Origin of the sequence: Streptomyces abyssalis (assembly GCF_001751365.1) — a bacterium.
Lineage (GTDB): Bacteria > Actinomycetota > Actinomycetes > Streptomycetales > Streptomycetaceae > Streptomyces > Streptomyces abyssalis.
This window is the reverse complement of record NZ_LJGT01000040.1, coordinates 57,672-115,079: the sequence shown is the minus strand read 5'-3', so window position 1 is coordinate 115,079 and position 57,408 is coordinate 57,672. Positions and strand designations below refer to the sequence as shown.

The following is a 57,408-nucleotide window of genomic DNA, read 5'->3' as shown; positions in this document are numbered from 1 at the left end:
ACGTCCTGGAGGAGGGCGGCCACGGGCTGGCCGTCTTCACCGGCGGATCGCTGCTGATCGGCGCGGTCGGCCGCCCCGACCTCGTGGAGCCGCGGCTGACGGAGCGGCTCGCCAGGGCCCAGCACGCATCCGCTCACCGCCTCGCCGACAAGCTCGACGACGACGTGGAGGTGCTGCCCACGCACGGATTCGGCAGCTTCTGCACCTCCGTGCAGGCCGAAGGGAAGACCACCACGATCGGCGCCGAGCGGAAGGAGAACGACGCGCTCACGCTGGACGTGGACACCTTCGTATCGCGGCTGCTCGCCGGGCTCGACGACATCCCGGCGTACTACGTGCACATGGGCCCCATCAACGCCGAAGGCCCCGCGCCGGTGGATCTCACGCCGCCGCGGCAGGCCGGCGCGGAGCAGATCGCCGCGCGGCTGGCGGCCGGTGAGTGGGTGGTGGACCTGCGTGACCGGGCCGCCTTCGCCGGCGGTCATCTCGCGGGCGCGTACAACTTCGAGGGCGACGGCAGGCTGGGAACGTATCTCGCCTGGCTGATCCCCTGGGGCAAGCCCGTGACGCTGCTGGGCGAGAGCCCGGAACAAGTCGCGGACGCGCAGCGGGAGTTGGCCCTCGTGGGAATCGACCGTCCGGTCGCGGCAGCCACCGGCGGCCCGTCCGGCTGGGCGCGGAGCGGGGAGGACCTCGCGTCGTTCCCGCGCGCGGGCTTCGCGGACCTGGCCGCCCGCGCCGAGGGCGACGTCGTGCTGGATGTGCGCCGCCACTCCGAACGGGCACGCGGACACATCAGCGGCTCGCTGCACATCCCCGTCCACGAGCTGCACGGACGCATCGGTGAGGTGCACGGACGCATCGGCGAGGTGCACGGACGCATCGGCGAGGTGCCGACGGGCAGGGTGTGGGTCCACTGTGCGAGCGGGATGCGCGCGGCGATCGCCGCTTCCCTGCTGGACGCCGCGGGGCTGCCCGTCGTCCTCATCGACGACCGCTTCGACGCCGCGGCCGACGCGGGGCTCACGGTCACCGAGGCCCGCTGAACCCGGTGCGGCCGGACGTCCTCACCTCCTGGCCGCCACCGACCCCCCGGGATGCCGACCGCCCGGACCGCCGGGCCGCCCGCCGCTCACTTCATGCGCGTGGCCCACTCCCGCACCTTCGCTATGCGCTGTTCGAGCTGCCCCGCCGTCGCCTCCGCGCTCGTCGGCCCTCCGCACACCCGCCGCAGCTCATTGTGGATCACCCCGTGCGGCTTCCCGCTCTGGTGGACGTACGCCCCCACGAGTCCGTTCAACTGCTTGCGCAGCTCCAGCAGTTCCTTGTGGGTGACGACGGGGCGCCGGTCCGCGGGCAGTTCCAGAAGGTCCGCGTCGGAGTCCGGCTTCTTCCTGCTGTGCGCGATCTGCCGCGCCTGCCGCTTCTGGAGGAGCGTCTGCACCTGATCCGGCTCCAGCAGCCCCGGGATGCCGAGGTAGTCCTGCTCCTCGTCGCTGCCCGGGTGTGCCTGCATGCCGAACTCCGCGCCGTCGTACATGACCCGGTCGAAGACCGCGTCCGACTCAAGGGCCTCGAAGGGCAGTTCGTCCTGGTCGCCGGTGTCCTCGTCCTGTTCGCGTTCGGCTTCCTTCAGGAGGTCGGCCTCTTCCGCGTACGGGTCGTCCTCGCCGTCCTTCTTGGGCTTGTCGAGGACGTGGTCGCGTTCGACCTCCATCTCGTGCGCGAAGGTCATCAGCATCGGGATGGTCGGCAGGAAGACCGACGCCGTCTCGCCGCGCCGCCGCGACCGTACGAAGCGGCCGACGGCCTGCGCGAAGAAGAGCGGCGTGGAGATCGTCGTGGCGTAGACGCCGACCGAGAGGCGCGGGACGTCCACGCCCTCGGAGACCATGCGGACGGCGACCATCCACCGTGCCTGGGAGCTGCGGAAGTCCTCGATGCGCTGGGAGGCGCCGGAGTCGTCGGACAGTACGAGCGTGGCTTCCGCGCCCGTGACCTCGCGGAGGAGCTTCGCGTACGCGCGTGCCGAGTCCTGGTCGCTGGCGATCACCAGGCCGCCGGCGTCCGGGACGGCCTTGCGCACCTCGCTCAGCCGCCGGTCGGCGGCGCCCAGCACGGACGGCATCCACTCGCCGTGCGGGTCGAGGGCCGTGCGCCAGGCCTGGGAGACGGCGTCCTTGGTCATCGGCTCGCCGAGGCGGGCCTCGATCTCGTCGCCGGACTTTGTGCGCCAGCGCATGTTGCCGCTGTAGGAGAGGAAGATGACGGGCCGCACGACGCCGTCGCCCAGCGCGTTGCCGTAGCCGTAGGTGTAGTCGGCGACGGAGCGGCGCACGCCGTCGCCGTCCTCCGCGTAGTCCACGAACGGGATGGGGTTGGTGTCGGAGCGGAACGGCGTGCCGGTGAGGGCGAGCCGCCGGGTGGCCGGTTCGAACGCCTCCTGGCAGGCCTCGCCCCAGGAGCGGCTGTCGCCGGCGTGGTGGATCTCGTCGAGGATGACGAGGGTCTTGCGCTGCTCGACGCGGTTGCGGTGCAGCATCGGCCGTACGCCCACGCCCGCGTACGTCACCGCGACACCGTGGTATTCCTTGCTGAGCGGGCCCGCGCTGTAGTCCGGGTCGAGCTTGATGCCTATCCGCGCCGCGGCCTCCGCCCACTGCTTCTTGAGGTGTTCGGTCGGCGCGACGACGGTCACCTGCTGCACGACGTGGTGGTGCAGGAGCCAGGAGGCGAGGGTGAGCGCGAAGGTCGTCTTGCCGGCGCCGGGGGTGGCGACGGCGAGGAAGTCCCGTGGCTGCTGCTGGAGATACGAGTCCATCGCCGCCTGCTGCCACGCGCGCAGCTTGCTGGCCGTGCCCCAGGGAGCGCGGCCGGGGAAGGCGGGCGACAGGTGGTGGCTGGTGGAGGAAGTGCTGGTAGTCACGGGCTCCGGAGGGGGTCGGTGGCGTGGTCGTCGCGTGGTCGTGGCGTGGTCGTCCGCTTCTGGGCGAGGGTCTGCCGACAGGCCCTCGGGCGGCTTCAGCCTACCGGCGGGGGGTGACAGCCCTCTTGGGGAGTCCGTTTCCGGTGGATCACCCCGGTGTGCGGCGGAAGTCGGGCACACCGGCCGTGCGCGCCCGTACCGCACACAGCACACGCGCACCGGGCGTCATCACCGGCCGTCCGCACCGGCCGCCCCACCGCTCGCACGCGAGGCGGGCGCCCGCGTCACGTCGTCAGCAGCACGCCGCCGTACGACACTCCCGCGATCACGATCCACGAGCACAGCCCGAGGGCGGCGACCCTGCTTCCCGTACGGGCGAGGGTCGGCAGGTGAACGGAGCTGCAGAGGCCGAACAGGGCGGCGGCGAGGAGCAGTTCCTGCACCGTGGCCGCGAATCCCAGTGCACCGGCCGGGAGCCATCCGGTGGTGCGCACGGCGACCATTAGAAGGAAGCCGGCGACGAACAGCGGGACCAGCGGCGGCCGCCGGTCCCGCGCACCGGTGGCTGCCGCCCCGGAGGCCCCGGCACCAGGCACACCGGCCGCGGCCCGCCTGCTGCGTGCCCGTACGGACAGCACGACGGCCGCCACCAGGGGCGCGAGCAGCGCGATGCGCATCAGCTTCACGAGCACCGCCTGGCCCAGCGCGTGCTCTCCGGCGGTCTGCGCGGTGGCGACGACCTGGCCGACGTCGTGCACGCCCGCGCCGACCCACCGTCCGAACTGTCCCGCGTCCAGGCCCAACGGCTGCTGCAGCAGCGGAAGTACGGCGATGGCGAGCGTGCCGCAGAGCGTCACGAGCGCGACCGAGGTGGCGACGTCGCGCTCCTCGCTCTCCCGGACCTCGCTGACGGCGCAGATCGCGGATGCTCCGCAGATCGAGTAGCCGGTGGCGACGAGGAGCGGCTGATCGCCGGGGAGGCCCAGCCTCCTGCCCAGCCACACCGTGCCGGTGAAGGTCGCCGCGACGACCACGAACACCATCGCGACGGTGCTCCAGCCGAGCCCGATGATGTCGCCGGCGCTCAGCTTCAGCCCGAGCAGCACCACGCCGAGCCGCATGAGCCGTTTGCCCGCGAAGGAAAGGCCCGGCCGGGCCATGCCGCCCACGAGCGTCCGCGTACCCGGGAGATGAGCGGCGAGGACGCCGAGGACGACCGCGGCCGTCAGCATCGGCACGGCGGGCAGCGCCAGATGCACGGTACCGGCGGCGGCGACGCCCAGCGCGGCGAGCGCGAGCCCGGGCACCTTGCCGGGCGGGCGCGCCGGGCGGGCGGTGGCACGGGCGGGCCCCGCGGGGGTGGCAGGGGTCGCGGGCGTGGCAGAGGCGGGCGCCGCGGGGCTGGACGCGGCGGACGGTGACGCGGACTGCGGGCGCTCCCCCAGCAGCGCCATCAGCGGTCCGCCGGCAGCTCGTACACCCGTCGCACGCTGCTGCCCAGACGGGAGACGTCGGCGCCGTAGACGTGGAGCGAAATGGCCTTCTCCCGGCAGCCGTTCCACACCATGTGGATGTCGCCGGGCGGCGCGAAACCGCAGACCGCGCCGACGGGATTGATCACGTCCTCCGTCGCGACGAGCCGCGCGCTCCCGCCGGCCTCCTCCGCGGGCAGCAGCCGGTAGCGGCGTTCGTGTTCCTCGCCCTGGTGCACTCCGGTGACGCACCAGGAGACGTGGTCGTGCACCGGCGTGCACTGGCCGGGCAGCCACACCAGCGCGACGAGGGAGAAGCTGCCGTCGGACTCCGCGTGCAGCAGATGCTGGCGGTAGCGCTCGGGGTCGCCCTCGTGCTGCTCGGGCGTGAGCAGACCGTCCGCGCCGCCCGCGCCGCCACCCGCACCGAGATGTGGCGCGAGCTTCTCCCCGACGAGGTAGGCCGTTACGTCGGGCGCCATGCCGCGCCTCACCACTTCGCGTATTTCCCCGACGAGGGCGTCGAGTTGCGCAGTCGTACGGGGTGCGCCGCGCTCGGCGGTCTCCGCGGTGGGGTGCTGCGTCGAAGTGGTCATGTACGCAGAGTGGGACCGGAGACCCATCACGTCCAACGACTGTTCCTTGGCGGCACTCCAAACACCGCTTATGGAACGGCACTTCGGGTGCGGGAGCGGTGGCGGGCGGAGGTCGTGGCGGCGGACGCCCGGCCACCGGCCGGCCGCTCGTCGCCCGGCCCTGAGGCCCCGCGACCGGCCCGGGCGCCGCGTGTCCCGAGTACCCCCGCGTGCCCCACGCGCCCCGCTCAGCAGCCGACGCGGTTCGCGGCGGCCGTCCTCAACTCGTCCAGTACGAGCGCCGTCGCCGGGATGTCGAGGTGCTCGCGGAGCACGTACGCGGAGACCTGGCGGCGCGACGCCGGGTCCAGGGCCCGCCCGGTGACCTTCCGGTGCACGAGGAAGGAGAGCACCAGCCCCGGCATCATCGCTATCCCGAGCCCCTCGGCGACGAGGCTCTGCACGACGAGGATGTCGTCGGTGGTGAAGGCGACGTCCGGAGCGAAGCCCAGCTCCGCGCATTCATGAAGGAAGTTGGCGCGGCAGCGCAGGCATCCGGCGATCCACCGCTCGTCCGCGAGCTCCGCGAGCTTCACCGCGCGGCGCCGTGCCATCGGATGCCCCGTGGGCAGCAGTACGGTCAACTGGTCCTCCATGAGCGGGATTTCGACCAGCTCATCGGGGACCTGCTCGTGCAGACCGGGATAGGTGAAGGCGAGGGTGACGTCGCACTCGCCGTCGGCGACGCGCCGCATCGAGTCCGGCGGCTCGGCCTCCTGCAGTTCGACCCGTATGCCCGGGTGCCCGTCGGCCAGCCGCGCCAGCGCCTCAGGCACGATCGTTGCGCCGGCGCTGGGGAACGCGCACATGCGCACCCGCCCGGCACGCAGCCCGGTGATCGCCGACATCTGCTGCTGGGCCGCGGAGATCCGTTCAAGGATCACACCGGCGTGCCGCTCCAGTGCCTCCCCTGCCTCGGTGAGCCGCATCCGCCGTCCGACGCGTACGAAGAGGGGCGTGCCGACGGACCGTTCGAGCGCCTTCATCTGCTGGGTGATCGCGGGCTGGGTGTAACCGAGCGTCCGCGCGGCCGCCGAGTACGAGCCGGCGCGCACCACTTCGTGGAACGTACGTATGTGCCGCGAATCGAACATGCCCGAACCATAAGCGGAAATTGGATTCGGACAACATCCGGGCATCGGCGCTTACGGTTGGGCTCCGTCGCCCGGGGCGGCCATCACCTGCCAGTGCGCAGCGAACGGAGTCCGTCCGCGATCACCGCCACGTCCTCCGTCTTGCCCGCCGCGATGTCCATGACGAGTTCGTATGCGCTTCCCTGGTCGACATCGGCCATATCCGTCCCGTTGAGGTCGAGGAATACGACCGTGCTCATCCACGCGAGGCGCTTGTTGCCGTCCACGAGAGGGCGGTTCAGCACGAGCGAGTGCATCAGCGCCGCCGCCTTCTCGAAGAGATCCGGATACGCCTCGACTCCGAACATCTGCGACTTCGGCCGAAGCAGCGCTGATGAGAGGAGACCGACATCCCGTACGGCCACCTCCTGTTCGGAGCAAGCGAGTTGGGCAAGGTCCAGGGCTTCCTGCACCGTCAGGTACTTCACCCGGCTACTCCCCCAGCCGCCGGAGCAGGTCCGCGTGCCTGGTCGCGTACTTCGCCCCCAACTTGCGGACCGTTGCACGATCCGCTTCCTCCACCAGATACCGCTCCACTGCCTGGACCACAATGGCGTGCATACTGCGGCCCTCCTCCTCGGCGCGCTGTTTGAGACTCTCCTGTACTTCGTCAGGCAGACGCAGATTCATAGCCATACCGAAAAGGTACCAGTACAGACCCCAAAGTGGTACCACCACTCATGCCTGCCCCCGCAGCCGCCCCGCGACCCCCACACCCATCGCGCAAACCAGCGCCGCGACCGCGTAGACCGCGACGAACGCCAGGGGCCGTCCCTCCGCGGCCGCCGCCGCGTGGCCGCCGGCGCCGCCGCCCGCACCCACGCTCACCGAGCCGCCGCCGAACAGCGCGAACGCCGTACCCGTCGCGGCCAGCAGCACCACGTTGGAGAGGCTGTCGGACATCTGCAGCGCGGCCGAGTTCTTCCCCGCCTCCTCCGGCGCGGACAGCTGGAGCAGCAACACGCTCGTGGAGGAGATGACCAGGCCCATGCCGTAGCAGCCCACGGCCATCGCGACGGCCAGCGTCCACACCGGCACGCTCTCCGCCAGCACGGCCGGCGAATACGCGACCGCTCCCGTCACCAGCACCATCCCGCCCCGCGCCAGCCGTTCCCGGTACGGCCCGAACCGGGCCCGCGACTGCGTGAAGGAGCCGAGCGCCCAGGTCGCACCGCCGGCCGCCAGGGCCAGCCCGGCCATCGTGACCGACAGCCCTCGCTGGCTGACGAGCATCAGCGGCACGAAGCTCTCCGCGACGACGAATCCGCCGGCCGCGATGCCGCGCAGCAGCACCACCGCGGGCAGCCCGCGCGCCGCCCGGTAGGTGCCGCGTGGCAGCAGCCGCAGCGCCGCCGGTACGAGCAGTGCCGCGCCCGCGGCGGCCGGGAGCGCCGCGAGCAGGTCCGGCTCCTGTCCCGCGTACTGCAGCAGCCCCGCGCCCGTCGCGAGCGCCAGCGCGTACTTCAGCCGCCCGCGGTCCACACGCCCCTGCCCGGTACCAGGCCTGCCGGGCTCACCCGGCCTGCCCGGCAGCGGGCCCGACGCCGCTCGCCGCAGCGCGGGCAGCATCACCACGAGCGGCACCACGACCAGCAGCGGAACGCCGAGGAACACCCAGCGCCAGCCCAGATGCTGGGTGACCGAACCCGCGATCAGCGGGCCGACCACCGCCGGCACCACCCAGGCGGCGGCGAAGCACGCCAGAACGGTCGGCCGCAGCACCTCGGGATAGGCGCGGCTGACCGTCACGTACAGCGCGACGATGAGGAGCCCGCCGCCGATGCCCTGCACCGCACGGCCCAGTACGAAGATCCCCATCGTGGCGGCCGTGCCGGACAGCACCAGCCCCGCTCCGAACGATCCGATGCCCCACGCCAGCGGCGGCAGCGGCCCGCGCCGGTCGGCCCACTGGCCGGAGACGACCATGCCCAGCAGGGAGGTGGTGAAGAGGGCGGAGAACGCGAAGGCGTAGACGGACACGCCGTCGAGTTCGTCGGCGGCCACGGGCATGGCCGTACCGACGGCGGTCGCCTCGAAGGCCACGAGGAAGACGACGGAGACGATGCCGAGCGTCAGCGCCCGGTATCCGCGGCTGAGAACCGTCTCCTGCCGGGGGCGGGGCAGCGGCGGCGCCCCGCCCGGTGCGGGCGCCGGAACCGGCAGCGGAACCGGGACCCGCGCCGGGGAGGCCGAACCGCCCCCGTCATGCCCCCCTTTCACCGCACCCCCGTGCGCGCCGCGCGAATCCCCCGCCCCGCCCGGTCCGTCCCAAGATGCAGTCATACGGGCACGCTATGGCCCCCCGGCCTGCCACGGCACCTGACTTTCGACGCCCGTGGCGTCGGCCTTTCGCCCTAGGGCGCGTCGCACGGGCAGACCCTGGGCGCGCCGTCGGGAATCCGGCGATGACGGCTGCGCGCCCCTCCTTGGGGCACGCTGAGGGGTATGCCGCACTTCTCCTCGTACGACGGCGCCAGGCTCGGCTACCACCTCCTCGGCGGCTCTCCCCCCGGCCGGGAACGGCCGCCCGTGGTGTGCCTCGCCGGCGGTCCGGCCCGCGACGCGGCCTATCTGGGCGACCTCGGCGGCCTCGGCGCGTACCGGCAGCTCGTCGTGCCCGATGCCCGTGGCACCGGCGATTCGCCTGCCGCGTCCGACCCGGACGAGTACGCCTTCCCCCGCCTCGCGGAGGACGTCGAGGCGCTCCGCCGCCACCTCGGCCTCGACCGTTTCGCGCTCCTCGCACACGATGCCGCGGCGGCCACGGCGCAGACGTACGCGGCCGCACACCCGGGCCGCCTCACGCACCTGGTGCTGCTCAATCCCGGCTCCCGTCTCCAGGGCGAACTTCCCGACGACGCACGGGAGATCTTCAACTCCCGTGCCGAGGAGGGCGAATGGTGGGCGGAGGCGCACACCGCCGTCCAACTGCTGGAGCAGGCAACGGACTTGGACGAGATCCGTACCCTGCTGCACCGCGCCGCTCCCATGGCCTACGCCCGCTGGGAGGCGCCCCAGCGGGCCCACGCGGCCGCCGAGGGCGACCAGCTCAACCCCGTGCCCCGGGCGGGGTTCTGGCAGGGCGTGGACGAACCGTCACGCCGCTCCGTACTGGACGCACTCCACCGCGTCGAAGCCCCCGTCCTCGTCGTCACCGGCGACCTCGACGCGGTCACGGGCATGCGCGCGGGCGAGGCGGTCGCCGAGTCATTCCCCAACGCCCGCCTCCACACCCTCAAGGACACGGGTCACTACCCCTGGGTCGACTCCCCGGGCTCCCTCACCCGCCTCCTGCAGGACTTCCTCCAGGCCTGAAGCCTCAGGGGCCACGGGTCGCCGGGGCCCGCCGGGCTGCCCCGGCCCGGCCATACCGCGTACCGCCGGGAGCACACGGACAGGCCCTTGAGCGCCTGGCTCGCCCTGAGAACGACGGATACGCCGGCGCGCCCGGACCGGGTACGTGCCGCCACACCGGGCACCCACTCAGGAACGCAGACAATCCGGGGAAAGGAAGGCCCGTTGAAGCTCGCCACGGTCCGCACCGCCGGCCGCACCGAAGCCGTACGCGTCGCAGACGACGGCACCTGCACCGCGCTCGGATTCACCGACGTCGGCGAACTGCTCGCCGAGGAGGACTGGCTGGACACGGCGGCCATCGCCACGGCACCCTCCGGAGCCGCGGCCGGCACCGGCGCGGCCGCGCACCCCCTCGACACCGCCGACCTCGCACCCGTGGTGCCCCGCCCCGGCAAGGTGATCTGCGTCGGCCCCAACTACCGCGACCACATCATCGAAACGGGCCGTGAACTGCCCGGACATCCCACCCTGTTCGCCAAGTACGCTGACGCGCTCATAGGTCCCCGCGACAGCGTCGAGCTCGCCGAGGAATCGGAACAGCCCGACTGGGGCGCCGAGTTGGCCGTCGTCGTCGGAGACACGGTGCGACGGGCCGACGCCACGCGGGCCGAGCGTGCGATCGCGGGATTCACCGTCCTCAACGACGTCACCATGCGCGACTGGCAGTACCGCACCGAGCAGTGGCTGCAAGGCAAGACCTTCGAGAACACCACACCCCTCGGGCCTGTCCTCGTGACGCCGGACGAACTGCCGGGCGGCACCGCGCCCGCACTGACGATGACCTGCTCGGTGGACGACGAGACGATGCAGAAGGCCGACACGTCCGATCTGGTCTTCGGCCCCGCCGAGCTGGTCCGCTACATCTCGACCGTCCTCACCCTCCGCCCCGGCGACGTCATCGCCACCGGCACACCCGGCGGCGCCGGCCACACGCTGAAGCCACCGCGCCACCTCACGGAGGGCTCGCGCCTCGTCACCGAGATCAGCGGCATCGGACGGCTGGAGAACTCCGCACGGCGGCCCGCCGGCTGACCCGGCCACCGGCCGGCTTCCGCCACATCGACTGGCTCGCCGCCGGTGATGCGACCGGGTCCGCACTCCCAGGCTCAGATACCGGGGTCGAAGTCGCTCACGAGTGCCCGTGCCCGCTTCGACAACTCCTCCGGGAGCGGCCGGGAGCGGCGCGCCTCCGTGTCGAAGTGGACGCCCGTCAGCACCGTCAGCGCGGCCACCTCACCCGTCGCCGCGTTCTCCATCCGGTGACAGAAGCGGATCACCTTCTCCCGCACCTCCAGCAGCGCGGAGCGCACCACCACGATGTCCCCCGCAAGCAACTCCCGCTGGTAGGAGATCCGTTGATCGACGGCGACCATGCCGCGGCCGCTGTTGCGCAGATAGTCGGGCGTGACGCCGAAGCTCGCGAAGAGCTGCCAGGTCGCCTCGTCGAACTTGCCGACGTACCACATCACGTTCATGTGGCCCATCTGGTCGCAGTGCCAGGGATAGACCGTTCCGCGGTACATCACATCCCAGCCGGCGGGGCCGGCCTCAGGGGTGGCGGAGGTGTCGGCGGCCATGCGTGTCGTCTCCCTCGCTCGGATCTCCGTACCGGGTCAGCACGTTAGTCAACGTTAACCGGCGCGGCGAGCGCGGCCGTGAGAGGACTTCAGGGGCCTCGTGGAGGAACCGGGCGGGCCGGGTTGTTGCAGGTGGCTGCGCCGCGAGCACATGCGACAACCGGCGGCATGAGCCACGCGAACGCACGCTGTGCCGCCGTAGCAGCCGCCAGGTCGTGCGGGCTCGCCGCACGGGGCATCCGGAGCACCGGACGGACGTTTCAGCCCCCTCTCCTCGAGCCCCGACGGTTCGCGTACTGGACGATCCATGCCGCGGCGAGCCCGGTCCCGAGAAGGCCGAGCCCCAACTGACCCAGGGCCGTGAGATACCGACCGCCCACCGCCACGGTCCGGACCGCCCCGGCGATGCCCATCGCTCCGAAGAACCCGGCGAACACGAACGTACGGGCCGATCTGCCCGCCATGAACCGCCAGAACCATCTCCGCAGCCACGCCCATGCCACCGCGCCCCGGGACGGCCTGCCTCGCCGCGCCTCGACTCCGCCGTCCTCCAGCACCGAACTTCCCCTCTGCCGCTTCCTGTACCGGCACCACGGCTGTCATCCTCTCCACCGCCCACTGCGGAAGAGAAACCGGAGCCGTCAGGTGCGCAGCCGACCGCCCTTCAACCGCTCACTTCCACGAGTTGGAGAACCACGACGGCCCCATGCTCAACGTCCGTCCGCCCCACTGCAGCCTTCCTCCGCTGCACCACCGCCACCGGACCCGCCCGAAAACCCCTGGCAAGCCGCAACTCCCCGCGGCTAGCGTCCCAGCTGCGACGTACGCGGCCGGGGAGGTTCCAGGTTGGTGAGGCACGACCGTCAGGTGCTCGTCTTCGACGCCGACGACACCCTGTGGGAGAACAACGTCCTCTTCGAGCGCGTCATCGAGGACTTCCTCGACTGGCTGGCGCATCCCACCCTCGACAAGCTCCAACTCCGCGCCGTACTCGACGACATCGAAGCGGCGAACACCGTCACGCACGGGTACGGCACCCAGCCGCTCCTGCGCAGCCTCGCCGACTGCGTCGAGCGGCTGCACAGCAGGCCCGCCACGGCCCGGGAGCACGACGAGATCAAGGAGCTGGCCGCGGCGCTCATCGACCAGCAGGTGGAGCTGATCCCCGGAGTGGCCGACACGCTCACCGCACTCGGCGACCGCCACGACCTCCTGCTGCTCACCAAGGGCGACCCGGACGAGCAGCAGCGCAAGATCGACATGTCCCGACTGGCTCATCACTTCCGGGAGATCGGCATCGTCCCGGAGAAGAACGACGCCACGTACCGACGGTTCGTCGAGATGCACGGCCTCACGCCCGCCACGAGCTGGATGATCGGCAACTCCCCGAAGTCGGACATCCTCCCCGCACGCCAGGCCGGCATGAACGCCGTCTTCATACCCAACCCGCACACCTGGGTCCTGGAACACGGCGAACTCGACGACACCGACGCCCAGGTTCTGCATCTGCGGACCTTCCGCGAGCTGACGGACCACTTCTGAGCGACCCGCCCGGGGCTGCCGGGACACCACCGGGGCACAAGGGGCGAAGGGAAACGAAGACGATGACCGCGACACCACCGCCCGCCTCTCCCCGTGACTCTCCCCGTGACAGGGCGCTGACGGCACCGGCCGTCTCCTGCGTCTTCGTCTGCCACGACGCCGCGGGCCGCATCCTGCTGGCCCGTCGCGGCGCGGGCGCGCGGGACGAGCCGGGTACGTGGGACACCGGCGCGGGTGCGCTCGAACACGGCGAGACGTTCGAGGAGGCCGTCACCCGAGAGGTCCGAGAGGAGTACAGGGCGACGCCGCTCACGATCGAGACCGTCGGCGTACGCAACATCCTGCGCGGCCGGCCCGTCTCACACTGGGTCGCCGTCGTCTTCGCCGTCCAAGTCGACCCCGCTCAGGCCGAGATCGGCGAGCCGCACAAATTCGACGCCCTCGGCTGGTTCCCGCCGGACGGCCTGCCCCGGCCCCACCACTCCCAACTCCCTGAGACGCTCGCGCTGTTCGGCGCGTACAAGCACCGACGTACGCGCCGGCAGCCGGACGCGGCCAGCGGACTACAGGATGTCGAAGACCCCGATCAGAACAAGACCGATGAGTGACATCGCCCCCGCCAAAGACATCCACGTACTCCCGAGGCGGCGGCCCGTGCCGCAGATCGCGGCCCCGCCGGTCAGCACGAGCGCGAGAAGGAGCAGGCCCGCCGAGAAGATCCCCTTGGCCGCGGCGATCACCACGAACAGCCACAACGCCCCTGCCAAGCCCCACAAGTTGTACGTGAGCCTTCGCCGGTATCCGTCTTGAGCGTCCTCCTGAGATCCCAGATCCCGCAGCTCCACCATCCCCTTGCTCCCCCTTGATTTGCCTTTGATCTTCCGGCACGCGGCCTGTCCGTCGCCGTGACGAACAGGTCATCCTGTGCCGCCTCGCAGGAGACGGCAACCGACTCCCGGGCTCCGGCCCCCGCACACTCCTTGGAGGAACCATGTTCGCGGTGTCGCTCGGCGACGACGGCTCCGGACTCCACCCGCTCGAACCATGGCAGGCCGAGGAGTTCCTCGCGCACATGGACCGGGGGCGGGAGTTCATCGGGCAGCACATCGGGCTGGCGGACGCCGTCACGGACTTGGAGTCGAGCCGCTCGTTCCTCCGGTCCTACGCGGACAAGGCCGCCGCCGACACCGGACGGATCTACGGCATCCGGACGGCGGACGGCACTCTGGTCGGCGGAGTCCTCTTCCGCACGATGGACGTCCCCAACGGCACCGCGGAGGCGGGCTGTTGGCTGGAACCGGCCGCGGCGGGCAGAGGCCTGGTGACCCGTGCCTCGCGCGTGATCATCGACTGGGCGGTCGAGGAGCGCGGCATCCACCGCGTGGAGTGGCTGGTCTCGTCGGAGAACACACCCAGCATCGCCGTGGCCCGCCGCCTCGGCATGACGAAGGACGGCGTCCTGCGCGAAAGCTTCCCGCACCGGGGCAAGCGGCTCGACAGGGAGGTCTGGTCGGTCCTGGCACCGGAGTGGCGTGCGTGGCGCAAGGACAAGCCGGCGACCTCGGGCTCCGGTACCTCCGGCCCGGCCCGGCCGTAGGCCACCTAGCCTGTTGTCCATGAACGAGCCGCAGCAGACCCCACTCACCCGCGAGGAGATGCAGCAACGCTGGCAGTCGGCCTCCCCGAAGGAGCGCCGCGCCATGATGCGCCGTTCTGGCCACCGAGCGGGAAACCCCGGAGGGTGCGGCAAGGGACCGACGACGGAAGACGATCGTCTACTCCGTCGTGGGACTCGTCATTTTCTGCGGGTTGGTCTATCAACTGCTCACGCGCTAGGGAGAGCTCCGGGGAATCTGCTGTCGAAGTCGCGTCGGCGTGCACAAGGTTGGCCAAGGATCGGTAGCAGCTGTGACGTCCGGTCAGTTGTACGGCGGCGGCTGCTGGGGAGGAGCTGCAGGCTGCTGTTGGTAAGGGAGTTGTCCATAGCCAGGGACTTGGACCGGAGGGTACGGGTATCCGCCCGGACCGGACGGCCCCATCGCCGTAGCGGCAGCGCCACGTCGACCACGACCACGGATGACTCGGATCGCACCGATCACCATCAGCACCCCGACGCACGCTGCCACGATGCCGACGATCAGCGCCGCCGTGTCCATCGGCGGATGCTGCGTCGGCGTGACACCGTTCGGATTCGCGAAGTGCTTCCTGCCCTTGTAGTCGGCCGGGGCAGCTTTATCGGTGCGCGGATTGGAGGCCGCACGTACGGATGCCGCCGCATTGATCGTCCCGTGTCCGAGCATGGGGTTGTAGCCGCCCCGCGGCGGTGTCGCGTTGCTCGTAAGGATGGAACGCACTTGTGCCGGCCCCAGCTTGTCGTTCTCCGCCAGCATCAGGGCTACGACACCTGAAGTGAGAGCTGTGGCCGGGGAAGTGCCGTTGATCGACTCGTAGCCGCCGGTATTCTTCGCGCTGACGATGCCAACGCCGGGGGCCGCAACCGAGTTGTATGTCCGCACAGTTGAGAACTTGGCGCGATTGCCACGCTTGTCGACCGCGGCGACCGCGATGACCCCGGGATAGGCGGCCGGGTAGGAGAGCCCGTTGAACTCGTCACCGTCGTTGCCCGCCCCGGCAACGACGGGCACGCCCGCGCCCGCTGCACGGGCAAGCACCTTCGTCTCTTCCTCGTCGAAGCCGCTCGCGAAGCTTCCACCGCCCAGGGACAAGGAGATCACGTCAGCGCCTCGATCCAGGGCGTATTTGATGCCCCGGACGAGCCCACTGACGTCGTTCCCCCCTTCGAAATCGTTCCCCTTCTCGTCGATCACCCGGATCGAGAGGATCTCGGCCTTCGGAGCGACCTTGAGCACGTCCGAGGCCATGGCCGTGCCGTGATCACCCCAGCGTGGATTGCCGGGGCGAAGGTCGTCTTTGACGAAGTTGGGGCCCGTGGTCACCTTGCCGGCGAGCGCTGGGTGGTTCTTCATGACGCCGGTGTCCAGGACCGCGACGGTGACACCCTCGCCTTGGGTGGTCACCTGCGCTGACGAAAGACGAAGCGCCTGAGACTCCCAACTGGTGGGTGTGTCGGCGTGGGCCGGAGTCACCGGAACGATGCACAGCAACGCGCCGACCCCGGCAGTCAAGATGGCCGCTCTGATGCGCCCGCTGTTCATGACGTCACGTCCCCCAGGAGTTGGTCGAGATGCAGGGAGACGGTGTCGGCGAGAGCTTTAGCCGCTTCCCGCCACGGGGTGGCGTCCCACTTGCCGTTGGAATTGTGCCATTCAGCCGGCAGACGACCGGACTTGCGACCGTCAACGGAACCGGCAGTGACAGCTATGTCGTAGGGGAGATACAGACCAGTTTCCTGTACGCCACCCGAGCCGTTGCGATTCTGGTCCTTCCAGTCGGCCGCGATCGTGCCGTCGACGGCGAACGCCTTCACTCCGTGTTTCCCAGAGTCGAAGAATCGACGCAAACTCTCGTCTTCGTCATCACCCTCTGCCCGGACGATAAGCGCGACAGTTGCGACGAAATTGCCAGTGGGATCCACGTATGTGGAGCGGAGTACGGCTTTGCAGCCCCGTTTCCTTACCTCGTCCGCCAAGTCTCCGCTGAGCCCGTCTGCACAACCGGTCTTCTGCGCTATGCCCACGCGATTCCAAGCAGCGTGCTTGGGGTCGGTCGCACTCGCCTGCGGCTCCGACTTGCTGCCCCCCAGGGACTTGGGGAAGAGCTTGTCCGCCCGCTCGTTACGCCACATCACCGGGCCGTACCCACTTCGGTTCGTGATGACCTGGTTCGCGTTGCTGAGGGTATTCGCGACCAGCCCCCCGCCTCCGAGGAGAGCGAGCCCGCCTACAACGCTGAGGAGGACACAGAGAACCTTACGCCCAGCGCTGTTCTTCTGCTGCAGGCCGACGGGTATCTCACCGGGCGGCATGCCCGGTGACGGACCTGGCGTTCTGTAAGGACCGGTCAATCCCTGCGGATGTGGTTGCGTCCCAGGCGCCGGGGGCGGGGGGCCTGCCGGCATCGGCGGCGCTCCAGGCGGCTGCTGCCCGGGGTGGTCGGCGCCGCGGCGCGGCCCCGGATACGACATTTCTCTCCTTGGTCTCAGGCATCACAACGTGCAGGTTCCCGGCCGGGGGAATCGCTGATAGCTCCTGGAACGCCGGATGCTCTCCGACGCCGGTCAGTTGTACGGCGGCTGCTGAGGCGGAGCCGTCGGCTGCTGGGCATATGGCCCCTGCTGGGGCGGGAACTGCCCATAGCCCGGGGCCTGTCCGGGCGGGTACCCGGGGCCGCCCGGAGCTCCAGGGCCGTTGTTCCTGTTCTTCTTGCGGCGCCGTACGAGGACGATGGTCAGCACGATCGCGCCAATCAAGAGGAGCGCGAGGACACCCGTGATGATCCAAAGGATGACCGCTTCCTTGTCGGACTCCGCCTGCTGGGCTTTCGATTCCCGCTTCTTCTCGGCAATCTCTTCTGCGAATTTCTCTTCAGTCTTAAGCTGCTCAGGAACGGAGAGAGGGCCATACTTGGAGCCCTTGGGGACGTCTTCCTGAAGTGCGGCGAGAGGCCGGATGGAACCGTAGCCATACCGCTCGTCCGGAAGTTTTCCGCCCTTCTCGGAGGCGGGCATCCCGGCTGTCTTGGTCAAGCGGTTGGCGATCTGGCCAACTGTCAAATCAGGGTATTTGGACTGAAGAAGGGCAGCCGCTGCAGAGACATAGGCCGTGGCGTCGGAGGTTCCGCTCGCACGTCCATAGCCATCGAGATTGTCCGGCGCTCCAGCGCTGACAATCCTCGAACCGGGAGCGCTGAGCCTCACCTGAGGCCCGCGGTTGGACTTCGGCCAGAATGCGCCATCTTGCTCTACAGCCGACACGGCCAAGACGCCCGGGTAAGCGGCTGGATACCTCACCTGGGCACCTGTATTTCCTGCGCCCGCCACCACTAGAACATCGTTCTTCAACGCGTACTCGATAGCCTTTGCTTCCTCGGGGACCGAAGTGCTGCCGCTCTGCGAAATGTTGATGACCGATGCGCCTCGATCAACTGCGTAACGGATAGACGCTGCTGAACCATTCTCGCGAGACCCATCGTCCACGATGGGGAGGATCTTGGCTTCAGGGGCGAGACCCATCACCCCGTCCGCACTGCCAGGGCCGTGGCCGTGCCCCGCGATGAGCGAGGCCATCGACGTTCCGTGGCTTTCCCCAGGGGCGGGTGCTGTGGAGCCTCCGTCGATGAAGTCCTTGCCCTTGAGGACGTTGCCCTTGAGATCGGGGTGGTTGGCGTTGACGCCGTTGTCCATGACCGCGATGGTTTGGCCTTTGCCCCTGGTGGTTTTCCAGATGGCATCGGCTTCAAGAGACTTGAGCGCCCACTGATCGTCTCTTACCTGATCAGCTGAGGCGTTCGGTGCTGACGTGAAGACGAGTGCCCCGGTCAGCGCTGCGCTACTGACGACACGCAGGGTCCGCGTGATGCCCATCTGTCGAGTCCTCTTGTCCGGCGGAGGGGTGCGGCCTAGTGGCCGCACCCCTGAGCTTGCGGTACCTCGTAGTCTGCCGGTACGTCGTCAGCCGATCGTGGGCGGGGTGACGTCGCGCCGCTTGGGCATCCACGTCTCCTCGTCCTCAACGAGGTAGTCGGGACGCTCTCCCTGGCTCTTCTCATCCTGATTGCGCCGGGCATTGTTGCCTGCGACTCCACCGCCCATAAGGCCGTTGGGGCCACGACCCCGTTCGCCGGCCATGCTGCCGCCGCGGCTGGAGTGCAACCCCTGACCGCCCTGCCGGGCAGCGCCCTGACCCTGCTGCGGGGTGTCGAGAGTGCCCCCCCTTTGGCGTGCCAGCGGCCCGCGACCGGCGGCTGCGCCGATACCCTTACCGCCCGCTCCTCCAGCACCCCCAGCGCCGGCGCCGAGCCCGGCGGGCACGCGCCCACCGACGCCACCGCGTGCGCCCACGCCAGCACGAGCACCGGCGCCTGCGCCCGCGCCACCACGGTTTCCGGAAGCCTGCCCGACGTACCCCGGGCCGCCAGCGACACCGCCCGCTCCGCCGGCACCTGCTCCAGCGCCACCGGTGACACCGCCGGTGGGCCCACTCCCGTTAGCACCCGCCGGATTGGGGGTGGTCGCAGTACCGCCGGAGATGCCGTCCACCTTCGTGGCAGCGGCAGGCGTTCCTGCGACGGCCGGTGAGGTGGACTTCGGCGTGCCCCTTCCGACCACGCTACCGGTTCTGGAAGCACCAACGGCTGCGGCACCAGCCCCGCCCCCGTCAGGAGTCACCGCGACGGGGACAGGCGCCACGCCACCAGGGTCACCGGGGTAGTCCTCCTGGCCGTGGATCGGGTCCCGGGGCGGCGGCCTCTTGTTCCACGACCCCATCGTCTGCGTCTGTGACGAGTACGTGATAGCCAAGGTTTCCATCAACGCTGCGGCCTTGAGGTGCTCTTCCTTGCCTGCGGAGAGGTCGCCCTCGTGGCCGTCAAGGGCCTTCTGCGCGCCCTGGTTTCCGCTGATCTCGCCCCGCCACTTCTCGTCGTCCCGCGAAAAGCCGTCCCCAACCTTGTCCATGGCGCTGCCGAAGCCGCTCGGCTTCTCAATAGCGTCGACCTTCGGCTTGATCTCGCTCAGCCTCTGGCCGGCGTTGCGCATGGCGACCGAAGTGTAGTTGGCGTACTTGGCGCAGTCGGCAATCTGCTTGCTGACCATCTTCGCCCTCTTGGAGAACTCGTCAGCAGACTCGCCCTCCCAGTGCTGCAGGATGTGATCGACAGCCTTGTCGAAATCGCTCTTTACACTGCCGCCGCCACTCACCAGATGATCGTGGATGTTCTTCCACGCATCGGCGACCTCGATCACCTGCTCGGGTTTGGCAGTGGCGAGCATGGCCTTGATCTTGTCGATGTCCGTACCGGTTGCGAACGGGGTCTTCACCTCACCCGCATAGCACATATTTCCGGTGTCGGTGTACTTGTCGAGTGTTGGCTCGTCACCCATGTCGTCCTCGCCCCCTGACCGCTAGTTCCCGGACCCTGAACGGCCGCCGTCCATGCCGTGCTTGGCATCGTACTCAGCGTCCTGGTACTTGCCGTGCGCCTTCTTGGTGTTCGTGCCGAACTCCTCGATCACTTCGTTCATGAACTTCATGATCTGCTCGATGTGGGACTTCATCTCGCCATGTGCGGCGGTGAGTTCGGACTCCTCAATGAAATTCTTGCCGAGCGCTCCACTCGGGAGTTCGGTGTTGTACCTGCTCTTGGACGTCGAATCGTCCATGGCGCTCTTCACGCGACCGAGCTTGCGTACGGTCTCCTCGAGTTCACTGAGGTCAACTCGCATCTCACCCACGACTGCGCCCTCCCCGTTCCTTCTCCGTCATCCGTATCCGCGTCCGTCCGTGGACGCCGACGCGTAGCTACGGCAGTCCCGGTCTGCTGCCCGGCAGCAGGGCAGTCGTCACCATGATGCCGTACGTGTGTTTCGGGTACACCCTAGTAACAGCTACTGACAGCCGGTCACCACCCCTGCAACTCCAGCCCCATCCGCCGCCCGGAACCCGAACCCGCGGGCCGTTCCGGCTGCACGCTGCGCGGACCTGCCCTGGTGCGCGGAAGCGGACTGTCATGGGGACGGCGCAAGCTGCGCAAATGCCGTGCGCCGCTGCCCGGTTGGGCAGGGCGGTGATACGAGATCGTGATGTGTAGAGCGCTGCGCGCACCACAGCTGGGCAGGCCATCCGTCGGAGCCGTCCCCGCCCCCTCAACCCCCCACAGCCGTCTGCGGCCTGATCGGAAGCCGGTTGACCGGCATGCCCGTCGCCGCGCGGACCGCCGCCGCGACCGCCGCCGGGGAGGTGACCACCGGGACCGCCGAGGCGGCCTTGGCGCCGAAGGGGGCCACCACGTCCTGTTCTTCGATGAGTTGGACGATGCGGATGTCCGGGGCGTCCAGTGCCGTCGGCAGGGCGTAACCCGTGAAGTCCGGCTGGCGCACGATGCCTCGGTTGATGCGGAGGTGTTCGGTGAGGGCCGCGCCGACGCCCTGGGTGATGCCGGCCTCGATACGGGCATTGAGCTGCCGCGGGTTCAGCACGCGCCCCACGTCCTGGGCGATGGCCATCTCCACCACCCGGATCGAGCCGAGTTCGACGTCGACGTCCACCACGGAACGTACGGCGGCGAAGGCCAGCCCGACGAAGGCGTCGCCCTGCCCCGTCTCGTCCAGCGCCTCCGTCGGGTGCGGGCGGCACTGGGCGGTGGCCCACAACTCCTTGTCCTCCAGCGCCTCGACGACGGTCGTCGACAGCACACCGTCGTAGGAGGTGATCTTCCCGTCGGCGATGGTGAGCAGTTCGGTCGACATGCCGAACTTCGCGGCGAGCGGCTGCAGCAGCTGCGTACGCACCATCTTGGCCGCCCGCTCGACCGCGCCGCCCGACACCCAGGTGTGTCTGCTGTGCGCTCCCGCGCCGGCCGTCGGCTGGTCGGTGTCGACGGGCGCGACGTACACCTCGTCGATGCCCAGCGTCTCCTGCACGATCTGACGGGCGAGCGTCGTGAAGCCCTGCCCCGTCTCGACGGCGGCGCACATCACCGTCGCCACGGGGCCGTTGACCTTCACCGTGGCCGTGGAGACCTCGTCGGTGCCCTCCGCGCCGAGCATGTGCACCATGCCGAGCGCGTAGCCGACGCCGCGCCGCACCGCGCCCGGTTCGCCCGCGCCCTCGGGGCCGCCGGGCAGCAGCCAGTCGCGCTCGGGGCTGTCCTTCGGCAACGCGGGCAGCGGCGCTTCCCGTACGGCGCTCAGCAGTTCGGCCACGGGCGCCGGGCAGGTGACGGTCTGGCCGGTGGGCAGCAGATCACCGGTCGCCATGACGTTGCGCATGCGCAGGTCGGCGGGGTCCATGCGCAACTGCGCGGCCAGCTTGTCCATTTGGCCCTCGTACGCCGCGCACACCTGCATCGCGCCCTCGCCGCGCACATGGCCGGACGGCGGGTTGTTCGTACGTACGGCCCAGCCGTCGATCGTGGCGTGCGGCACGACGTACGGACCTGCCGCGAAGGAGACCGCGGCGGCGAGCGCGTCGGCGGTGGTGTCCGCGTAGGCGCCCGCGTCGAGGAGGATCTGCGCCTCGACCTTCACCAACCGGCCCTCGCTGTCCGCGTGATGGCGGTAGCGCAGCAGTGTGGGGTGGCGGTGGGCGTGCCCGAGGAAGGACTCCTCGCGGGTGGCGGCGATCTTCACGGGGCTGCCCGTCTTCATCGCCAGCAGCCCCAACGGCACCTGCAGACCGGTGTCTTCGCGGTCGCCCATCGCACCGGGCACGCCGGTCACGACGACCTTGACCTGCTCGGGCGCGAGGCCGAAGCAGGCGGCGGCCAGGTCGCGGTCGGTGTGCGGGTCGGTGGAGGCGGTGTAGATCTCCACGCCGCCGTCGGGGCGGGGCACGGCGAGCCCGGCCTCGGCGCCGATGGGCGCGGGGTCCTGGCGGCCGATGCGGTAGAGGCCGTCGACGACGACGTCGCCCGTGATGTCCTGGTCGCCGAAGCGCAGCGGGATGTGACGGATCAAGTTGCCGTCGGGGTGCAGCGGTTCGGCCTCGAAGGACTTCTCCGGGTCCGTGACGGCGTCCAGCGGCTCGTACTCCACGGCGATCGCCGCGGCCGCCAGCCGCGCCGTGTCGGGGTGGTCGGCTGCGACGGCGGCGACCGGCTCCCCGTAGTAGCGCACGACGTCGCGGGCGAAGGCGGGCTGGTCGGCGACCTTGCGTCCGTGGCCGGCGTCACCGGGCACGTCCTCGTGGGTGACGACGGCGTGTACCCCGGTCAGCGCGGCCGCCGGCCCGGTGTCGATGGAGACGATGCGGGCGTGCGGGTGCGGCGCGCGCAGTACCGCCGCCCACAGCAGGCCCTCGGCCCACAGGTCGCCCGCGTAGGGGAAGGTGCCTTCGGCTTTGGCGGGTGCGTCGGTCGAGGGAAGGGACGCGCCGATCCCGTGCGTGACGGGACCGCCGTCGGCGGAGTCGGGCGAGAGCGGTGTGCCCTGGGCGGGGGTCGCTGTGACGGCGCCGGGGCCGTCGGCCGTGCTGGTCATGCCGCTGCTGCCTTTCCGCGTCGTCCCTGCACGCGGTGCTCCTGTACGCCTCGCCCTTGTACGCCTCCCGCTTGTGCGCGGTGTCGCTGTACGCGGTGTCGCTGTACGCGGTGTCGCTGTGCTCCGTGGTGCGGTGCTCCGTGATGCCGTGCTGCGTGATGCCGTGCTGCGTGGTGCGGTACGCCGTGATGCCGTACGCCGCGCGCCGGTGCGCCGTGATGCGGTACGGCCCGGTGCCGTGCGCCTTCCGTTCGTACGCGGCGCCCGTGAGGGCGGGCCGCCGGGGGCTCCACGAGCCTCATGCTCCGCCTCCCCCCGGGAAGTGCGCGCCGCCCGCGCCCGGGCCCGCCTGGTGCGGGATGCGTGCGGAGGCGTCGGCCAACTCCTGTTCGTACGCCTCCGCTTCGGCCTCGGCCTCCGCCTCCTCCCGAGCGGCCTGCTCGGCACGTTCGGAGACGACGGTACGGACGGCGTCGAGCACGCCGCGGTAGCCGGAGCAGCGGCACAGGTTGCCGCTGATGGCCTTGCGGGCCTCCAGTTCGCTGGGCGCGTGGTTGCCCTCCAGCAGGTCGTGCACCGTCATCGCGAGGCCGGGTACGCAGAAGCCGCACTGCACGGCTCCCGACTCGGTGAGCGCGCGCTGCACGTCGGAGGGCACGCCGTCGGAGGCCAGCCCCTCGACCGTACGGATCTCGCTGCCCGCCGCCGTCGCCGCGGGAACGAGGCAGGCGGCGACGAGGCGGCCGTCGACCTGCACGGAGCAGGCGCCGCACTCGCCCTGCGAGCAGCCGTCCTTGGCACCGGCGAGGCCGAGGCGCTCCCGGAGGACGTACAGGAGGGATTCGCCGATCCAGGCGTCGGTGACGGGACGGTCGATGCCGTTGACGTGGAGGACATAGGAGACGTGCGGGTGTTCGCCGCCGAGTTCGGGGGCGAGTTCGACCGGCCGTTCCTCGGAGACCTCGTCGTCGGTGGCCGGTTCCCCCGCCCCCGCCTCGCGGGCGGTGGAGGGTGCGGGTACGCGTGTGGACCCGGATGCCTGTGCCGGTCCGGGTGGGGCCTCCGGCTCGGGAGCGGGCGCCGGTTCGGGAGCCGCCGGTGCCGGGGGCTGGGCCCAACCGCCGCCCGGAGCAGGCGAGTTCGGACCCGCGTCCGTACGTGCGTCCGGGCCCGCGTCCGTACCGGCGACGTCCGTACCGGCCGTGTCCGTCACGATGCCGGTGCCGGAGGAAGGCGTGAACGGAAGTCCCGAGCGCACCGTCCCCATCGGCGCCCGTGCCCCGGTGCCGTCCGCGTCGTCCGTACCGCCGTCGGTGGCCGTGTCGGCCGCCGTGCCCCCGGAGGGAGCCGCTTCGCTCCACTGCGCCGACTGCGACGCGGATGCGTACGTGCCCCCCGCGTCCCCCGGAGCGGTCTCCGCTGCCTCCCCCGGCACGGTCCCGGGCACGGCCTCGCGCCCGTCGAGGTGCCCCTCGAAGGGCACCTGCCGGCGCGCGTGCGCCTCGGCGAAGTGCTCGTCCCCCGCGATGTCCTGCTGATGCTGCACGGACCCTGCCGAGCCGTGCTGCGGCGCCGCGGGTCCGCTGAACTGCGTGCCCGGTCCTATCGGTTCCGCTTCGTCCGGCGTGATGCCGCCGCCCGTGCCGAGAGGCCGCCGCTGCGTACGCGCCTCGTGCGAGCCGGCGAGCGCCGCGGCGGCACCCTGGCCGGCCCCTCCCTGGTCGCCGAACGCCCCGGCCGTACCGGGCTGTTGGTCCTGCTGCGGTGCGAACTGCTGCTCGTACTGCTGACCGTGCGAGGAGGGGTCGTACCCGCCCGGGCCACCGGCCCCGGTCCCCTCGCCGAACGGCATCGCCCACTGCCCGGCGGATTCCGGACCGTCCGCGGCGGGTGCCACGGGCTGCCCGGACCCCTGCTGCCCGGCGACCTCCGCCGGGTCCAGCGGAGGCGGCGTGTAGCCGCCCTGCCCCGTGCCGGGTGCGGCCAGCGGGCCCCATGCCTCGACTCCCGCGCCGGGAGGCGGCAGCGGACCGGCGGGCAGCTGGACGAAGGCGGTGGCGTCCTGGTCGGACTCGCCGCCCCAGCCTTCCCGCGGGTACGAGCCGTCCTGCGGATACGACGGGTGCGGCTGAGGCCGGCCCGGCTGCTGCTGCGCGTGCTGCGCCCGCTGCCCGTAGCCGCCGTACTCGCCGTACTCCCCGTATTCGGCGCGGTAGCCGCCCTCGTCGCCGTACTCGGCGTATTCGCCGTACTCGGAGCCGTACCCGTCCGTGTATCCCTGTCCGTGGTGCCCCTGCCCGTGTCCGTACCCCTCGCCCGGTGCGTTGGGGTCGTGCGGGCTGCCGTTGCTCATGCGAGCGCCCTCCCGAGTCCTCGGCGGGCCAGTGTTGCCACCGTACGCCGCAAGTGGAAGGCCGCGGGCGGAAGTGCGGGAGCCTCACCGCCCTCCTCTGCCGGGGCGGGGTCGGGGATGCACGCCATGGCGACGTAGTCACCGAAGGCGGCGAGGGCCTCGGGGGCCAGACCGCGCTGTCCGTCCCAGTCGATCAGCGACGCGATCCAGCGCTCCGCCTCCAGCGGACGCAGCGGCATCGGCGCGACCGCACCGACCGCGCAGCGCACTCCGCGCCGCACCGGGTCCAGCACGACGGCGACCGAGGCCATGGCGCGGCCGGGACCGGTACGCCCCGTGGCCTTCAGGAAGGTCTGCGGCGCGTGCAGAAGCGGAACCCGCACGTGCCCGACGACCTCGCTGGGCCGCAGCATGTCCACGTTCGCGAGGAGGTGGCTCACCGGGATCTCGCGCCGCGCACCCTCCGGGCCCGCGACGACGAGCGTGGCCTCCAGAGCCGCCAGCACCGGCAGGGTGTCGCCGGTCGGGTGGGCGCTGACGACGTTGCCGCCGAGCGTGCCGGCGTTACGGATCTGGGGCGGACCGGCGGCGCGTGCGCCGGCCGCGAGCGCCGGGATGAGGGCGGAGAAGTCGGGACGTCCCATGCGGGCGTGGGTGAGACCGGCGCCCAGGAGCGCCTCCCCGTCCAGGTACTGCCAGCCGCGGATCTCGCTGATCCGTCCGAGTCCGACGAGCGCGGCGGGGCGGAGATGGCCGGCGTTCACGCCCGCCATCAGGTCGGTGCCGCCTGCCACGGGCACCGCCGCGGGCACGGCGGAGAGCGCGGCCACGGCCTCGTCGAGCGTGGTGGGCAGCATGACCGACGGCACAGCCTGTGGCGCATGTTGTTCATGCTGTGCTTGCGTGCTCAATCCAGCCGCCCCTTCCCCGGTCGACCCGGCTGCCGTGCCCGTACGGTACGTGCTCACGGGCCGGACGAGGCAACTCTGGCACATCTCGGCGGGCAGTCGGACCGGGGGCCCGGTATGGGCTGTTCCGTCAGCTGACATCACTCTCGTCCCCTGTCCGGAACGCGGGCCCGTAATCCCCAGCTCACACGGGCAAGCGACGAATTGCCACTCTCGGTGACTCTTGTGCCGATCAACGAACCTGTGCGGACTTTCGTGCTACGGACCACACCGGTGCCCTGCGGTTACGCGCGCACGGGCCGGGCTAGCCCCCGGGCACGGCCTCCGGTCCGCCCGCGGCTCCCTCCCCGGCGCCGGGCGGCTCCTCCTCCGGGCCGTCGGACGGTTCCTCCCCCGGGCCGTCGAGCGGCCGTCCCACGATGCCCGGGCGGCGCTGCCACGGGCGCGGGCCGCCGGGCGGGCGGAAGGCCACACCCATCGCCTCCAGACGTGCGTAGTGCTCGTCGGTCATGCGGCGTTCGAAGTCCGCGAAGTGCGCCCCGCGCCGCGCGGGAGCGGGCAGTGACGACCAGACGGCCTCGGCGAAGGCGGTGAGGCGCGGGAAGGTCTGGTAGTCGACGCGCTGCTGGTTCTCGGTGCACTCGGTCCACATGTTGGCCTGGGCGCCGAGTACATGCCGCTCCTGCGGCGTTCCCGCCAACTCCCCCGGAACGGGCTCGAAATGGTAGACGTCGCGCAGGGTGCGTACGTATCCGAGCGGCACCGGTTCCGTCGCGCCGCCGTCCTGCCGGTGGTCCAGATACACCTGGTCCTCCGGGCACATCACGACGTCGTGCCCGGCGCGTGCGGCGGCGACGCCGCCGGCCCTGCCACGCCAGGAGGAGACCGCCGCCCCTGTGGTGAGGTCGGGGCCGCCCTCCAGGATCTCGTCCCAGCCGATGAGGCGCCGTCCGCGTGCGGCGAGCCAGTGGTCGAAGTGCTGGACGAACCACGCCTGCAGGGCGCATTCCGGGGCTGCCCGCCCGCGGCCGGCGCCACGGGGCGAGTCGGGCTCGTCCGTACTCAGGCCCAGTTCACGCATGCGCGCCCGCGCCGAAGGCGACGCGCGCCACTGGTCCTTGGGGCATTCGTCGCCGCCGAGGTGGATGAAGCGGGAAGGGAAGATCTCCAGGAGTTCCTCCAGCACGCCCTCGTAGAAGCGCAGCACGTGCTCGCCCGGCGCGAGGATGTCGGAGCTCACGCCCCAGTCCGTCCACACCGCCGTACGGGCGGTGTCGACGGCGTCGGTGTTGCCGAGTTCCGGGTACGCGGCGATCGCGGCCTGCGAATGACCGGGCACGTCGATCTCGGGGACGACGGTGATGTGCCGGTCGGCGGCGTACGCGACGATCTCCCGCAGGTCCTCCTGGCTGTACCAGCCGCCGTGCGCCCGCTCGTCCCACAGCGGCTGCGTCCCCGGCACGCGGCCTCCGTGTCCGACGCGGGTGCGGGCGCGGGTGCCGCCCACCTCGGTCAGCCGGGGCCGGTGCCGGATCTCTACGCGCCAGCCCTGGTCGTCGGTGAGGTGCAGATGGAGGACGTTGAGCTTGTGCGCGGCGAGCAGGTCGAGGGTGCGCAGCACGCCGTCCTTGGGGGTGAAGTGCCGTGCGACGTCGAGCAGATGACCGCGCCAGGCGAAGCGCGGACCGTCCTCGATGTGCACCGCGGGGATGCGCCGGCCCATGCCGTCCCGCGCCGTGCCGGCCCGCCGGAAGGCTGCGGGGCCGAGAAGCTGCCGCAGCGTCTGCGCACCCCAGAAGACCCCGGCGGGTGCGCCTCCGGTGATACGCAGGCTTCCGGCGGAGGCCCGCAGTTCGTAACCCTCGGGGCCGAGCCGGGCGGCGACTGCCTCGTCCGTGCTCAGCACGAGCGCACCGCCGCCTGTGCCGCCGTCCGCACCGCCTTGCGTGCTTCCGTGCTCGCCGCCCGGCGGCAGCGGCCATCCCGTGGCGGGGCTGACGGTGGCGCGGAGCCAGCGCGCGGTGTCCTCGGTGCCTGGGCCCGCGACGAGCACGCTGGCCGGGCCGAGGACGAAGTCCCGCCCGTCACCGCCCGGTTGGGGCGTCACGGAACGAGGCGCGGGGACGAGATTCCGGTACGGCACGGGCGACACCTCTCGTCGGGTCTCCTCGGGGTCAGTCCTTCACGGCGCCCCCGAGCCCGGAGACCAGGCGCCGGTGCACGAGGACGAAGAAGACCAGAACGGGAAGCGTCATCACAGTCGAGGCCGCCATCACCCCGCCCCAGTCGGGGGTTTCGGTGTCGAAGAAGACCAACAGGGCCATGGGGAGCGTGGAGTTCTCCGTCGCGGAGATGATGAAGGACTTGGCGAAGAGGAAGTCGTTCCACGTCGAGATGAACGAGAAGACGCTCGTCGCCACAAGTCCAGGAAAGACCAGGGGGAAGAGGATCTGCCACAGGAACCGTGTGCGACTGGCCCCGTCGATCACGGCCTGTTCCTCCAGCGCCTCCGGCACCGCCTTCACGAAGCCGCGCAGCATCCACACGGCGAACGGCAGTGAGAAGGCGAGGTGCGGAAGTATCAGCGACAGAAGGGAGTTGAGCGCGCCGACGTCCCGCATGAGGAAGAACATGGGAATGGTCAGGGCCTCGACCGGCACCATCTGCGCCACGAGGAAAAGGATGAGCAGCGTCGTACGCAACCGGAAGCGGAAACGCGTCACGGCCGTCGCCGCGAGAAACGCGATGACGGCGGAGGCGACCACCACCGTCCCGGCCACGAGCAGGCTGTTGAGGAAGTAGCGCCCGAACTCCTGCTGCCCGAACACCCGCCGGAAGGCGTCCAGGGAGGGATTCAGCGTCCAGGGCACGGGTTGTGCCGAGCGCACTTCACCGGCGGGCTTGAAGGCCGAAAGGACCATCCAGTAAAGGGGGAAGGCCACGGCGAGCGCGACGGCGACGGCGGCCGACTCGGCGGCCAGCCGCCACGGCCTGATCCGGGACGCCGTCCTGGACACGGCTCCGCGCAGCCCCGTCCGAGCTGGACCCGTCCCGGCCGGCCCCGTCACAGTTCCTCGCCCTTCCTCCGCAGCAGCCGCAGATACACCAGGGTGACGCCGAGAAGAAGCAGCAGCATGACGACGCCGATGGCCGAACCGAGGCTGTACTGGGAGGAGGCGAACGCCTTCTGGTATGCGTACACGTTGAGCACGAGGTTCTGTCCCGCGATCCCGCCGCCGCCCGTCATCACGTAGATCTGCGTGAAGACCTTGAAGTCCCAGATCACCGACTGGATCGTCACGACGAGCAGAATCGGGCGCAGCATCGGTGCCGTCACGCTGCGCCATGTCCGCCACTGTGAGGCGCCGTCGAGCGAGGCCGCCTCCAGCACCTCGGCCGGTACGGCCCTGATTCCCGCGTAGACGGTCACCATCACCAGCGGGAACGAGCACCACACCACTTCGAGGAAGACCAGCGCGAAGGCGCTCATCCGCCCGTACGTCCACGAGAAGTCGCCCAGCCCCAGCACCCTGTTGACGGGCCCGAAGTCGGCGTCGAAGAGGAACACCCAGACCGTGGAGCCGGTGATGGCCGGGGTCGCCCATGCGCCCAGTGCGGACAGCATCACCAGCAGCCGCGGCAGCGCCCGTACGCGCGTGAGGAGCACGGCGAGCGCGCATCCCGCGGTGAGGGTGCCGAAGACGCACGCGGCCGCGAAGAGCACGGTCGCCAGCAGCACGTGCCAGAACTGGCTGTCGGCGAAGAGTTCGGCGTAGTTGCCCAGCCCCTGGAAGGACGTCGGCTCGCCACCGCTGACCTGGGCCTGGGTGTATTCGAGGAGGGAGATGAGGCCCAACTGGTAGACGGGATAGGCCAGCAGCCCGGCGAGCACCACCAGCGCGGGCGCCAGATACAGCCACGGCGTCCAGCGCCCCTGCCGTGCGGGACGGGCCGCCGCCCCGCGGCTTCCCGGGGAACGGCGCGGGGATTCGCCCGAGGCGCCCGCCGTGCCCGCCGCCGCCTGCGGTGCCGGGGCGAGCGCGCTCACTCGGCGAACGCCTCGTCCATCTTCCGCGCGGCCTCCCCCGCCGCCTCGTCCACGCCGCTCTTCTTCCCCGCGATCTGCTGGAACATCGTCGGCAGCACGAGCCCCGCGTCCACCTCCGCCCATCCGGGCGTCGCCGGCACGAACTCCGTGCCCGCGTCGAGGGTTTCGACGAACGGCTCGACGAACGGCTCCTTCTTCGCGGCCTCTTCACGCGTGTCGGTGAAGGTCGGCAGAAAGCCCATGGCGTCGAAGAGCTCCCGCTGCGTTTCCTTGCCGGCCAGTTCCCGCATCAGCGCGACAGCGAGGGTGCGGTGCGAACTGCTCTTCAGTACGCCGATGTTGTTGCCTCCGGCGAAGGCGGGCGCGATGCTGCCGCGTTCGGTACCGGGAAGCGGCACCACGTCGTAGTCGCCCTTGACCTTTCCGTCCTCCATCGCCTGACGGTTGAAGTCACCGGCGAGCACCATTCCGGCCTTGCCCGCCGCAAAGGCCTCGACGTTCTCGTTGCCGCCCATCTCCGCGCACTTCACGGCAGGGCAGTTGCCGTCGCCGAACAGATCGGTGTAGGCGGATATCCCGCGCTTCGCCCGTGGGCTGTCGACGGCCGAGGTGAAGGTGCCGTCCTGCTTCTTCCGGGCCAGTTCGCCGCCGTGCGCCCAGATGAACGGCATGGCCCCGTACGTGTACGCGCCTCCGACTGCGAGCCCGTACATGCCCGGCCTCTCCGCGCGTATCTTCCGTGCGGCCGAGGCGACTTGGCCGAGCGTGCGCGGCGGCTCGATGCCGAGGTCGCCGAAGACGTCGGTGCGGTAGTACAGCGCCCGCACGCCGACGAAGAACGGCGCTCCGTAGACCTTGCCGCCGACGGTCACGGACTTCTTCGCCGTGGGGTCCACCTGCCGCGCCTGCGGCCAGTCGGCGAACTCCTCGGTCACATCCGCCAGTCCGCCGTTCTCGACGTAGCCGGCCGTGTCGGTGTTGCCGTACTCGATCACGTCGGGCGCGGACGAGGGGTCGTTGAAGGCGCCCTTGATCTTCTCGGCGCGGCTGTCGACGGGGATGTACTGCACGTCGACACGCACGCCCTCGTGCCGCTTCTCGAACTTCCGCATCACGCGGTCGACGACGCGTTCCTTCGGCTCGTTGCCGACCTCGCGGAAGAGCCACACGCGCAAGGTGCCGCTCTTCTCGTCCTTCTGCGGCCCGCCGCCGGACGTGGAGGGAGCGCAGCCCGCCAGCAGCGCCCCTGTCATGGCGAAGGCGAGTGCGAGCGCAAGTGCCGTCGGCAGCGCGGCAGTTCGTCCGGTCGACTTCACGGCGAGTCCCCCAACCCTCATAGGGCGTTGCAGAATTCGCAACGCGAGTTCCGCGTCGCACAACCGCACAGGAGATTACGAGCCCCGCCCCGCCCGGGCAATAGGTCTCGACCAATCCGTTGCCGCGTCCGCGGCCGGAGGGACGTCACGTCCGCGCCCGGCGGCACGTCGCGTCCGCGGCCGGAAGCACGCCGGGAAGTGTGCGAAGCCGCGTCCGCCGCTCAACAGACCAGCGCGCCCCGCCCGTCCCGGAGAGGGACGAACGGGGCGCGCCGTGAGCCTTGCGCGGAGAGTGCGGACGAGCCGCCCGCCGGTACGGCCGGGCGCCCGGAACAAGCCGGGGAGCCGGGAGCAGGCGAGCGGACCGACTGGCGGACGACCGGGCGGGCGGGAAGCGAGCCGGGCGCATGGAAGCGCCGGTCAGAACCGCTCAGGCCGGCTGCGGCCGCCGGGGGCGCTACTTGCCGCCCTTGCCACCGCCGTCCTTGCCGCCGCCCTTGTCACCGCCGGGAGAGCTCATCGTCTCGTAGATCTCCTTGCACATGGGACAGACCGGGTACTTCTTCGGGTCACGCCCGGGTACCCAGACCTTCCCGCAGAGCGCGACGACGGGCGTGCCGTCCATGGCGCTCGCCATGATCTTGTCCTTCTGGACGTAATGGGCGAACCGTTCGTGATCGCCGTCTCCGTGCGAAGTCTGCGGTGTCGGCTCGACGAGGGTGCCGGTGCCCGTGCCGCGCTCAGGCTCAAGAGTGCTCATGCGGACCAAGCCTAATTCAGTGAGGCATCGTCCGGGTATGTGGCCACCATCGCCAGCTCACTGCGCTGACGTCGCAGCACGGACCGCCACAGACGCTCCGGCGAGGGCGACGAGACGTCGCCCGGCTCGGACTCCACGACATACCACGCGCCCTCGGACAGCTCCTTCTCCAGCTGCCCGGGCCCCCAGCCCGCGTACCCGGCGAAGATGCGCAGCGAGCCCAGCTCGGCGGCGAGCAGCTCCGGCGGTGCCTCCAGGTCGACCAGGCCGATCGCGCCGTGTACGCGACGCCAGCCCAGCGGCCCGTCGCGCGCCTCCTCGCCGCTGCCGTCGGCGGCTGCGGCGTCCTCCCCGTCCGGCCCGTCCGCGCCCCGCTCTCCCGGCTCCGCGGCCACTCCCGCGGCGTCCTTGCTGCCCTGTGAGGCGGGCACCACGGCCACCCCGAGCGCGGCGTCCAGCGAGACCGGTCCTCCCTGGAAGACGACCCCGGGCTCTCCCGCGAGCGCCGCCCAGGGCTCCAGGATGTCGACGACGTCTACGGGCGTGGGGCGGTTGAGCACCACGCCGAGCGACCCCTCCACGTCGTGGTCGAGCAGCAGGACCACGGCCCGGTCGAAGTTCGGGTCGGCCAGCACCGGAGTGGCGACGAGCAGCCGTCCGGTGAGCGAGGACACCTCGGTCATGCGGCAATGATCCCGCACGTGAGCCTTCCGTGTGAGCCAACGGCCGGATCGGGCACCCCGGGACCGGCGTCCGCCCTGCTCACAGCGCATGCACCGGATCTCCGCAGATCCCGCGCACACCCTCCCGCGGACCCCCGCACGATCCACCCCGCACCCGCAACTCCGATCACGTCACGGGCACTTCACCCTCACACAACGTGACCGTTCCGGGCCCGAGCTGCCCCGACCGCCTCTCTTACGCGGGGGTGCGCCAGGACCATTACGATTGTCCTTCGTCTTGCCCCAGAACTTCCCCAGGGGCCGGCGAGGCCGCACAGGCCTCAAATCATCTGCCCCGAACCGTCTTCAGGAACGCGGAGATCCATGACCGACGACATCCTGCTCGTCCACGGCGGCACCCCGCTCGACGGCGAAATCCGTGTCCGTGGCGCGAAGAACCTCGTTCCGAAGGCGATGGTCGCCGCGCTGCTGGGAAGCGAGCCCAGCCGGCTCCGCAACGTCCCCGACATCCGCGACGTGCGGGTCGTTCGCGGCCTTCTGCAACTGCACGGCACGACCGTGACCACCGGCGACGAGCCGGACGAGCTGGTGCTCGACCCGTCCCACGTCGAGAGCGCCAACGTCGCCGACATCGACGCCCATGCCGGCTCCTCCCGCATCCCGATCCTCTTCTGCGGCCCGCTGCTGCACCGCCTGGGGCACGCCTTCATCCCGGGCCTGGGCGGCTGCGACATCGGCGGCCGTCCGGTCGACTTCCACTTCGACGTGCTGCGCCAGTTCGGCGCGACGATCGAGAAGCGCGCCGACGGCCAGTACCTGGAGGCCCCGCAGCGGCTGCGCGGCACCAAGATCCGCCTGCCGTACCCGTCCGTCGGCTCCACCGAGCAGGTGCTTCTCACCGCGGTCCTCGCGGAGGGTTCCACCGAGCTGAGCAACGCCGCCGTCGAGCCCGAGATCGAGGACCTCATCTGCGTGCTGCAGAAGATGGGCGCGATCATCTCGATGGACACGGACCGCACGATCCGCATCACCGGGGTCGACAAGCTCGGCGGCTACACCCACAGCGCACTCCCCGACCGTCTGGAGGCCGCCTCGTGGGCGAGCGCGGCGCTCGCGACGGAGGGCCAGGTCTTCGTACGCGGCGCGAGCCAGCGCGAGATGATGACCTTCCTGAACACCTTCCGCAAGGTCGGCGGGGCATTCGAGGTCCTCGACGAGGGCATCCGCTTCTGGCACCCGGGCGGCCCGCTGAAGTCGATCGCGCTGGAGACGGACGTGCACCCCGGCTTCCAGACGGACTGGCAGCAGCCGCTCGTCGTCGCACTCACCCAGGCCACGGGCCTCTCGATCGTCCACGAGACGGTCTACGAGTCCCGCCTCGGCTTCACCTCCGCGCTGAACCAGATGGGCGCGCACATCCAGCTCTACCGCGAGTGCCTCGGCGGTTCGGCCTGCCGCTTCGGGCAGCGCAACTTCCTGCACTCGGCGGTCGTTTCGGGCCCGACGAAACTGCAGGGCTCGGATCTGATCATTCCCGACCTGCGCGGTGGCTTCTCGTACCTGATCGCGGCGCTGGCCGCCCAGGGCACCTCCCGTGTCCACGGCATCGACCTGATCAACCGCGGCTACGAGAACTTCATGAACAAGCTCGCGGAACTCGGCGCCAAGGCGGAACGCCCCTGAGCAGCCCGCCGGAGCGCACATCCGGCGCACACCGCCCCGGAACACACGGGAGGGCGGCCACCCGGTCGGGGTGGCCGCCCTCGTCGCGTGCGTGGCCGGGAGCGCCTGTCAGCCGCTCCCGGCCCGCGGGGCCCTTACTTGCCCTTGGCGGATTCCTTGAGCTTCGAGCCGGCCGACACCTTCACGCTGTACCCGGCCGGAATCTCGATCGGGTCGCCGGTCTGCGGGTTCCGCGCGGTGCGGGCCGCACGGTGCGTGCGCTCGAAGGTGAGGAAACCGGGGATGGTGACCTTCTCGTCGCCCTTGGAGACGACCTCGCCGACGGTCTCGGCGAGGGCGGCCAGAACGGCGTCGGCGTCCTTACGGGTCACCTCGGCGCGCTCGGAGAGAGCGGCCACCAGCTCACTGCGGTTCATAACTCGTTACTCCCGTGTTCTTCTTGCCGATGAGGCGTGAGATCGAAGCCGATGCTGCCAGGGCCCTCGGACAGTCCCCTGACCAGGGTCTGCTTTGAGACCCTCCCGCCCCGTGGGGAATCCCCAGGACGAAGTCCCCTGGGGACGAATCCTGCCCCTACGTACGGCGGGAAAGCCAATCCGGATCGTCCTGACAGCTGCGGAGTCACACGAGCGGCGGCGATGGCCGTGCTGTGCTGACGCCCCACAGGCTTGTGTCTGCCGCAACCCTAGAGGGGGCGTCGTGACCCTGCACCTCGCGACGCGCCGTACCACCATGCGGTGGACGGCCGGGATCGCGGACCGGTCCCGGCACGAGCTCACCGGGCCGTGAGTACCCCCGGGCGCCCGCACAAACCGCTGCGCGCCGCCGGTGCGGCCGCTCCGGCCGCCGCGGCCCTGCCCGGCGGGCTCAGGCCGGGGGCCCGTCCGACGCTGTGGCGGCGGCGGCCGTCGTCGGGGCCGGCGCGACGGCGGCCTCTCCGGCGGCGCGTGCGGCGTCCCGTACGGCGCCCGCGACAGCGCCGGAGACCTTCTCGTTGAAGACGCTGGGAATGATGTAGTTCGGGTTCAGCTCGTCCTCCAGCACCACGTCGGCGAGCGCGCGGGCGGCGGCGAGCATCATCTCGTCGTTGACGGACCGCGACTGCGCGTCCAGCAGACCGCGGAAGACGCCGGGGAAGACCAGCACGTTGTTGATCTGGTTGGGGAAGTCGGAACGCCCCGTGGCGACGACGGCGGCCGTCTCGCGCGCCACCGCCGGGTCGACCTCCGGGTCGGGATTGGCGAGCGCGAACACGATCGCGTCCTCCGCCATGCGTGCCACGTCGGTGCCGCCCAGCACGTTCGGGGCGGAGACACCGATGAAGACGTCGGTGCCTACGACGGCGTCCTTCAACGTCCCGGTCACGCCCTCGGAGTTGGTGTTCTCCGCGATCCAGCGCAGCGGCGACCCCTCGGCCTCGCCGACGAGGTCCTCGCGCCCGTCGTGCACCACGCCGTGGATGTCGGCGACGACGGCGTGTTTGACGCCCGCCTCCAGCAGCAGTTTCAGGATCGCCGTGCCGGCCGCTCCCGCACCGGACATCACCACCCGGATGTCCTCGATGCGCTTGTCCACGACGCGCAGCGCGTTGTAGAGCGCGGCGAGCACCACGATGGCCGTGCCGTGCTGGTCGTCGTGGAAGACGGGGATGTCGACGAGCTCGCGCAGCCGCGCCTCGATCTCGAAGCAGCGCGGCGCGGAGATGTCCTCCAGGTTGATCCCGGCGAAGCCCGGTGCCAGCGCCCGTACGATCTCGACGATCGTGTCCGTGTCCTGGGTGTCCAGGCAGATCGGCCATGCGTCGATCCCGGCGAAGCGCTTGAAGAGGGCCGCCTTGCCCTCCATGACGGGCAGCGCGGCCTTCGGGCCGATGTTGCCCAGGCCCAGCACCGCGGAGCCGTCGGTGACCACGGCGACGCTGTTCCGCTTGATCGTCAGCCGCCGCGCGTCCTCGGGGTGTTCCGCGATCTGCGTGCACACGCGGGCGACGCCCGGCGTGTAGACCATGGAGAGATCGTCGCGATTGCGAATGGGGTGTTTCGACGACATCTCGATCTTGCCGCCGAGGTGCATCAGGAACGTACGGTCCGAGACCTTGCCGAGTGCGACACCCTCGATACCGCGCAGCTCCGCCACGATCTCGTCGGCGTGCGAGGTGGACGACGCGGCGATCGTCACGTCGATACGGAGCCGCTCGTGCCCCGAAGCGGTGACATCGAGGCCGGTGACCGAACCGCCCGACGACTCCACGACCGTGGTGATCTGGCTGACCGCGGTCCCTCCGGCGGGGACCTCCAAACGGACCGTCATCGAGTAGGAGACGCTGGGCGCGCTCATTGCCGACTTCCCTCTGCTTTCCCTTGACGCGTTGTGCCGCACCGGACCGGGGCGCCGAAGTATCGACGCCGGGGGGTGGGGCGCGTCAACAGATCGTCGCACCTACCCTCCGGTACGGGGTAACCCGCGGACCGGACCGTACCTAGGCGCGGAAAGAGCCTTCCACAGTACGAGATGCCGGTGATCCGGGCTCCTCCGGCCCCCCGTTTTCGGCACCGGCGCGAAAGTCTGTGTCTACGCCCCAAATCACTTCAAAGCGCCCCATCTCAGCCTAGGATCGGCCCGCAAACCCCATATGCATACAGGGAGACCAGGAATGGCTCAGGGCACCGTCAAGTGGTTCAACGCCGAGAAGGGCTACGGCTTCATCGCTCAGGAGGACGGCGGACCGGACGTATTCGTCCACTACAGCTCGATCCACGGAGAGGGCTACCGCAGTCTGCAGGACACCCAGCGCGTCGAATTCGAGATCGCGGAGGGCCGCAAGGGCCCGCAGGCGGAAGGGGTCCGCATCATCGGCTGAAGGCCGACGGCACGAACCCCTGAAGAGAGCTTCACCGAAGCGGAAGCTCAAGAAGTCTTTGGTGACACCGACCCGCCAGCTCGCCTCGCGGCAAGTGGTCGCTCGAAGCGACAATGGTTGGGCCCGGGGGCATGGATCGGGCCGGTGCCACATCCAGGCTAACAAACGGCCTCAGGGAGCGATTCCCTTCCCTGGAGGCGATTTCCGTCAGTCTCTGAGCAGCTCCGGAACACCGTCCGCGTCCGGCAGATCCTGCTCCCCGGACAGCACCGTGAGCCGCTGCGTCGCCCGCGTCAGGGCCACGTACAGCACCCGCAGACCGGCACCCGTGCCGGCGCCGGCACGGCCCCCGCCGCCCGCCTCATCCGCGTCGTTCTCGTCGTTCGCTTCGTCCGGGTCGTACTCGGCCCGGGCGGTGCCGGCGATCCCGGCGGGCGAGACCACGAGTGTCGCGTCGTACTCAAGTCCCTTGGCCTCAAGGCTTCCCAGCGTCACGACGCGGTCGCCGAGGCCGGCCAGCCATTCGCGTGCCTCGTCCCTGCGGTGCATGGGGACGATCACGCCCACGGTGCCGTCCACCTCCGCCAGCGCACGCTCGGCCTCCTCGCGCACGGCCGCGCTCAACTCGCCCCGTACGGCTGCGAAGCGGGGCCGCAGGCCCGTCGAGCGCACCGCCTTCGGCGGCGCCATGCCCGGCATCGCGAGGGCCAGCACCCGGTCCGCGAGCTCCGCGATCTCGGCGGGATTGCGGTAGTTGACGGTCAGTTCGAAGCGTCGGCGCGGCCGGGCACCCAGGGCCTCGGTGCGTGCCTCGGCGGCCTCCCGGGTGTCGGGCCAGGAGCTCTGGGCCGGGTCGCCGACGACCGTCCAGGTGGCGTGCCGGCCGCGGCGGCCGACCATCCGCCACTGCATGGGCGTCAGATCCTGTGCCTCGTCGACGATGACGTGCGCGTAGTCGGTGCGCTCCTCCGTCTGCCGCTCCGCGCGGTCGCGGCGCGCGGTGGGGTCGCGGTCGGCCGCCGTCGTCAACTCGTCCAGCCCGGTGAGCTGTTGGAGGACTTCCTCGGGAGAGGGCTCGGTCTCGCGCCGGAGCGGCTTCGGGGGCGGGCCGAGCAGCACGCGGAGCTCGTCCAGGAGGGCGACGTCGTGGACGGAGAGCGGGCCGTGGCCGTGCGCGTCGAGACGGCGCAGCGAGGCGGCAACGGCACTCGCCTCGCCGGGTTCCAGCAGGCGGTGCCCGCGGCTGCGGCTTCCCCGCGCGCCGGACCGCCCTCCGCCGGACCGGCCAGGACCGGACCGGGCGGACCTCACGGGTACGCCCGCGATGCGCGCCAGGTTCTCCCCGTCCGCGAGCGAGGCCAGCACACCGCGCGGCGTCAGCTCCGGCCACCACGCGTCGAGGAACGCGATGAACTCGTCCTCGGACGAGATGTCCTCGTCGAACGCCTCGCGGGCCTCCGCCGCCAGCTCCGGGTCGGTGTAGCGGCCGCCGGCACCGGACTTCTCCCACAGCGCGTCCAGCAGGAACTTGCGTGCGCGGGGGCGCATCAGGTTGACCGGAGCGGTGCCGCCGAGCACCTGCCGCCGTACGTGGCGCAGTTCGGCTGCGTCCAGTTCGACCCGGTTGCGGAAGGCCACGACCCGCAGCACGTCCGGCACCTCGCCGGCGTCCAGCGCGGCGCGCGCCGCCCGGTGCAGCACCTTCGCCATGCGGGCCGATCCCTTGACGCGGGCCACACCGGGGGTGTCGTAGGTCTCCGCCTCGGCGCCCTCGACGAGCGACCCGAGCGCCCGCACGGCGACCTGCCCCTCCTCGCCGAGGGAGGGCAGCACGCCTTCGGTGTAGGAGACGAGCAGCGGTGTCGGGCTGACGACGAGAATGCCACCGGCGTACCGGCGCCTGTCCTGGTAGAGCAGGTACGCGGCGCGGTGCAGCGCGACGGCGGTCTTGCCCGTGCCCGGCCCGCCCTCGACCTCCGTGACGGACGCGGCGGGCGCGCGGATGACCATGTCCTGCTCGGCCTGGATGGAGGAGACGATGTCCCGCATCGCGTGCCCGCGGGCACGCCCGAGCACGGCCATGAGCGCGCCGTCGCCGACGACGGACAGCTCCCGGCCGCCGATGCCGGCGCTGACCTCGGGGCGCAGCAGGTCGTCCTCCACGCCGAGGACCTGGCGGCCCTTGCTGCGGATGACCCGGCGGCGTACGACCCGGCCGGGCGCGACCGGCGTCGCACGGTAGAAGGGCGCGGCGGCCGGTGCCCGCCAGTCGATGACGAGCGGGGTGTAGTCGGCGTCGAGCACGCCCATGCGTCCGACGTGGAGGGTCTCGGCGATGTCGGCGGAGCCGTCGGGGCGCACGGCGCCCTCGGCGGGCTCGATGGACGTGTACGCGCCGTCCGGGCCCCTCTCCGCGTCCGCGCCGGGCAGCAGGTCGATGCGCCCGAAGAGGAAGTCCTCGAACTCGCGGTTCAGCCTGTTGAGGTGCACGCCGGCGCGGAAGACCTGCGCGTCCCGCTCGGCCAGCGCTCCCGGGGTGCCGACCTGAGCCCGCTTCGAGGCGTCGTCCATCAGGAACTCGGCCTCGTGGATCTTCTCCTCAAGGCGGCGGTACACCTCGTCGAGGTGCTGCTGCTCCTCGCGGATCTCCCGCTCCCGGGCGGAGTCGTGCTGCGCTGCCAACGCGGCGGCCCCCCTTCTGCGGGTTCTGCGGGTTCTCAAGGTTCTCGGGGTTCTGCGAATTCAGGCCCCTGCCGGCACAGGGCGAGGACGATACTTGCCGCGGCCGTACGCGGCGCTCCGCTCTTCCCGGGCTCGCCCTGGGGCAGCCGTCAACCGTACGCGAACGACCATGCCCCGCGCACCCTGCGGCGGGCCGTCCGGAAATGAGTAACGGGGCCGGAGCGGGGCAGGAAGCGGACTACCCGGGAAGCCGAGCACGCCGGAGGACGCGCCATGACTTCACCTCAGAGCTGGGATGCGGCACATCAGGGTCCAGGTCCGGGCGGAGGCGCCTGGCCGGGCGGCGAGCCCGGGATGTGGGAGAACCCGAGGCCGCCGCGGAACGGCATGGGCGTCGCCGCCCTCACGCTCGGGCTGGCGGGCGCGCTGCTGTTCTGGACGGTGCTGGGCGGGATCGTCCTCGGCCTGCTCGCGCTGATCTTCGGCATAGTCGGCTTCCGCCGCGGCAAGCGGGGCGAGGCGACGAACGGCACGCTCGCCGCCGTGGGCGCGGTCATCGGGGCCCTCGCCCTCGTCGGTTCGTCCGCCGTGCTGGTCTTCGTGGTCTCCGTGGTGAGCTCCGGGGACTACAGCGAACTCGAGGACTGCATGCAGGGGGCGAACACGACGGCCCAGCAGGAGCAGTGCGAGCGGGACTTCGTGGACAGCATCAGCCCGTAGCCTCAGCCCGGAGTCTCAGCCCGTGACCTCAGCCCGGGGGCTCAGCCCGCGTGGCCGCCGGGGCCGGCGTCCTCGCCTGCCTCGCCGCCCTCGCCGTCGCCGTCCTCACCGGCGCCGCCGCTCCCCTCACCGCCGTCGTACTTGCCGCTTTCCGAGGCCGCGTCGAGGGCCAGCCGGTAGCCCCGCTTGACGACGGTCTGGATCAGCTCCGGAGCGCCCAGCGACACCCGAAGCCGCGCCATGGCGGTCTCCACCGCGTGCTCGTCGGTCCCCGACCCCGGCAGCGCGCGCAGCAGTTCGGCCCGTGAGACCACCCAGCCGGGGCGGCGGGCCAGCGCCCGCAGCAGCGCCATCCCCGCGGGCTGCACGGAGCGCAGCTCGCCGTCGACGACGACCGCGCGCCCCCTGATCCCGACCCGGTGCCCGGCGACCGGCAGCGCCCGTACCCGGCCGGGCAGGCCGGTGCAGAGCAGCTGTACGAGGGGGCCGAGACGGAAGCGTTCGGGCTGCACCGTCGGCACGCCCTCGTTCTCCAGCGGCAGCGCCGTCACCGGGCCGACGCACGCGGCGAGCACGTCCGTACGCATCGCCTCCAGCAGTGCCTCCCGTACGCCGCGACGCCCGGCGCGCTCCAGCAGTGAGGCCGCGGCCGGCGCGCTGGTGAAGGTGAGTGCGTCGACGCCACGGGCGAGCGTCGCGTCGATCAGGCGGTCCACTGGAGCGATGTCCTCCGGCGGCATCCAGCGGTAGACGGGTACGCCGACGACCTCGGCGCCCGCCGCCCGCAGCGACTCCACGAAGCCGGGCAGCGGCTCGCCGTGCAGCTGCAGCGCGATGCGCCGCCCCTCCACGCCCTCTGCCAGCAGCCGGTCGAGCACCTCGGCCATCGACTCCGACTCCGGCGACCAGGCCTCCTTCAGACCTGCCGCGCGGATCGCGCCGCGCACCTTGGGGCCGCGGGCGAGCACCTCCACCTCGGCGAGGCGCCCCAGCAGGTCCGCGCCGAAGCCCCAGCCCTCGGCGGCCTCGACCCAGCCGCGGAAGCCGATCGCCGTCGTCGCGATCACGGTGTCGGGGGCGTGCTCGACGAGGGCCTTGGTGGCGTCGAGGAGTTCGCTGTCGTCGGCGAGCGGGACGATGCGCAGCGCGGGCGCGTGCAGCACCTCGGCGCCGCGGCGTTCCAGCAGCGCTCCCAGCTCCTCGGCCCGGCGGGCGGCGGTGACGCCGACGGTGAAACCGGCGAGCGGCTTCACCTGCTGCCGCCCGCCATGCGCGTCTGAATCGCCCCGCGCGTCCCGCGCGCCTCGTTCCGGCTCTTGCATGTCGTTCTCGCTCCGCCCCTGCTCGTACCTGGTCCGTGGCCCGGGGGTACCCGCGGCACGGCCAGGGGAGTCCAGCCGAACACACAGTTCCCCGGGCCTCGCGACCCGGGAGGTGACTCCGACGAACGGCCGCTGCCGTTCCGCGTGACCTCGCCGTCGTGGCCGAACCTCCCCCGGGCTTCTCTCCCGCGGCCCCGGCGCCCGGGGAGGACACCCGGGCGAGGTCCTGCCGGCTGACGCCGTTACGGCCCGGAGTACCGAGCCTGTCAACAGCGGATGACCGGCTCGGTACTCCGGGGTTTCCCGGCTGTTACGCGGGGCGCCCGCACCCCGCGCACCTCGGCTCACATCTCCCGGCTCACATCTTCCGGCCCACGCTCCCGGGCTCACACCTTGGCGTACGCGGCGGGCTCGCTCTCCTCTTCCGGCGCCGGATTCGCCGCCCCGGCGCCCCCTGCGGTGCGCTCCGTCGCGCCCGTACGCCGCAGATACACGGCCCATGTGACCGCGCAGCACACTCCGTAGAAGGCCAGGAAGGTGAGGTATGCCGCCGTTCCTGTCCCCACCGTCTCAAACGACTGCCGGAAGGCGAGGTTGATCCCCAGCCCGCCCAGTGCTCCAGCCGCGCCGATCAGGCCCATCGCCGCGCCCGAGAGCCGTCGGGCGCTCGCCGCCGCGTACTCTCCGGTGCCGCCGGCCGCCAGCGCCTTCGCGTGGAAGACCGCCGGGATCATCTTGTACGTGGAGCCGTTGCCGACGCCGCTCAGTACGAACAGCGCGGTGAAGCCCACCAGGAAGAACGGCAGCGACTCCCGCAGTGACGCGGCCACGACCACGAGCGTCGCCGCGCCCATCGCCGCGAAGTTCCACAACGTGATCCGCGCCCCGCCGAAGCGGTCGGCGAGCTGCCCGCCCAGCGGCCGTACGAGCGATCCCAGCAGCGGACCGAGGAAGGTGAGCGAAGCGGCCTGCAGCGGCGTACGGGCGAACTGCGTCTGGAGCACCAGCCCGAACGCGAAGCTGTAGCCGATGAACGAGCCGAAGGTGCCGACGTAGAGGAAGGACATGATCCAGGTGTGCACGTCCCGTACCGCCTCACGGGCGGCGCCGGTGTCGTTGCGTACCGGCCCGAGGTTGTCCATCCAGCGCGCGGAGCAGACGGCGGCGAGCACGATCAGCGGGATGTAGAGGCCCAGCAGGACGCGCGGATGCCCGGCGCCGGCGGTTGCGATCACGGCGAGGCCCGCGAGCTGCACGACGGGCACTCCGATGTTGCCGCCTCCCGCGTTGACGCCGAGGGCCCAGCCCTTGCGGCGCAGCGGGAAGAAGGAGTTGATGTTCGTCATGGACGAGGCGAAGTTGCCGCCGCCGACGCCGGTGAGCAGCGCCACCGCCATGAACGTCGAGTAGGACGTGCCGGGCTCCATCACCAGCCACGCCGCCGCCGTCGGGAGCAGCAGCATGCCCGCGCTGATCACCGTCCAGTTGCGGCCGCCGAAGCGGGCGACGGCGAACGTGTACGGCACCCGGCACACCGCGCCTACCAGCGTCGCCATCGCGACCAGCAGGAACTTGCCCGCCGGGTCGACGCCGTACTCGGGGCCCATGAACAGCACCAGGACCGACCACAGAGTCCACACGGAGAAGCCGATGTGTTCGGAGAGGACGGAGAGCAGGAGGTTGCGGTGCGCGACGCGTTCGCCGCTCTCACGCCAGAACGTCTCGTCCTCGGGCTCCCAGCGCTCGATCCAGCGGCCCTTGTTGTGCTTCGAGCTGTCGTTCGTACTGCCGGTCTCATGGGTCGCGGGTGTCATGACGCCTCCACAGTTCTCCGGGTGTCGCACCCGAAGCTAGGGACGGCGCGTTTCGGTGCCGTGCTCTGACGTGTCGCGCAGGAAAACCTGCGCTCACCTGCCGCTGCCGTCGCCGGTGAGAGACGCACCCGGTCCGGCCGGTCCGGATACTCCGCCGCTCGTGGCGGCGGCGGCCGCCGCGGGCGTCTTCGTACGGGGCCACAGCCGCGCCCGTCGTCGCGCCGCCACGTCCTCCGCCCATCCGAACGCCGCGATCAGCAGCGCCACCAGCGGCCAGACGGCCAGGAACATCAGCACGTCGTACGAGCTCTCCAGCGCGCCCGACAGCCCCTGCGAGTCCGCGACAGCCGGAACGCGCCACAGCAGGTCCAGCAGCGGCACAGTCGCGATCAGCGCCGGCTGATGCCACAGATAGAGGGTGACGGCACGTGAGTTGGCGAGCGTGACGGGACGCTCCAGCCGGCTCAGCGGCCCCGGCAGCCGGTGCCAGGACGGGCTGACACGGAGCAGCAGCAGACAGAAGCCGAACGACCAGAGGGCCTGGCCGAGCGGGATGTCGTTCAGGTCCCAGCCGTCCTCGCCGGGGTGGCCGCCCGCCCACCACAGGCCGGCCGCCATCGTCACGGGCGCGGCGAGCGTGACGGCGTACACGGGGAGGCGGCGCAGCAGCCCGTCGTGGTGCGCGAAGCCCAGCAGCCAGCACGAGCCGTACACCGCGAAGTCGGTGACGGCCTCGCCCGTCTCGCCGGGGACGGTCACCAGTCCGGTGCCGACGACGGCGGTGAGCGCGAGCGGCGCGAGCAGCGTCACCCACGGCAGCCGCCGGAAGGCGCGCAGCAGCAGCGGCGAGGCCAGCACGAACCACAGATAGGCCCGCAGGTACCACAGCGGCCCGGCCGCCTCCATCGCCCAACTGACGTCCAGCAGGCCGCCGTCGGAGCCGATCTGCTCCGGGTACGGCGGGCTGCCGAGCGGCACGATCCAGCAGAGCAGGCGCAGCCAGCCGCCCGCACCGCCCTGTCCCGGCCGCCATCCCTGCAGGAAGAGCACCGTCAGCAGCACGGCGCCGTACAGCCACAGCGGCAGCAGCAGCCTCCGTCCCCTGCCGCGTACGACGCCGGCAGCGGGACGTCCCAGCGACCGCGCCATCAGGGAACCGGCGAGCGCGAACATCACGCCCATGGACGGGAAGAGGAACGTCAGCCACGCCCAGCTGAAGGTGTGGTACACGACGACGCGCACCAGGGCGACCGCCCGCAGCAGGTCCAGATAGCGGTCCCGGACGGGGGCGGAGGCGGGGGCTGGAACGGGGGTGTGTACGGGATCGGGGTCGGTGGCGGGAGCGGCGGACGGTGCGCGGGGCGCCTCGGCCCCGGCCTCCGCCGCTGTCCGCACGCCCTGAGGGGGCGCACCGGACGGCGTCCGCCTGTGCGCGGCGCGGTGAGGGCTCATCCGACGGAGCTCTTCTGCCGCGTCCCCCGCTCCCCCGTAACAGGTGCATCGGCCGCGGCGACCGCCTCGGGCACGTCGGCCGGCGCCGTCGCCCGCCCGCCCGGCGGCGAGGGTGCCGCGCCCATCAGCCCCGTACGGCGCAGCTTCTGCCACCGCAGCCGCCCGCCCGTCAGCGCGGTGATCCACGACTGCATCAGCACCACGTACATCAACTGCCGGTACAGCAACTGCTGGAGCGGCAGCGTCAGCAGCGGCGCCAGACGCTCGCGGTCCAGCCGGAACGCGTACGCCGCGCAGAGCCCCTGCACCGCCAGCACGGCCAGCCATGCGCCCGCCGTCTTCAGCGTCGGCCCGAAGACCAGCCCGTAGACGAGGAAGACGTCGATCAGCGGCGCGAGCAGCGGCGCCAGCACCGTGAACATCGAGACCAGCGGCAGTCCCACCCGCCCGAAGCGTCCCGACGGGCCGCGCTCCAGCACCGCGCGCCGGTGCTTCCAGATCGCCTGCATGGTGCCGTAGCTCCAGCGGTAGCGCTGCGACCACAGCTGTTTCACCGTGCCGGGCGCCTCCGTCCAGGCGCGCGCCCGCTCCTCGTACACCACGCGCCAGCCGTCGCGGTGCAGCGCCATCGTGACGTCGGTGTCCTCGGCGAGCGTGTCGTCGCTGAGGCCGCCGACGCGGTCGAGTGCCGTACGCCGGAAGGCCCCGACGGCGCCGGGGATGGTGGGCATGCAGCGCAGCACGTCGTACATGCGGCGGTCGAGGTTGAAGCCCATCACGTACTCGATGTGCTGCCACGCGCCGATCAGCCTGCGGCGGTTGCCCACCTTGGCGTTGCCGGCCACGGCCCCGACGCGCGGATCGGCGAAGGGCTGGACGAGTTCGCGAACCGTCGAGGGTTCGAAGACGGTGTCGCCGTCCATCATCACGATCAGGTCGTAGCTGGCGTGCCGCAGGCCGTTGTTGAGGGCGGCGGGCTTGCCCGAGTTCGCCTGGCGCAGCACGCGCACACCCGGCAGGCCGAGCTCCTCGACGATGCCGGCGGTGCCGTCCGTCGAGCCGTCGTCGATGACGATCACTTCGAGCGGGTGGTCGTTGGCGACGAGTGAGCGGACGGTGTCCGCTATGCACTCGCGCTCGTTGTACGCGGGCACGAGCACGGTGACGGGCTTCGTCACGGGCTTGGCATCGGGCGGGGGTTCACCGCCGGGCGGTCCTCGCCGCCGTACGCGCCGTACGCGCCGCACGTGCACCGTCGACAGCACGAGCATCAGCACGAACCGCGCGACGACCAGGAAGCCGACTGCGATCAGCGCCACCACCAGCACACCCATGGCGTTGTCGGACACTCCGACCGCCCCGACGAAGGCGCGGCCCTGCCACAAGTCCGGGCCGTGCACCGCCGAGTGGGGGCTGGGGGCGCCCAGCGCCTCGGTCAGCCGCGGGAATTCGTAACCCTTCGCCTGCAGCTCCGGCAGCATCCGGTCCAGCGCCGCCACCGTCTGCGAACGGTCCCCTCCGGCGTCGTGCATCAGCACGATCGCGCCCTCGCCGGGCCGTTGCGGCGTGGCACGCCGCACGATCTCGTCCACGCCGGGGCGCGCCCAGTCCTCGCTGTCGGTGTCGATGAACGCGGTGATGTAGCCGTGGCTCGCGACCTCTCGCACGACGGGCCACGACCTGTCGTCGAGCGCGTCGGCGGTGGAGGAGTAGGGCGGCCGGAACAGCGAGGTGTGCACGCCCGCCGCGCCCGCCAACGCGAGCTGGCTCTGGGCGAGTTCACGCTGGATGCGGGAGGCGGACTGGTAGGACAGGTCGGGGTGGTTGAAGGTGTGCAGCCCGACCTCGTGGCCCTCCTCCACCATCCGCCGGACCAGATCCGGGTAGCGGGCGGTCATCGTCCCGGTGACGAAGAAGACGGCGTGCGCGTCGTGTTCGGCGAGCTTGTCGAGGACCTTCGGCGTCCACTCCGGGTCGGGGCCGTCGTCGAAGGTGAGCACGATCTTGCGGTCGGGCACGCGGTGGCTGACCGGCCGCTCGCCTCGTGCGTCGAGCACGGGCCCTCCCGAGAGGACCTTGTCGGGTACGTCACCGGTGGGGGCGGGGGGCCGTACGCGGTGGTCGGCGAGGAACTCGCTGTGCACGTAGCCACGCAGCAGCAGCATCACCACGACGACGACGAGCAGGACCGACGGGATCAGGTAACGCAGCGGCAGGCGGCGCCGCTTGCGACGCGGACGGTTGGACGGGTTGCTCACTCGGCACCTGCCGCCGAGGGGCGACTCGCACCGTCGCCGCTGCCGCCGCCGAGCTGGTCGAGGATCTGGTCCAGGATGCCGCCCTGGGGTGAGGGGTCCGGGGACTCGGGGGACTCCGAGGGGTCCGGTCCGGGCTCGGCGGGTGTGCCGCCGCCGGTGGAGCCCGTGGAACCCGTGGAGCCCGAGCCGCCGTTCGCGGAGCCGGCGGGCGGCTTCGCGCCGGACGTGCCGCCCTGGCCGCCCTTCTTCACGCCTGCGCCGCCGCTCTTGGAGGCGTCTTGTGCCGGTGCCTTCTTCCCGGACGGACGGGCAGCGGGTGAGCTCTCGGACGAACTCCCCGGCACACGCGCATCGTCGGCACCGGAAGCGCCCGGTGTGACGGATCCGCCGGGGCTCGGCTCGCCGGAGGGGCTCGCGTCCGCTCCCGGGAGCTCCTTCTGCGCCTCGTCGTCCCGCTCCGGAATGACGCGCGTAGCCCGGGGGCTGTCTCCGTCGCCCGGAATCAGCACCCCCCAGGGCGCCTCGGAGTTCCCCCCGGCGACGGTCACCGCCACGACGAGTGCGTAGCCGCCCCCGACGGCTCCCAGCGCCAGGCCGAGCCGGCGCCACCTGCGGCGCCGCCCGCCGCTGTTGTCCACGAAGACCGGAGCCGTGCCGCCCTCCGGCTGCCCCTCAGAACGTTCTGCCATCTTCACTTCGCGCCCTCCCCACCCTGGCGAGCACGCCCCCTCCTCATTGGAGGAGAAAATGTAGCGCAAATGTGGAGGGCGAAATGTGACTAGTCAGCTTTTTTGCCTACTCATTGAACAAGCCAGTGACAAGGCTGTTACAGGCCGAACTCGACCCACACGATCTTGCCCGGGTCCCGTCGCTCGACGCCCCACTTGTCCGCCAGCTCCGCGACGAGCCGCAGCCCGCGGCCACCCGCCTCCAACTCATCGTCCACTTCCGGGATTTGGGGCCACCCGGGCCCGCTGTCGTGCACCTCGACCCGGCACAGGCCGTCGTGATCGAGCCACACCAGCACTCGGAACCCCCGCCCCGGTGGCACTCCGTGAACGACCGCGTTGGTGGCCAGCTCGCTGACGCACAGCGTCACGTCCTCGAAGCGTTCCCGGACCGCCCACTCGCTGAGGGCCTTCCGTACGAACGTCCTGGCCGCGGGCACCGACAGCCGCCGTCGGGGCAGGAAGCAGTCCCGGAAGCGGGGCAGTTGAATGTCACCGTTCATGCGGTAACGGTCGCGCTCCGTAACTAGGATTCGTAACCGCGAGCACTCGTACGGATCGGTTGTACGGGTCGGATTCCGGTCATGCGCCGGGCCGTCGGGGGAGGAACGTCTGCATGCAACCCGGAAAGAAGCGCAAGAAGAACGCGTCCGCGATGAAGCTCGTCGGCGCCCTGCTCGCCCAGTTCCGCCGGGCGGCGGGTTACACGCAGGAGTCCCTCACCGAGCGGATCTGCGCCCAGTACGACACGGTCGCCTCCATCGAACAGGGCCGCCGCCCGCTCAAGTCGGACCTCGCGGAACAGCTGGACGCCTTACTCGACACGAAGGGGGCGCTGGCGGTCGCGGTGGCGAACATGCCGGAGATGGACAAATACCCGGTGTGGGCGGCGGAGTTCGTGGACAGGGAAAGCGAAGCGATTGCCCTCAATTGGTACGAGAACCAGGTGGTGCCGGGGCTGCTCCAGACGGAACGCTATGCCCGGGCTGTCTTTCACAGCAGAGTCCCAGCAGCCAGCAGGGATGAGATCGAGACCCAGGTCGGCGCTCGCATCGACCGCCAGGAGATCCTGCAACGCACAGAGCCGCCAACGGCGAGCTTCGTCATCTCGGAAGCTGTCCTGCGCGACAGGCTAGGCGGCTGGGCGGTGTACCAGGAACAACTCAGTTACCTGCGAGAGCTGGTCGAACTGCCGGGGCTCTCGCTCCAGATCATGCCACTCGGCCGGGAGAGTCACGCCGCACTCGACGGGCCTTTCATCTTGCTGGAAACTCCTGATCACGAGCATCTGGCGTACACGGAGACTCAGCGTGGCAGCCAACTGATCTCCGAAGCAGATGAGGTCAGCATCCTCGCGATGAAATATGCGATGCTGCGGACGCAGGCGCTCAACCCCGAAGAAGCAGAGGGCCTGTTGGACCGGCTGCTAGGAGAGGCATGAACAGCGCATCCACGACCCGCGGCCCCGACGACTTCTCGTGGTTCAAGTCCAGCTACAGCGGAAGCGAAGGCGGCGCGTGCCTCGAAGTCGCCTACGCCTGGCGCAAGTCCAGCTACAGCGGAAGCGAAGGCGGCGAATGCCTCGAAGTCGCCACCTGCCCCACCGCCGTCCACGTACGGGACTCCAAGAACCCCGAGGGCCCGGCCCTGGCCCTCTCCCCCGCCGCCTGGTCCGCGTTCACGGAGTTCGCCGTCACCCGCCGGTGACGGCCCGGCGCCGGAGAATGCTGTCGCGTTCGCCGACCCGCCGGCCATAGCCTTTGTCGCCATGAGCAGCACTGTGGAGCAGATTCATGACGTCACCGTCCTGATGTGCGCCGACGACGGCGACGTCATCAGCGGCGAGCGCGACGTCATGGACTACATCGGAGACGCCTTCTACCAAGAGGCCCAGTGGGTCGTCATCCCCGCCGGGCGGTTGGACGAGGCGTTCTTCCGGCTGCGTACCCGTATCGCCGGGGACATCGTCCAGAAGTTCGTCAACTACCGGCTGGGCATGGCGGTCGTGGGCGACATCTCCCGTCACACGGAGGCCAGTTCGTCGCTGCGGGACTTCGTCCACGAGTGCAACCAGGGCCGTCAGACATGGTTCCTGAGCGACATGGAGGAGCTGCGGAAGCGCCTCAGCACCTGAGGCCGTAACGCCGACTGGGGCCTGCGAAGGCTCACACCAGCCTGACGAAGGAGATCACCGGCATGGCCACCATCCACCACAGCACCGTCAAGCCGACCAAGCTCGAACTGCTCACCACCTGGCTTCCCTCCCGCCCGTGGTATCGCGGCGGCGCCGGCAAGCCGGAGCTGACCAAGGCGGGCGGCTTCCGGCTGGACGACCCGGAGGGCGAGGTCGGGATCGAGTTCATGGTGGTCACCGACAGCGCAGGCGCCGCCCCGGTCACGTACCTGGTGCCGCTCACCTATCGAGGTGCCCCGCTCGGCGGGGCGGACCACGCCCTCATCGGCACGATGGAGCACGGCGTGCTGGGGCGGCGCTGGGCATACGACGGCTGTCACGACCCGGTGCTGGTCGGCCAATTGATCGCCCTCATCGAGGGCCGGGCCGAGGCTCAGGCCCAGAGCATCAGCGACACTCCCGACCCCGAAGTCACCCGTTCCGGTACGGGTGAAGAGATGCACGCGGACCTCACCGCCGCCCCCGCGGCGATCGACGACCAAGAGGGCACGGAGCTGGCCGTAGCGCATGGCGGCACTCTCCGCCTGCACCGCATCCTGCAGCCCGCGCCCGAGGACCCGCCCCAGCTCCGGCAAGGAGCGAGCGGCCATGTCGCCGGGCACTGGCAGATGCCGGACGGCACCCGCGCCCGCGCGCTGTTCGCCGTCCTGCACGCCGAGCCCCGCGCATAGCGGGACCGCCGGGAACCGGCCCCGGCGCACCGGGCCGGTGATTGTCATAAGCGTGACTATCGCGCCCGGAACCGTCGCTGCCGGACTACGTTGCCCGTATGCAGCCTTTGGGCGGGACGTACCGAATCGGCTCGGGAACAGGTCACTTGAGGATCAAGACGACCCGTACCGGGCTTGGTCGCAAGGCCGGTCACGATCTGACGATCGAGGCCGCCAGCTGGTCCGGGGATGTCGCTGTCGATCCGGCCGATCCCGGGCGTTCGTCCGTGACCGTCACTGTTGACGTCGCTTCTCTGGAGGCCGTGGAGGGGGTCGGCGGGCTGAAGGCGCTCACCGACTCGGACCGGGCTGACATCAAGGGGACGATACGGGACAAGATCCTTCGCCCCGGCGAACACCCCACCATCACGTTCGTATCGACCGTGGTCGCCGGCAGCCCGGAGTCCTTCACCGTGACCGGGGATCTCACGATCATGGGAACGACTCGTCCGATCACGATCGAGGCGGGCCTGGGCGGCGACGGCCGGGTGCGCGGCGCCGGCACCGTCGTACAGAGCTCATGGGGCATCAAGCCGTACTCCGCGCTCGCAGGTGCGCTGCGCCTGTCGGACGAGGTCCGCGTCGAGTTCGACCTCGCCCCGCTCTCCTGACGCCACCGGAGAGCCTTGTTCCGCCACTGGGGACGGCCGGGCCGGCCGCACCGGCGAACAGAACCGGTCACGCTCCGCGTCTGCGGGCGGACGAAGAGCAGCACCGCGAACCGCCCAAGGCCACGTCCGCGCAAGGCGGTTGACCCGCCGGGTCCAGCCTCCGGGGCCGCCGCCCGCGGGCGGGCGGATTCGAGGCGAATGCGCTGCTCACGCATCACGATCCGAAACCGATCGGGCTTTCCTCCCCCGGATTCCCTCGCCAGCGCGCGCTGCGCTTTCCTAGGCTCTTCCTCTGGAAACCCGAAACTGTGGCCACGTACGCGGCATCTTCCTGCGTCGCTTGCGGTCGCTTCCCATCACAGGGAGTAAGTAGATGTTCGCCCTGACCGTCCCAACCATGCTCACCTTCGGGATCTTTCTGATCGCGATGGTCATGGTCGGCGTCATGACGCACGGAGAAACGGCCACGTTCGATGACTTCACCGTCGCCAGCCGTCAACTCAGCGCCCCGGCAGCCGCCCTGTCCGCCGGAGCCGCCGACATGTCCGGCTGGCTTTTCCTGGGCCTGCCCGGAGCCGTGTACGCGGCCGGGATCGGTGCCACGTGGATCGCCGTCGGCCTGATCATCGGCACCTATCTCAACTGGCGTCTCGTCGCACCCCGCTTGCGCGTCTACACCGAGCGGGCCGGTGCCGTGACTCTGCCGTCGTACCTGCAGGAACGTTTCGAGGACAGGAGTCGGGTCATCCGGCTGCTCTCGTCCGTCGTCACCGTCGTCTTCTTCACCGTCTACGTCGCCAGCGGACTGGTCGCCTGCGGTCTCCTGGCCGACGAGATCTTCGGCGCCGGCTTCGAGCTGGGCCTCACCGTCTTCGCCGTGGTGATCGTCATCTACACCATCCTCGGCGGCTTCCGGGCCCTGAGCGTCAGCCACTCCATCCAGGGCACGCTGATGCTCCTCGCGGGGATCGCCCTTCCCGCAATCGCCCTCTGGAAGCTCGGCGGTTTCGACGCGCTGCACAGTGAACTCACCGCCGCCGCCCCGGCGTTGCTGGACCCGGGAACCAAGGCGTCCTTCGCCGACAGGTCATGGTCGGCGGGCGAGCCGCTGGGCGCCGTCGGGCTGATCTCGCTGCTCGCATGGGGCCTCGGCTACTTCGGCCAGCCCCACATCCTGACCCGCTTCATGAGCATCCGCAGCACACGGGAGATACCGCTGGCCCGCCGCCTCGGCGTGGCCTGGGTGACCGTAGTCCTGGTGGGCGCGTCCCTCATCGGGCTTGCCGGGATCGCCGCGCTCGGCAAGCCGCTGAGCAACCCGGAGACTGTCTTCATCAAACTGTCCGCGGAGCTGACCTCGCCCTGGATCGCGGCGCTCCTGCTGGTGGCCGTGCTGGCCGCGATCAAGTCCACGGCTGACAGCCAGCTGCTGGTATCGGCCACGTCCCTCACCGAGGACCTCTACCGGACGTTCCTCAAGCGGGAGCCCTCCGACGGGTTGCTGCTGATGATCGGGCGGCTGAGCGTGCTGGCCGTGGCGCTGATCGCCTACTTGATCGCGCTGAGCGGCGGCGCCGTGCTCGACATCGTCGCGTACGCCTGGGCGGGGTTCGGCGCTGCCTTCGGTCCGGTGATCCTGCTGTCGCTGTTCTGGCCGCGGATGACGGCGGCCGGTGCCAAGGCCGGAATGCTCACCGGTGCCCTCACCGTGCTGCTGTGGAAGAGGATCGACCCGCTTCTCGGGCCGCTGGAGACGGGCGTCTACGAGATGGTGCCGGGCGTGCTCGCCGCCACCGCGGCCGCACTGGTCTTCGGCAAGTTCGCCGGACGCCGGCCGACGCGGGATTGGACCGGCGCGACAGGGGACGACACCACCAAGGCCGCACCGGAAGGCCGGGACCAGTCGTCCTCGTACCCGCCGTACTCTTCGTACCCGTCCTACCCCTCGTCGCCCACGTCCGGCCCGGGCAGGTGACCTGACGACCGCGGGGGCCCGGGTCTGTCCGGCGGCTCCTGCCGGACAGGCTCCTGATCCCGGGGAGGGTTCAGCGCCCGAATTCCCCGCTTGCGCGGAGGCGCTCGGACGCGCACGCGTGGCAACGGCGCAGAACTGGGCCCGGGACGCCCGCAGTTGCGCACGCGGCGGCGTCAGGAAAACCGTTGGCCGTACGACGTCGCCGGGCGGGAGCCTGGCGGCATGCCCCACAGCCCCCTACGCCGCCGTCAGGAACGTCACGACCGCCACGACGGAATCGGCCGGCCGGCTTCCGGGGACGGCGGACCTCTCCTCGGCATGACCGGTCACACCCTGATCGCGCACCCGAAGAGCCGTCCCGACTCCTCGGAGAGACCCGCTCGCCGTCCCCGTGCGGTGCCGCGCCGACTCGCCCCGTACGCACGGCTGTTCGCGGTGCCGGGTGCCCGTGCGTTCACGGCCGGCAACATGCTCGCCCGGCTGCCGATGGGGATGTTCACCGTCTCCGCCGTCATCATGATCGCGACCACCCGCGGCTCGTACGCGCTGGCGGGAGCCGTGAGCGCGACCGGTCTCGCGGCGACCGCCGTCGTGGGGCCGCTGACCGCGCGGATGATCGACCGGTACGGGCAGGCGCGGATCGCGTGGCCCGCCTCGCTGATCGCAGCGACGGGAGCGGTGTCGCTGGCCGCGTGCGTGCGGTTCGGAGCGCCGGACTGGACACTGTTCGCCTCGTACGCCGCGACGGCCACGACGCCCAACACCGGCGGCATGTCCCGGGCCCGCTGGGCGCACATCTTCCGTACCGACCCCGCCGCCCGGCACACCGCCAACTCCTTCGAACAGGCCGCCGACGAGCTGTGTTTCGTGGGCGGTCCGCCCCTCGCCGCCCTCATGTGCACCGTGTTCTTCCCCGAGTCGGGGACGCTGGCCGGAGCCGTGCTCCTCGTGCTGGGCATGCTGATCTTCACCCGGCAACGGGGCACCGAGCCGCCGGTGGCACCCAGGACCACCACCGACGCTGCCCCGCCGCCGCTCCGACTCCCGGCGCTGCTCCCGCTGTTGGGCGCGTTCCTGTGCATCGGTGTCGTCTTCGGCTCGATGGAGGTCGCGACGATCGCATTCGCCGACGGGCGGGGACAGCAGGGGGCGGCGGGCGTCGTCCTCGCCCTCCATGCCCTGGGATCGGCGGCGGCGGGGCTCGTGATCGGCACGGCGCTGCCGCCCACAGGTCCGGTCGTGCGGCGGTTCGCCCTGTGCGTCTGCCTGATGGCCTTCCTGGCCCTGGTGTCCTTCGGCGCGGCGAGCACCGGGAGCCTTCTGCTGCTCGGTGCGGCCCTGCTCGTCGCCGGGATGGGGGCGGCGCCCGCGATGGTGACCGGCATGACGCTCATCCAGGGGACCGTCCCCGCGGCACGGCTGAACGAGGGCATGACCTGGGCCGTCACCGCCCTGCTGAGCGGCATCGCGACGGGATCGGCCGCCGCGGGCTGGGTCGCCGAACATCTGCCGGTGACCACCGCGTTCACGGTTCCGCCGGCTGCGGCGCTCCTCGCCGCGGCGTCGGCGTCCTCCACGCTCGTACGGCCGGGGTGGGCGAGACGGCGGTGATCCGCACGGCGTCCGCGTGCACCCTTCAGAACCCACGGTCGAGGGTCACCGAACGGGACACGACCCTCACCGCGGCCGCCACTTCAGGCCTCAGCGCCTGCACGCCGACAAGGCATACGACGTGCCCCGTCTGCGGCGATGGCTACGCGCCAAACGGATCGGCGTGCGCATCGCCCGCAAAGCGCCGACACCGGCGAACGCCTGGAACCCTCTTCTGCTACAAGCGGTGCATCCGCCTCAACACATGGGCCACCGTCTCAGACCTCTGAGGCGGTGTCCGGCTGCGCCGACCGCAAGGGCACGGGCGCGTCCAGCGCGCGGGCGTCCGTCACTTCCCTGACGTAAATGACGCCGTCCAGCAGATCCGCGAGCCGGTCGGCCGCCAGGTGGTGGTCGGCGTCGTGCGCGGAGTCGTAGACGGGTCCGATCAGTCGGGTCCGCACTGGCCCATCGAGCCAGGAGCGTACTGCCGGTTCCACGCCCGCTCCGACGCGCAGGTCGAGAGTGAAGGCGTCGAGACCGGCGGCGCCGAGGACGGACTCAGCGAAGTCGGCGGGCGGCTCGGGGTATTGGTGGAGTGCGGTGCCCTGGTGGAACGTCATGCCGATGGCGGCGTCTTCCGTGCCCAGCCACTCGCGCAGACAGCCGCCCGCGTTGGAGTGCGGCACGGCATCACCGGGCTGAGCGGGGGCGCGCGGGCCGACCACGCTCATGTGCGCGAGGCCGCCCCAGTAGACGATCCTGTCCCCGCTGTGCTCGTGCCACCATGCGGTGGACTCGGCGAGGTGCCTCTCGATGCGGGGGAGACTGTCGGGGCCGGTGAACTCAGGCTCGGGGCCGGGCGATTCGGCGAACCGGACCGGGTCCTGCGGGTGCTGCTCGTTGTAGGCGCGCATCCACGTTTGACGACGTCCAGGATCTCCCCCGTTCGCCAGAACGGGCGGGACCGCGCCAACAGCGCGCGCGGATCGCCCGTGCCGTCGCGGACGTACGTTCCCAGTCCGCGAAGCACAGGATCGTCGCCCTCCAGCGCGAGCGAGCGGAAACCGTACTCCTCTACCAGGAGCCGCAGCACGCGGTGTGAGACAACGGAGAGTTCGTGGGAGTGGCGCACGGAGTGGGCGAGGGCGACGACCGTGGCGTCTCGGACGCCCTCGGCAAACGGTCGCAGATCGTCGAGCGGGGCCTCGGGGTCGAGGATGAAGAGGGGGTGAGCGTGGGTCCTGACCCAGCGGGCGGGGTCCGCGTGCGCGGGCGTACGGCTCATCGGCGAACCTCCTTGGTAAGCGTAAGAACCACACGGGCCGCGCAGCGGGGAGATCTCGGACCAACTGCCGTTCAAACCAGCCTGTTAGAGGGGCGGGCTTCCTCGGCCGGTCACAGGGATTCGGGCGGCACGTGCCCGACGCGCGAGGGACGGCTGGCAGAAAACTGAAGCTCGCCGCTGCCGCCGCAATAGTTACTCCAGCGTAACCAACCGACGGGTTACCGACGGTACGCGCTTGCCCTTAGCGTTCCCCTCACTCCGCGAGGGAGCAGAGCGAAGGGAGCAGGCGATGGGCCAGCCGTTCAGGAACCTCCGCGCCCGTACGGTGTTCGGCCGCAGCCGGCCCGCGACCGTCGCCGTCGCCGCTCTCACCTGTCTGACCCTGCAAGCGGTACCAGCCGGTGCGGCGGCGGCAGGGATGGAGCGGCCGGCCGCGCGGAACGACTCCCGGGTCCCCGACTTCTACGACCCGCCCGCTCAACTGCCTGACGGTGACGGCGAGTTGATCCGGACCGAGCCGCTACCGCTCGCCCTGAGCCTGCCCGGACCGCACGGCCCGCTGCCCGGCGAGGCGACCCGTCTGATGTACAAGTCCACTGACGCGAACGGCGATCCGGTGGCGGTGACCGGCGCGTACATAGAGCCGTCGGCGGCCTGGAAGGGCGAGGGCCCGCGCCCGCTGGTGGCCGTGGCT

At 71.0% G+C, this 57,408-nt stretch carries 51 protein-coding genes and 1 pseudogene (2 of these 52 running past the window's edge); 18 read left to right on the top strand and 34 right to left on the bottom strand.

Going from position 1 to position 57,408, the window contains the following annotated elements:
* Positions 1–1,046 carry the 3' portion of an MBL fold metallo-hydrolase gene (locus tag AN215_RS15470; protein ID WP_070013582.1) on the top strand. 361 nt of this gene lie to the left of the window's left edge, so only the last 1,046 of its 1,407 coding nucleotides appear in the window; the start codon falls outside the window, past its left edge; it ends in the stop codon at positions 1,044–1,046.
* Between the two features lie 86 nt (positions 1,047–1,132).
* Here AN215_RS15470 and AN215_RS15465 read toward each other — a convergent pair whose 3' ends face one another.
* The 7 genes from AN215_RS15465 to AN215_RS15435 form a co-directional block, all read right to left on the bottom strand.
* Positions 1,133–2,926 (bottom strand): DEAD/DEAH box helicase, encoded by a 1,794-nt coding sequence (locus AN215_RS15465; protein WP_070013581.1) that lies wholly within the window; start codon positions 2,924–2,926, stop codon positions 1,133–1,135.
* Positions 2,927–3,210: 284 nt separating this feature from the next.
* Positions 3,211–4,380: a YeiH family protein gene (locus AN215_RS15460; protein ID WP_070013580.1), complete on the bottom strand. Its 1,170-nt coding sequence runs from the start codon at positions 4,378–4,380 to the stop codon at positions 3,211–3,213.
* Positions 4,380–4,994: a cysteine dioxygenase family protein gene (locus tag AN215_RS15455; RefSeq protein WP_070013959.1), complete on the bottom strand. Its 615-nt coding sequence runs from the start codon at positions 4,992–4,994 to the stop codon at positions 4,380–4,382. Before AN215_RS15455 ends, AN215_RS15460 begins: the two co-directional genes overlap by 1 nt.
* A 227-nt stretch (positions 4,995–5,221) precedes the next feature.
* The gene (locus tag AN215_RS15450) at positions 5,222–6,127 is read right to left on the bottom strand and encodes a LysR family transcriptional regulator (protein WP_070013579.1); all 906 of its coding nucleotides are present in this window, start codon (positions 6,125–6,127) and stop codon (positions 5,222–5,224) included.
* 83 nt (positions 6,128–6,210) lie between these two features.
* Complete coding sequence (locus tag AN215_RS15445) at positions 6,211–6,594, bottom strand: type II toxin-antitoxin system death-on-curing family toxin (RefSeq protein ID WP_070013578.1); 384 nt, start codon at positions 6,592–6,594, stop codon at positions 6,211–6,213.
* A gap of 4 nt (positions 6,595–6,598) precedes the next feature.
* A complete protein-coding gene (locus tag AN215_RS15440; protein WP_070013958.1) occupies positions 6,599–6,796 on the bottom strand; it encodes an Arc family DNA-binding protein in 198 nt (65 codons plus the stop codon).
* A 48-nt stretch (positions 6,797–6,844) separates the two neighbouring features.
* Positions 6,845–8,449 (bottom strand): MFS transporter, encoded by a 1,605-nt coding sequence (locus tag AN215_RS15435; RefSeq protein ID WP_079123088.1) that lies wholly within the window; start codon positions 8,447–8,449, stop codon positions 6,845–6,847.
* A gap of 162 nt (positions 8,450–8,611) precedes the next feature.
* Here AN215_RS15435 and AN215_RS15430 point away from each other — a divergent pair, with 162 nt between their 5' ends.
* Both AN215_RS15430 and AN215_RS15425 read left to right on the top strand, forming a co-directional pair.
* The gene (locus AN215_RS15430) at positions 8,612–9,481 is read left to right on the top strand and encodes an alpha/beta fold hydrolase (protein WP_070013577.1); all 870 of its coding nucleotides are present in this window, start codon (positions 8,612–8,614) and stop codon (positions 9,479–9,481) included.
* Between the two features lie 204 nt (positions 9,482–9,685).
* Positions 9,686–10,555 (top strand): fumarylacetoacetate hydrolase family protein, encoded by an 870-nt coding sequence (locus tag AN215_RS15425; RefSeq protein ID WP_070013576.1) that lies wholly within the window; start codon positions 9,686–9,688, stop codon positions 10,553–10,555.
* Between the two features lie 74 nt (positions 10,556–10,629).
* Here AN215_RS15425 and AN215_RS15420 read toward each other — a convergent pair whose 3' ends face one another.
* Both AN215_RS15420 and AN215_RS15415 read right to left on the bottom strand, forming a co-directional pair.
* Complete coding sequence (locus tag AN215_RS15420) at positions 10,630–11,100, bottom strand: acyl-CoA thioesterase (RefSeq protein ID WP_216093869.1); 471 nt, start codon at positions 11,098–11,100, stop codon at positions 10,630–10,632.
* A 260-nt stretch (positions 11,101–11,360) separates the two neighbouring features.
* Positions 11,361–11,657: a hypothetical protein gene (locus AN215_RS15415; RefSeq protein ID WP_070013575.1), complete on the bottom strand. Its 297-nt coding sequence runs from the start codon at positions 11,655–11,657 to the stop codon at positions 11,361–11,363.
* Positions 11,658–11,949: 292 nt separating this feature from the next.
* On the opposite strand from AN215_RS15415, the gene AN215_RS15410 reads away from it, so the two are divergent.
* Both AN215_RS15410 and AN215_RS15405 read left to right on the top strand, forming a co-directional pair.
* On the top strand, positions 11,950–12,642 hold the full coding sequence (locus AN215_RS15410) for an HAD family hydrolase (RefSeq protein ID WP_070013574.1): 693 nt from the start codon (positions 11,950–11,952) through the stop codon (positions 12,640–12,642).
* Between the two features lie 62 nt (positions 12,643–12,704).
* Positions 12,705–13,250 carry an NUDIX domain-containing protein gene (locus AN215_RS15405; RefSeq protein ID WP_079123087.1) on the top strand — a complete coding sequence of 182 codons (546 nt, stop codon included), beginning with the start codon at positions 12,705–12,707 and terminating at the stop codon, positions 13,248–13,250.
* Here the strand turns inward: AN215_RS15405 and AN215_RS15400 are convergent.
* Complete coding sequence (locus AN215_RS15400; RefSeq protein WP_139140749.1) at positions 13,206–13,409, bottom strand: hypothetical protein; 204 nt, start codon at positions 13,407–13,409, stop codon at positions 13,206–13,208. The genes AN215_RS15405 and AN215_RS15400 overlap by 45 nt on opposite strands.
* A gap of 224 nt (positions 13,410–13,633) precedes the next feature.
* On the opposite strand from AN215_RS15400, the gene AN215_RS15395 reads away from it, so the two are divergent.
* Positions 13,634–14,239, top strand: coding sequence for a GNAT family N-acetyltransferase (locus tag AN215_RS15395; RefSeq protein ID WP_070013572.1), 606 nt, complete (start codon positions 13,634–13,636; stop codon positions 14,237–14,239).
* A 322-nt stretch (positions 14,240–14,561) separates the two neighbouring features.
* Here the strand turns inward: AN215_RS15395 and AN215_RS15390 are convergent, their stop codons facing one another.
* The 14 genes from AN215_RS15390 to AN215_RS15325 all read right to left on the bottom strand — a co-directional run bounded on the left by AN215_RS15390 (position 14,562) and on the right by AN215_RS15325 (position 32,827).
* Positions 14,562–15,818 carry a S8 family peptidase gene (locus AN215_RS15390; protein ID WP_079123086.1) on the bottom strand — a complete coding sequence of 419 codons (1,257 nt, stop codon included), beginning with the start codon at positions 15,816–15,818 and terminating at the stop codon, positions 14,562–14,564.
* The gene (locus tag AN215_RS15385; protein WP_070013570.1) at positions 15,815–16,588 is read right to left on the bottom strand and encodes a hypothetical protein; all 774 of its coding nucleotides are present in this window, start codon (positions 16,586–16,588) and stop codon (positions 15,815–15,817) included. The genes AN215_RS15390 and AN215_RS15385 overlap by 4 nt, the downstream gene beginning before the upstream one ends.
* A 252-nt stretch (positions 16,589–16,840) precedes the next feature.
* Positions 16,841–18,145, bottom strand: a complete 1,305-nt coding sequence (mycP, locus tag AN215_RS15380; protein WP_070013569.1) for a type VII secretion-associated serine protease mycosin — start codon at positions 18,143–18,145, stop codon at positions 16,841–16,843.
* 87 nt (positions 18,146–18,232) lie between these two features.
* Positions 18,233–19,663 (bottom strand): hypothetical protein, encoded by a 1,431-nt coding sequence (locus AN215_RS15375; protein ID WP_070013568.1) that lies wholly within the window; start codon positions 19,661–19,663, stop codon positions 18,233–18,235.
* 21 nt (positions 19,664–19,684) lie between these two features.
* Positions 19,685–20,014 carry a hypothetical protein gene (locus tag AN215_RS15370; protein ID WP_079123085.1) on the bottom strand — a complete coding sequence of 110 codons (330 nt, stop codon included), beginning with the start codon at positions 20,012–20,014 and terminating at the stop codon, positions 19,685–19,687.
* A 411-nt stretch (positions 20,015–20,425) separates the two neighbouring features.
* Complete coding sequence (locus AN215_RS15365) at positions 20,426–22,759, bottom strand: xanthine dehydrogenase family protein molybdopterin-binding subunit (protein WP_070013567.1); 2,334 nt, start codon at positions 22,757–22,759, stop codon at positions 20,426–20,428.
* A gap of 298 nt (positions 22,760–23,057) precedes the next feature.
* A complete protein-coding gene (locus AN215_RS30390) occupies positions 23,058–25,112 on the bottom strand; it encodes a 2Fe-2S iron-sulfur cluster-binding protein (protein WP_079123084.1) in 2,055 nt (684 codons plus the stop codon).
* Entirely contained in the window at positions 25,109–25,969 is an 861-nt protein-coding gene (locus AN215_RS15355) for an FAD binding domain-containing protein (protein ID WP_070013953.1), read from the bottom strand. The genes AN215_RS30390 and AN215_RS15355 overlap by 4 nt, the downstream gene beginning before the upstream one ends.
* A gap of 355 nt (positions 25,970–26,324) precedes the next feature.
* A complete protein-coding gene (locus AN215_RS15350) occupies positions 26,325–28,163 on the bottom strand; it encodes a beta-N-acetylhexosaminidase (protein WP_107374404.1) in 1,839 nt (612 codons plus the stop codon).
* A 31-nt stretch (positions 28,164–28,194) separates the two neighbouring features.
* Positions 28,195–29,037 (bottom strand): carbohydrate ABC transporter permease, encoded by an 843-nt coding sequence (locus AN215_RS15345; protein ID WP_070013565.1) that lies wholly within the window; start codon positions 29,035–29,037, stop codon positions 28,195–28,197.
* A 47-nt stretch (positions 29,038–29,084) separates the two neighbouring features.
* A complete protein-coding gene (locus tag AN215_RS15340) occupies positions 29,085–30,068 on the bottom strand; it encodes a carbohydrate ABC transporter permease (RefSeq protein WP_070013564.1) in 984 nt (327 codons plus the stop codon).
* Positions 30,065–31,384, bottom strand: a complete 1,320-nt coding sequence (locus AN215_RS15335; protein WP_070013563.1) for an extracellular solute-binding protein — start codon at positions 31,382–31,384, stop codon at positions 30,065–30,067. Before AN215_RS15335 ends, AN215_RS15340 begins: the two co-directional genes overlap by 4 nt.
* A gap of 457 nt (positions 31,385–31,841) precedes the next feature.
* Positions 31,842–32,144, bottom strand: a complete 303-nt coding sequence (locus AN215_RS15330) for a DUF3039 domain-containing protein (protein ID WP_070013952.1) — start codon at positions 32,142–32,144, stop codon at positions 31,842–31,844.
* A gap of 11 nt (positions 32,145–32,155) precedes the next feature.
* Complete coding sequence (locus AN215_RS15325; RefSeq protein ID WP_070013562.1) at positions 32,156–32,827, bottom strand: YqgE/AlgH family protein; 672 nt, start codon at positions 32,825–32,827, stop codon at positions 32,156–32,158.
* A gap of 363 nt (positions 32,828–33,190) precedes the next feature.
* Between AN215_RS15325 and murA the strand changes: the two genes are divergently transcribed.
* Entirely contained in the window at positions 33,191–34,510 is a 1,320-nt protein-coding gene (gene murA, locus AN215_RS15320; RefSeq protein ID WP_070013561.1) for a UDP-N-acetylglucosamine 1-carboxyvinyltransferase, read from the top strand.
* A gap of 134 nt (positions 34,511–34,644) precedes the next feature.
* Here murA and AN215_RS15315 read toward each other — a convergent pair whose 3' ends face one another.
* On the bottom strand, positions 34,645–34,926 hold the full coding sequence (locus AN215_RS15315; RefSeq protein ID WP_028433116.1) for an HU family DNA-binding protein: 282 nt from the start codon (positions 34,924–34,926) through the stop codon (positions 34,645–34,647).
* Between the two features lie 451 nt (positions 34,927–35,377).
* Positions 35,378–36,847, bottom strand: coding sequence for an NAD-dependent malic enzyme (locus AN215_RS15310; RefSeq protein ID WP_070013560.1), 1,470 nt, complete (start codon positions 36,845–36,847; stop codon positions 35,378–35,380).
* A 316-nt stretch (positions 36,848–37,163) separates the two neighbouring features.
* Here AN215_RS15310 and AN215_RS15305 point away from each other — a divergent pair, with 316 nt between their 5' ends.
* Positions 37,164–37,370 (top strand): cold-shock protein, encoded by a 207-nt coding sequence (locus tag AN215_RS15305; protein WP_028433118.1) that lies wholly within the window; start codon positions 37,164–37,166, stop codon positions 37,368–37,370.
* 207 nt (positions 37,371–37,577) lie between these two features.
* On the opposite strand, the gene AN215_RS15300 is transcribed toward AN215_RS15305, so the two are convergent.
* Positions 37,578–40,052 (bottom strand): HelD family protein, encoded by a 2,475-nt coding sequence (locus AN215_RS15300; RefSeq protein WP_070013559.1) that lies wholly within the window; start codon positions 40,050–40,052, stop codon positions 37,578–37,580.
* 273 nt (positions 40,053–40,325) lie between these two features.
* On the opposite strand from AN215_RS15300, the gene AN215_RS15295 reads away from it, so the two are divergent.
* Entirely contained in the window at positions 40,326–40,772 is a 447-nt protein-coding gene (locus AN215_RS15295) for a DUF4190 domain-containing protein (protein ID WP_139140748.1), read from the top strand.
* Between the two features lie 41 nt (positions 40,773–40,813).
* On the opposite strand, the gene AN215_RS15290 is transcribed toward AN215_RS15295, so the two are convergent.
* The 6 genes from AN215_RS15290 to AN215_RS15265 all read right to left on the bottom strand — a co-directional run bounded on the left by AN215_RS15290 (position 40,814) and on the right by AN215_RS15265 (position 48,849).
* Positions 40,814–42,094, bottom strand: coding sequence for a uroporphyrinogen-III synthase (locus tag AN215_RS15290; RefSeq protein ID WP_079123081.1), 1,281 nt, complete (start codon positions 42,092–42,094; stop codon positions 40,814–40,816).
* A gap of 386 nt (positions 42,095–42,480) precedes the next feature.
* Positions 42,481–43,908, bottom strand: a complete 1,428-nt coding sequence (locus AN215_RS15285; protein ID WP_070013557.1) for an MFS transporter — start codon at positions 43,906–43,908, stop codon at positions 42,481–42,483.
* Positions 43,909–44,001: 93 nt separating this feature from the next.
* Positions 44,002–45,360 carry an acyltransferase family protein gene (locus AN215_RS15280; protein WP_079123080.1) on the bottom strand — a complete coding sequence of 453 codons (1,359 nt, stop codon included), beginning with the start codon at positions 45,358–45,360 and terminating at the stop codon, positions 44,002–44,004.
* Positions 45,357–47,525, bottom strand: a complete 2,169-nt coding sequence (locus AN215_RS15275; protein ID WP_107374403.1) for a bifunctional polysaccharide deacetylase/glycosyltransferase family 2 protein — start codon at positions 47,523–47,525, stop codon at positions 45,357–45,359. Before AN215_RS15275 ends, AN215_RS15280 begins: the two co-directional genes overlap by 4 nt.
* An 89-nt stretch (positions 47,526–47,614) precedes the next feature.
* On the bottom strand, positions 47,615–48,307 hold the full coding sequence (locus AN215_RS15270; RefSeq protein ID WP_139140747.1) for a hypothetical protein: 693 nt from the start codon (positions 48,305–48,307) through the stop codon (positions 47,615–47,617).
* A gap of 137 nt (positions 48,308–48,444) precedes the next feature.
* A complete protein-coding gene (locus AN215_RS15265) occupies positions 48,445–48,849 on the bottom strand; it encodes an ATP-binding protein (RefSeq protein ID WP_070013555.1) in 405 nt (134 codons plus the stop codon).
* A 113-nt stretch (positions 48,850–48,962) separates the two neighbouring features.
* On the opposite strand from AN215_RS15265, the gene AN215_RS15260 reads away from it, so the two are divergent.
* From AN215_RS15260 to AN215_RS30875, 8 genes and pseudogenes are all read left to right on the top strand, one after another.
* Entirely contained in the window at positions 48,963–49,787 is an 825-nt protein-coding gene (locus tag AN215_RS15260; protein WP_070013554.1) for a helix-turn-helix domain-containing protein, read from the top strand.
* Entirely contained in the window at positions 49,784–50,053 is a 270-nt protein-coding gene (locus AN215_RS15255; RefSeq protein WP_070013553.1) for a DUF397 domain-containing protein, read from the top strand. Before AN215_RS15260 ends, AN215_RS15255 begins: the two co-directional genes overlap by 4 nt.
* A gap of 61 nt (positions 50,054–50,114) precedes the next feature.
* Positions 50,115–50,480: a DUF4180 domain-containing protein gene (locus AN215_RS15250; protein ID WP_070013552.1), complete on the top strand. Its 366-nt coding sequence runs from the start codon at positions 50,115–50,117 to the stop codon at positions 50,478–50,480.
* 62 nt (positions 50,481–50,542) lie between these two features.
* On the top strand, positions 50,543–51,211 hold the full coding sequence (locus tag AN215_RS15245) for a maltokinase N-terminal cap-like domain-containing protein (protein ID WP_070013551.1): 669 nt from the start codon (positions 50,543–50,545) through the stop codon (positions 51,209–51,211).
* 146 nt (positions 51,212–51,357) lie between these two features.
* Positions 51,358–51,861: a YceI family protein gene (locus tag AN215_RS15240; RefSeq protein WP_245694512.1), complete on the top strand. Its 504-nt coding sequence runs from the start codon at positions 51,358–51,360 to the stop codon at positions 51,859–51,861.
* Positions 51,862–52,234: 373 nt separating this feature from the next.
* On the top strand, positions 52,235–53,836 hold the full coding sequence (gene putP / locus AN215_RS15235; protein ID WP_079123078.1) for a sodium/proline symporter PutP: 1,602 nt from the start codon (positions 52,235–52,237) through the stop codon (positions 53,834–53,836).
* Positions 53,837–54,154: 318 nt separating this feature from the next.
* Positions 54,155–55,447 (top strand): MFS transporter, encoded by a 1,293-nt coding sequence (locus AN215_RS15230; protein ID WP_245694511.1) that lies wholly within the window; start codon positions 54,155–54,157, stop codon positions 55,445–55,447.
* A 19-nt stretch (positions 55,448–55,466) separates the two neighbouring features.
* Positions 55,467–55,628 (top strand): annotated as a pseudogene (locus AN215_RS30875) (IS5/IS1182 family transposase); the annotation flags it as partial.
* A 76-nt stretch (positions 55,629–55,704) separates the two neighbouring features.
* Here AN215_RS30875 and AN215_RS30380 read toward each other — a convergent pair.
* Positions 55,705–56,343 carry an erythromycin esterase family protein gene (locus tag AN215_RS30380; protein WP_245694509.1) on the bottom strand — a complete coding sequence of 213 codons (639 nt, stop codon included), beginning with the start codon at positions 56,341–56,343 and terminating at the stop codon, positions 55,705–55,707.
* Positions 56,344–57,003: 660 nt separating this feature from the next.
* On the opposite strand from AN215_RS30380, the gene AN215_RS15220 reads away from it, so the two are divergent.
* A protein-coding gene (locus AN215_RS15220) for a lipase family protein (protein ID WP_079123076.1) crosses the window boundary here: on the top strand, positions 57,004–57,408 show its beginning. The gene runs 993 nt beyond the window's last position; 405 of the gene's 1,398 nt are visible here — the first part of the coding sequence; the start codon lies at positions 57,004–57,006; its stop codon lies beyond the right edge, outside the window.

Coding starts and splice junctions, on each gene's coding strand:
- AN215_RS15405 (WP_079123087.1), top strand. CDS start 12,705: ATGACCGCGACACCACCGCCCGCCTCTCCCCGTGACTCTCCCCGTGAC.
- AN215_RS15440 (WP_070013958.1), bottom strand. CDS start 6,796: ATGAATCTGCGTCTGCCTGACGAAGTACAGGAGAGTCTCAAACAGCGC.
- AN215_RS15395 (WP_070013572.1), top strand. CDS start 13,634: ATGTTCGCGGTGTCGCTCGGCGACGACGGCTCCGGACTCCACCCGCTC.
- AN215_RS15430 (WP_070013577.1), top strand. CDS start 8,612: ATGCCGCACTTCTCCTCGTACGACGGCGCCAGGCTCGGCTACCACCTC.
- putP (WP_079123078.1), top strand. CDS start 52,235: ATGTTCGCCCTGACCGTCCCAACCATGCTCACCTTCGGGATCTTTCTG.
- AN215_RS15420 (WP_216093869.1), bottom strand. CDS start 11,100: ATGGCCGCCGACACCTCCGCCACCCCTGAGGCCGGCCCCGCCGGCTGG.
- AN215_RS15325 (WP_070013562.1), bottom strand. CDS start 32,827: ATGACCGAGGTGTCCTCGCTCACCGGACGGCTGCTCGTCGCCACTCCG.
- AN215_RS15315 (WP_028433116.1), bottom strand. CDS start 34,926: ATGAACCGCAGTGAGCTGGTGGCCGCTCTCTCCGAGCGCGCCGAGGTG.
- AN215_RS15275 (WP_107374403.1), bottom strand. CDS start 47,525: ATGCTGCTGCTGCGTGGCTACGTGCACAGCGAGTTCCTCGCCGACCAC.
- AN215_RS15280 (WP_079123080.1), bottom strand. CDS start 45,360: ATGAGCCCTCACCGCGCCGCGCACAGGCGGACGCCGTCCGGTGCGCCC.
- AN215_RS15435 (WP_079123088.1), bottom strand. CDS start 8,449: ATGACTGCATCTTGGGACGGACCGGGCGGGGCGGGGGATTCGCGCGGC.
- murA (WP_070013561.1), top strand. CDS start 33,191: ATGACCGACGACATCCTGCTCGTCCACGGCGGCACCCCGCTCGACGGC.
- AN215_RS15375 (WP_070013568.1), bottom strand. CDS start 19,663: ATGGGTGACGAGCCAACACTCGACAAGTACACCGACACCGGAAATATG.
- AN215_RS15265 (WP_070013555.1), bottom strand. CDS start 48,849: ATGAACGGTGACATTCAACTGCCCCGCTTCCGGGACTGCTTCCTGCCC.
- AN215_RS15390 (WP_079123086.1), bottom strand. CDS start 15,818: ATGAACAGCGGGCGCATCAGAGCGGCCATCTTGACTGCCGGGGTCGGC.
- AN215_RS15305 (WP_028433118.1), top strand. CDS start 37,164: ATGGCTCAGGGCACCGTCAAGTGGTTCAACGCCGAGAAGGGCTACGGC.
- AN215_RS15290 (WP_079123081.1), bottom strand. CDS start 42,094: ATGCAAGAGCCGGAACGAGGCGCGCGGGACGCGCGGGGCGATTCAGAC.
- AN215_RS15330 (WP_070013952.1), bottom strand. CDS start 32,144: ATGAGCACTCTTGAGCCTGAGCGCGGCACGGGCACCGGCACCCTCGTC.
- AN215_RS15255 (WP_070013553.1), top strand. CDS start 49,784: ATGAACAGCGCATCCACGACCCGCGGCCCCGACGACTTCTCGTGGTTC.
- AN215_RS15260 (WP_070013554.1), top strand. CDS start 48,963: ATGCAACCCGGAAAGAAGCGCAAGAAGAACGCGTCCGCGATGAAGCTC.
- mycP (WP_070013569.1), bottom strand. CDS start 18,145: ATGGGCATCACGCGGACCCTGCGTGTCGTCAGTAGCGCAGCGCTGACC.
- AN215_RS15450 (WP_070013579.1), bottom strand. CDS start 6,127: ATGTTCGATTCGCGGCACATACGTACGTTCCACGAAGTGGTGCGCGCC.
- AN215_RS15355 (WP_070013953.1), bottom strand. CDS start 25,969: ATGCTGCCCACCACGCTCGACGAGGCCGTGGCCGCGCTCTCCGCCGTG.
- AN215_RS30390 (WP_079123084.1), bottom strand. CDS start 25,112: ATGAGCAACGGCAGCCCGCACGACCCCAACGCACCGGGCGAGGGGTAC.
- AN215_RS15460 (WP_070013580.1), bottom strand. CDS start 4,380: ATGGCGCTGCTGGGGGAGCGCCCGCAGTCCGCGTCACCGTCCGCCGCG.
- AN215_RS15245 (WP_070013551.1), top strand. CDS start 50,543: ATGGCCACCATCCACCACAGCACCGTCAAGCCGACCAAGCTCGAACTG.
- AN215_RS15230 (WP_245694511.1), top strand. CDS start 54,155: ATGACCGGTCACACCCTGATCGCGCACCCGAAGAGCCGTCCCGACTCC.
- AN215_RS30380 (WP_245694509.1), bottom strand. CDS start 56,343: ATGCGCGCCTACAACGAGCAGCACCCGCAGGACCCGGTCCGGTTCGCC.
- AN215_RS15365 (WP_070013567.1), bottom strand. CDS start 22,759: ATGACCAGCACGGCCGACGGCCCCGGCGCCGTCACAGCGACCCCCGCC.
- AN215_RS15295 (WP_139140748.1), top strand. CDS start 40,326: ATGACTTCACCTCAGAGCTGGGATGCGGCACATCAGGGTCCAGGTCCG.
- AN215_RS15310 (WP_070013560.1), bottom strand. CDS start 36,847: ATGAGCGCGCCCAGCGTCTCCTACTCGATGACGGTCCGTTTGGAGGTC.
- AN215_RS15385 (WP_070013570.1), bottom strand. CDS start 16,588: ATGCCGCCCGGTGAGATACCCGTCGGCCTGCAGCAGAAGAACAGCGCT.
- AN215_RS15250 (WP_070013552.1), top strand. CDS start 50,115: ATGAGCAGCACTGTGGAGCAGATTCATGACGTCACCGTCCTGATGTGC.
- AN215_RS15455 (WP_070013959.1), bottom strand. CDS start 4,994: ATGACCACTTCGACGCAGCACCCCACCGCGGAGACCGCCGAGCGCGGC.
- AN215_RS15285 (WP_070013557.1), bottom strand. CDS start 43,908: ATGACACCCGCGACCCATGAGACCGGCAGTACGAACGACAGCTCGAAG.
- AN215_RS15270 (WP_139140747.1), bottom strand. CDS start 48,307: ATGGCAGAACGTTCTGAGGGGCAGCCGGAGGGCGGCACGGCTCCGGTC.